The organism is Chrysiogenes arsenatis DSM 11915, assembly GCF_000469585.1.
Taxonomy (GTDB): Bacteria; Chrysiogenota; Chrysiogenetes; order Chrysiogenales; family Chrysiogenaceae; genus Chrysiogenes; species Chrysiogenes arsenatis.
Genome location: NZ_AWNK01000007.1, coordinates 115,344 through 173,014, shown reverse-complemented (window position 1 = coordinate 173,014; position 57,671 = coordinate 115,344). Strand labels below are relative to the sequence as shown.

Genomic DNA, 57,671 nt, shown 5'->3' with positions numbered 1-57,671 from the left:
CTTGGCGATCCGCATCTCCTCTCCGGCTGGCTCAGCATTAACCGCAAGAACTTTAAGATCGAGAACGGCAAAGTAGCATGGCAGCGTAACCCTATTGTTATTCTTGACGAAACCTATGAATACCTCAATATGAGCTACGACCCAACCGCACCCGCCGCCGAAGTGATCTGGTCGCACGACAACGACTTGCTTCAAGCTGCGCTCCGTTTCTATGACACGTTGCGTGACAAATTAAAACTGACCAAACAAGATTACGCGAAGGCCAGCGAAATTTTAGCCAAACCCAAAGCTCCCAAAGGTTTTGATGCGAACACTTGGGAAGCCGTTCGCAGCGCCCACGCTGGCTATGAAGCGGGAATGGAACTCTTGGGCATGCTCTTCCTGATCGCAGAAAACACCGGATTCTGGAACCTGCGCATCACAGACGAGATGGAGATCATCATCCCTGATGAACTGAGCGACCCTGACCTGCAAGCGCGGATGAAAAAGGTACTCGTGCCACCTCCCGTCACCAAAGCCGATGAAATTGCGGCCATATGTGGCGGCATGTACTATGGACAGGAAGCCCCAGGAATGCCTTCCTTTATCCACGAAGGGATGCATTTTGAAAAAGGACAACCGCTCTATATCATCGAAGTTATGAAAATGTTTAATAAAGTGCCTGCACCATTTGCCGGCACGATCGACAAAATCGTTATTGAAGGAACCGAAGGGATTATTGTTTCGAAAGGGCAAACCCTCTTCAAAGTCACCCCAGATGAGAAATTTGTCGATATTGATCCCAAAGAAGTGCAAAAAGAGATCCGCAAGAAAACTGACGAGTATCTCGCCGCTGTTCTCTAACGTTTCCCTTGTTTCATACAAACCCCCTTCGCCGGATTTCCTCCGGCGAAGGGGGTTTTGTTTTTCTGACAGCAAAACCGCACCATCCTGCCATGCAGCAGGAAAAATCCCCAGTAGCGCTATTCGCCCAGAAGGACTACTCTTGACTCTTTGCAGAAGAGAGAGCGCAATCTCTCATAAGGGGGCAACACGTAATGCATATTCTCCTGACCGGTGCCAATGGCTACATTGGCAGACGCCTGAAACAGGCACTTTTGAGCGTACCGGACATTTCACTCCGCCTTATGGTGCGAAACGCGAAAAGCCTTGACCTAACGACCACTCAGCGTTGCGAAATTGCCGAAGCGACTACGTTCGACGCGGTGGCATTACGTCACGCACTGAGCGGTATCGACATTGCGTATTACCTGATTCATTCGCTCGCGGCGGGGGCGGAGTATCGCGAAAAAGATAAAACCAGTGCCCGCTTATTTCTGGAAGCGGCTATCAACGCTGGTGTAAAGCGCATCATATACTTAGGCGGCCTTGGCGATAAAGCACATGCCAGCGAACATTTACTGAGCCGTATTGAAACAGGCGAAGTGCTTTCTTCCCGCCCTGATCAGATTCAAACACTCTGGATTCGCGCGGGTGTGATCATCGGCTCCGGCAGCGCCAGCTTTGAAATCATCCGCAACCTTACGCAAAAGCTTCCTATCATGATCACGCCACGCTGGGTGGAAACTATGGCACAACCAATTGGCGTAGACGATGTCGTCCGCTACTTGGTCAACAGCGCCACATTAGAAGTAAGCGGCAATCAAATGATTGATATTGGTGCCGATGCCATGACGTACCGCGAGTTGATGCTGCGCACGGCCAGCGTTATGGGGCTCAAGCGGAAAATTATCCCCGTACCCGTTATGACGCCAACATTATCATCATACTGGCTGATTTTCTTTACCTCCGTGCCCTACGTTGTCGCACGCGAGTTAATCGAAGGATTATCTTCGCCCGTTATCGTCCAGAATTCACGAGCGAAAGAGCTTTTTTCCTTTCAGCCAATGTCATACGAAGCAAGTGTGCGCCGTGCACTCGATGAAATTGAATCGCGTCAGGTGGTCAGCCGTTGGAGTGATAGTGGTGGGGAAATCTGGGAAAAGCACCGCCAAGGCGATATTGCCAACGCGCTTTTGATTGATCGCCGCCGTGCTCCACTAAACGGTGCCACGGCAGCGGCGGTGTACCGCTCCTTCACCATGCTTGGTGGTGATTCCGGCTGGTTTTCCTATGACTGGCTTTGGGGGATGCGTGGGTTTATCGATAAACTTTTAGGAGGATTCGGACGCAATCGAGGACGACGCGATGCCTGCGATCTGCGTATCGGTGATTGCCTTGACTTTTGGAAAGTTGTGGAGCTGGAACCCGACCGCCGCCTGCTGCTTTTTGCTCAGATGAAACTCCCTGGCAAAGCGTGGCTGGAGTTTATGATTGATGGCGACGAACTGATTCAAACAGCATACTTTTATCCCGATGGAATTGCCGGGCGTCTCTACTGGTATGCGATGCTCCCAGCACATTTCTTTGTCTTTCGCGACTTGATAACCAAAGTGTTGTCACGCGCCCGAACAGAAACCATCCCGCATAAACCAGAAAAATAACTGCCAATAGTCGTATACGGTAGCCACCGCCGCCAGAGTGCGCTATTTTTAGCTTGGTTGCGTATACAGCAAAAGTAGGAAGGTTTTTCATGGAAGGACAACATACTCTCGAATGGAGGGAGCGCTTATATCGGTGGATAGAAAAGCGTTCTGTTCATCAAACGATTATTGCCATTATCATTTTGAATGCGGTCATCTTGGGACTGGAAACCGTACCATCGGTTAACCGCGAGTACGGCGACCTCCTCTATACCATTGATCGGGCCTGTCTGGCCGTCTTTGTCGTTGAAATACTCCTCGCCTTAGTCGCGTTAGGACCCAAACGCTTTTTTCGCGATCCTTGGCGCGTGTTTGATTTTGTCGTCGTTGGAATTGCGCTCATTCCGGCCACAGGTGCCTTTTCTATACTGCGGAGTTTACGGATCCTCAAGGTGCTCAAGCTTGTTTCCTCCTCACCACGGATGCGCTCCGTCGTTTCGGCCTTACTTTCTGCTGTTCCCGGCCTGAGTGCGATTATTTCGTTGCTCCTTCTTCTTTTCTATGTTTCGGCCGTCATGAGCACAAAGCTCTTCGGCCATGATTTCCCCGAATGGTTTGGCTCTATCAGCGCTTCTATGTATACACTTTTCCAAATTATGACACTTGAAAGCTGGTCGATGGGGATTGTCAGACCGGTATTGGAAGTGCACCCTTACGCGTGGATCTTTTTTGTACCATTTATTATGATAGCTACCTTCACCATGCTGAATCTTTTTATCGCCGTCATTGTTGACGCGATGCAGAGCCAGGCTCGTGAAGCGCAAAGCCAACAGATCGAAGAGCTTGAACATATTGCGGACATGAAAGAGCAAAAACTACATGACGATATTGACGACTTGCGCCACGAAGTTCGCGAACTCAAGGCGATTGTGCTCCAAGCGCTGGATCGCCAGAACCCCCCGCAATAAGCGGCAGAAAGTATGCGTTGGATAGCACTATGACCCATAATCCCTTTCACATCGAAAATCCGCATGCCCGTGAGGCGCACGACGTAATCACTTCCCTGCAGAGCAGCCGCACAGGGCTTCAATCAGATGAAGCCGCCGCACGGCTGGCTACTGTCGGACCGAACCGCCTCCCTTCTCCACCGAAAGAAGGGCTCTTTAAACGATTTTTTAAACACTTCCACGATGTATTAATTTATATCCTGCTGCTGGCCACGCTGATTACCGCACTGATGGGACATTGGATTGACACAGGCGTTATTCTGGGAGTAGTTGTTATCAATGCGATTATTGGCTTTATTCAAGAAGGGAAAGCAGAAGAGGCATTGGAAGGGATACGCAACATGCTCTCCCTCAAAGCGCATGTCTTACGTGATGGCGCATGGGATGAAATTGACGCAGCTGAATTAGTCCCAGGCGACATTGTCCGACTCCGTTCCGGCGACCGCGTTCCTGCCGATATGCGACTGCTCGACGCCGTTAATCTTGCGATAGAGGAGTCGGCGCTCACTGGCGAATCCGTACCATCCGACAAAACGACTCATGTCGCCGCACCGGAAAGTGGTATTGGCGACCGTCACGGCATGGCTTTTTCGGGAACTCTCGTTGTCGCAGGGCGCGGACTCGGCGTGGTGAGTGCGACGGGAGCCGCCACCCAAATCGGCCATATCAGCACACTGATCGCCGAAGTTGAAACGCTGGAAACTCCGCTGACAAAGCAAATGAAGCAATTCGGCAAAGTGCTGTCGGTCGCAATCGTTGGCATGGCATTCCTGATGGGTTTTGCGGGTTGGTTCTTTCATAGCTATCCCCTCGGAGACATTCTCTTAGCCGCTATTGGATTTACCGTGGCTGCTATCCCAGAAGGTTTACCCGCCATTTTGACCATTACCCTCGCGCTTGGTGTTCAACGCATGGCACGCCGCAACGCGATTACGCGGAAACTGAATGCCGTTGAAACGCTCGGTTCCGTCACCGTTATTTGTTCCGATAAAACCGGCACACTCACCTGCAATGAAATGACCGTGCGCCATGTCACGACAGCGGATCATACCTATACCATTTCGGGGACAGGATATAACCCTGACGGCGACATTACTCGTAACGGCCACACCGTTGCGCTCGATCATGCATACGATCTGCATGCGCTGATCGAAGTGATGGATATCTGCAACGATACAACCTTGCACGAAGAGAATGGGCGCTGGGAGTTGGTTGGGGAACCAACCGAAGGTTCGCTGCGCACGCTCGGTATGAAAGCGGCGTTTAACTCAGCAGGTGTGACACGCATTGATATTATCCCATTTGAATCGGAAAACAAATTTATGGCGACACTCAATGAGTTTTCTCATGGCCATAAAAAGATTTTACTCAAAGGAGCGCCAGATAGATTGCTGGGTCGCTGTTCACTCCAGCAGTGCGCCGACCACTCGACTGCCCCGATTGACCGCCCCTATTGGGAAGAACAGATCAATATCCTCAGTAATCAAGGGTTGCGCGTGCTAGCAGCAGCACATCGCACGGTGGCAAGCGAAACGCAGACACTTACACGACACGACATTGAAAACGATATGATTTTTCTGGGCATTGTGGGGATTATCGACCCGCCACGTCCTGAAGCGATTGAATCCATTGCCGCATGTCATCGTGCGGGAATTCGCGTCATCATGATCACAGGTGACCACGCCGGAACGGCCAAGGCAATTGGTCGCGAAATGGGGATTGGCGATGGGAAATATGCCATCACTGGCAGCGAGCTGGAAATGGCATCCGAGAGTGAACTGCAAGCACTGGTGCGGCAAAATGTTATCTTTGCCCGAACCAGCCCCGAACATAAGCTCCGACTGGTCATGGCGCTGCAAGCCAACGGGGACGTTGTCGCGATGACCGGCGATGGGGTGAACGATGCGCCTGCCCTCAAGCGTGCCGATGTTGGCATTGCAATGGGGATTAAGGGAACAGAAGCGACGAAAGAATCCGCTAAAATCGTTTTAGCAGACGATAATTTTGCTTCTATCGAGCGAGCAGTAGAAGAAGGTCGCACCACATATGACAACCTACGCAAAGCAATCCTCTTTATTTTGCCAACGAATGGCGCCGAAGGACTGGTCATTCTCGCAGCAGTAGCGTTTGGCTTCCTTTTACCCCTCACTCCAGTGCAAATACTGTGGGTAAATATGGTTACAGCAGTCACGCTCGCCCTCGCACTGGCATTTGAGCCGTCCGAACCCGATGTAATGCAGCGTCCACCGCGCAAGCCTGGCGCTTCAATTTTAGATGGAGTATTTCTGTGGCGCATAGCATTTGTCTCATCCCTGATTGCAGGAGCAACCTTCAGTGTCTTTGTTTTCGAAAAACACAGTGGCATGCCGATAGAACTCGCCAGGACGTTGGCCGTCAACACACTGGTTTTCGGGCAAATATTCTATCTTTTCAATAGCCGCTTCCTGCGGGAATCGAGCATGACGCTCCAACGCCTTTTTGCGAATCGTGCAGCGTGGATCAGCGTGGTTATCTTACTCGGACTCCAACTCGTTTTCGTGTATGCCCCCTTTATGCACACGCTCTTCAACTCAGCGCCCCTAAAGTTGCAGCACTGGTTGATACCGTTCGCTATCGGCCTCGGCGTGTTCCTGCTGGTGGAATTTGAAAAATGGGTTTTCAGAAAGGTGGCAAAGAGGTAAATCAACGGCAATGTTAGCCTGTGACCTCATTTAATAGGCAATGCCTTACCACTCAACGAGCGGTGAACGCCAACGGATTAATACGTCAATACTTCCCTAAAGCAACAGCATCATTATCGGGTGTAACCAACCAGCAAGTCTTCAACGCCGTACATAAACTCAACAGTAGACCAGCGAGAAAATGTCTGGATTATAAAACGCCCTACGAAGTGTTCCATAAGCTCTCAGGCGTAGACATTGAAAAGACACTGGGCGATGCCCTGATTGCTTGAATTTAGGAACCACTATATCCCAAGTTTTTGGAAGAATATCTGATTGCGCATCTTCGCATCCCTGAGCACCTTGTCCCAGCTCATGACCTCGACATAGAGGTTGATGTTGCCCATCCAATGGAACCAGCCCAGCCGGTCCGGCATGGGCGTGAAGTTCTTCTCGCGCTCCAGCCAAGTTTCGACCTTGGGCGTCAGGTCACACACGACATAGCCGTAGAACGGCGTGTTCTCCGCGACCAACATCTTGCGGCCTTCGGGGGTCTTGTATTTACCGTCGCGGATGTCGTTCACGTAACACACGATTTGCTGCACCGGATCCTCGTGCGAAGAAGGGTTCACGAAGTCATCCCGTTGCGGCTTCTTGAACTCGAAGATGGTGATCGGGTTGCTCGCCTCGTTGTCTCCGCGGAAGAGCACGCGCTTGTTGTAGACAAGAAGGTCAGGTCGGTCGGCATTCTTGCCGCCGAGCGGAACATCGGAGGATACCCAGGTCGTGAAATTTAGGCGCTCGTCCACGATCCAGAGATTGTGATCGTGGAACGACGTGGAGTCCGAGTCACCCTTGCGCGGGAAGATGATGTCGTGAACCACGCCTTCCTCTATTTTGAAGTCAGAATAGAGCGTATCGAAGGACTTGCGGTGCGCATCGGTAAAGCCAATGCCGTTATCCTCGATATCGAAACCGATGACCTCCGGCAGGCTAGCATCGAGTTCGGCCTGGGTACTACGTTGCACACGCGCCAGCACTTTGCCATCCTTTCGGCCCGTTTCATCAACAGCCTGAATTCCATTTACAATCATTTCGACAACAGGAGTGTAAACGGTCGTGTTCGTCCGAATGTTCTCAACGGCTCGCTTGATATTGACGTTACTCATTCAATTACTCCATTGATATTCATTCCAGTTGTGCCGCAATTGGCTGTATAGCCAGGATTTTTTGCTCAAAACGGGTAACAAATTTGTGGTTGGCGGTGAAGGTCGCTGCTGCGTGCCAATGAGTGGGAAGCCTTTAAAATAAAAGAAAAGGAAATCCACAACACCCTTTGAGTTTTTTGCGGAATTAGCGCCGAGTGCACCAAAGTCGGAGGAGTTGATTGTGACGCTCGGCTCAAGACAAATATTGGCAAGCAAGCAACCTTCTTGAAAAAAACGCCAGCCAGCGGCTTCGAGCAGTCTGTTGATCTTGATGCGAGCGGTTGCCTCTTTTTCAGACATACATGCTCCTTGAGTGGCGATGGAGTGATGACTATAAAATGTAACACTATCAGTGTATATAGCAAAAAACTCAGCAGCTGTTCCGCATGGCCGCAATATACTATCTATCAATGATCTACGATGTCATTCAGAAAAAAGCAGCACCCATTGTAACCGGTTATTGCTCATACGCATTTTTACGAAGCCCCACCCTAAGCACCAGTAGTATCATTACATTATTTTGCACCCGAAAAAGAACGCGAATTTTACGGGCAACAATAAAGCGGTACTGCCCCGCAAAGCGAGTTCCTTTAAGTTCGGTAACTTTTTTGCTTTGCGCTAACGCGGTAAAGTTATCGCGCAGATAATGGATTTTATTGACAATCAGTTGCCTGTCGGTTTGGTTGAATGATTTGAGATCGCTTAAGGCTTGCTCGGAATATTTAATCTTCATCAATGCCAAGCTCCGCATACACCTCGGCACTGTCGATAGTACGCATTTTGCCATCGCAAATATCCTGCGTGATTTTGTCCGCAATAATGGCATCGGTATGGTCGAAATAGAAATCAAGAGCGGTTTCGACCACTTCCCGCTGCGTTTTATGCAATGCGGCAGCAACCATTTCCAATTCTTTTGCCACAGATTCATCGAGCGTTATGAGTTTTTTGACGACTGGCATGGCGTTCCCCTTTGGCTTTTGCATATCTGATAGGATATACAATCACATACCCCTGTCAAGAAAATGCTACTTACTTTGGACGCAATTCATTTCAACTTTCCAAGAGTTTCTAGTGTCCAGCGACATCGCTTACTCACCATGTTAACCAGTTTTTCATACATCGCCGTGTCACCATGTTGAGCGGCGAATTCGGCTCGGCATTGCGTAGCGATATACGGCAGCTGTTCGGCTATGTGTGCAACCCTTTCTAGTAATGGCTTTGGTGGCATAGCAAGATGTTTTGCCATGAGTTGCCATTGGGGTTTTGTGATGCGCTCCGGTATTTTTTCGTCGCCGATATAGAGCGCCATTTCCCGTGCATATTGTGCTGGGGTGAGTTGATTTAAAAATTCAATGGCCACAAGGTCGTAAAAGGGAGCTAACGTCGGAGCCGCTGATCCCGGGGTATACAGTAATGCGAGGTTTTTGCCGTGGCCATCCCAGTTGCCAATCAGGAAGTTAAAAATCTGCCAGTCACGCAGTTGTGCCAAGGCTTTGGCTGGCAGTGCGAGGTAATGACGGAGCATTTCACCGATCCCCCGAAGCGATACACCGCCATCGCTTTGATATTTGGCATGCGTCGGCATCCCAAGCGCTTGGAGTATATCTTCTTGGTGCAAGCGTACCAGTCGGCCATCGGCGCTTTGCATCCGGTCATAGCGATCAATCAAGAGCCAGGCAAAACCATTTTTTCCAAGTGATTTTGTCTGGTATTGTGTTGGAACGACGTTAAGTCCAAGTTTGCAGGCCATCTGATTGGCGATGTATTCGGCAAAGCACACCCGCTTGATGGTCTCGAATTTCAAGATGTGACTGGAAGGATTATGTGCATCAGGAAGAAAGAATCGCCCCTGATCGGAAATGACGGGCAGTTTATCCTGCACTCCCGCTAAAGAGAAACGTGGCGGGCTCGTTGATAAGCTGCTCCCTCCGAGTATTCCACGGTGGGCGACAAGGCGCTCAAATGTTGTCTCATCTATAAGTTGCGGTTCTATCGGTAACTCGGAAGAGATAACACCAATTGGTAAAACACTCAGGGCACCAGCGCAATCCCCACCGATGGCGAGCAGTAAACCCATATCATCGTTTTCAGCAATGCGATATTGTCGACTTACCCGCTGCCGCATAGCCCCTTCAGGGAGGAGACCTGCAAAAAAACTGTGTGCCGCTTGCCACGTATCACGAGCCTCAATTGGCAAGCTGATCGATATCGGGAAAGGCTTCCCTGTCAGCCACGCTTCAGCATAACGAAACTCCATCAGGGTGTGTTCGTTTTCGTTGAGATGCCCCACCAGTTCAGTTTGCCACCAAACGGTTCCTTGACGATGGCTCATAACAATCGCTCATTAGTTCGCGATAATGACCCACTACTGCGTGGTGCAATGAATATTTCCAGCCCAAGCGAATGGAGTGCGAGCATGACTCTCCCGAGTGAAGCGTTCGCCTTACCGCGTTCAAACTCGGAAAGAAAGCGGATCGACAGACCCGTAAGGGCATAGACCTCTTCGAGTGTTAACCCCTGTCGCTTGCGCTCCTCACGAAATAACTGCCCCAAGGCAAGCGGCGTTGCCATCCTCTGTAGTGCACTATTTTCCCGATTTGTAAAATTTCCCATATGATCACCCGCAAAATACGTTTTTATCCCTAAGCGGAAATTTACAGAAAATTCAGCGAATGGCAAGAATTCTTTCCCAATACGGAAATCAACTTGCATCTTCCGCGGTTTCCATAGCGAAAAATAGCCGCTGGGCATTGCTAATCCACCCTGATATGATCATTAGAAAAAATGGATTACACGATAAGGACAGCACCACGATGGAGAAAAACCGTATCCATACCTTTCATACTCGCCTCCAGCGACTTCGCGACAGCGACAACCGGCGCGCTATCGTCGTCGCCCTGAGCGGCGGTGTCGATTCGATGTGCCTTACCGAACTCCTGCGGCACTATGCTACCGATTTCCGGCTGGTAATTGCCCATTTTGAACATGGGTTGCGCGGTGCAGAGTCATTGGCTGACGCTCAGGTGGTGCAAGAATATGCCAAAAGCCACGGCATTGCGTGCTACGTGCAGCGCGGCCATCTCTCGTCTGCCAATCCGGGAAATTTCCATGCATTTGCACGCGCAAGCCGTTACCATTTTTTCCGTCAGGTTGGTGCGGATTTTTTTAGCGGCCATCCTTTTTGGATTGCCACCGCCCACACAGCGGACGATCAACTGGAGCGTTTTATAATCCGTTGGCTCCAGGGGCGTTCGCCAGCACTGCTGGGGTCAAATCCGCAGCCAGATGTCATCCATTTGCTTGAAGAAATCCCTAAATCTCAGTTGTACCAATTTGCCCGAAATCACGCGCTGGTATGGCGTGAAGATAGTTCCAATAATACAACGTATGCTCTGCGCAATCGCATCCGCAACCATTTGATTCCGCTGTTGGAAAAGGAATATTCGTGGGATACAACGCGTGGCCGCCATGTTGCGGCAGAGTTTGGCGCGCTGGTGGATTCGTATCGCAACGCGGTCGAACGGGAATTCCGTGCTCTCTTAACTCCCGATGGAGCGATTGATACGACCCAGCTTCATGCGCTTGATCCCTATTTGCAACGGCAGATTCTTGTTCACTTTCTCTATCCTTATTCCGCTTCTATCGCCGAAGGGATGATTGACCAAGTATTGCACTGTACGCACGTCGGCGGCACATCGACCGTCACCATAAGCGCCACCCACACGCTGTACCATTGCTATGGAGAGTTGAGTGTTTGTCAGAATCAGGCATCCGCAAGCGATCCATTTTTGCCGGTGACGATTCGAGGTTGCGGAACGTTTCAGTTCGGTGATACAAGCCTGTCACTCGCGCTGGCAACACACGCAGGGCGCACGGAAAAAACATCGATCATACGCCTTTCCGATGAAGATTTCCCCCTGACGTTGCGCACACGGTGCGCTGGTGATTATCTGCACCGCACGGCTGGTCGTGTATCGCTGAAAAAGTTTTTTATCGACCAGAAAATTCCACGAGATGCCCGCCCCCACGTATTTTTACTCGTGGACGCGAAGGGAGCCGTGCGCTGGATTGCCGGCGTGGGAAGTATTCCCTCGCAGCTAACACCGACACAAAAGGAGTATTGCATTGACGTCACACCATATCACCCCGCTGATTGATGAACCAACGATTGCCCGCACGGTGCAAAAGATGGCCGCGCAGATTGCCACAGATTTTACAGGTGAGTCGCTCACATTGGTGTGCATTTTGAATGGCTCGCTGATGTTTACCGCTGACCTCGCACGCGCGCTGGCGCGGGAAGGGATGTCGGTCGAAATGGATTGCATGCGGGTTTCGTCGTATGCCGATTGCGAATCAACGGGATCAGTGAAGGTCGAATGTGATTTAAGCCGTTCGATTACCGATAAAAATGTGCTGATCGTTGAAGATATTATTGATACCGGACAAACGCTTGGGCACTTGATGCGGATGCTGAGTGCCCGCAATCCGAAACGACTTGAGCTGTGTTGCTTTCTCGACAAACCTTCACGGCGCGTGAATCAGTTGCGCGCGTTGTATACAGGAATTGCCATTGAAGACCATTTTGTTGTAGGCTATGGGCTTGATTTTAATCATACATTTCGTGAACTCCCGTATGTCGGAGTTTTGAGAATTCAGGAGTAAGCTTTGAATAACAATTTTTACAAGAATGTTTCGCTTTGGGTGGTCGTCGGATTGGTAATTATATTGATGTTTAACACGTTCAATGTTCAGACCACGAATACCGGAAACGTCCCCTATTCGCAATTTATCGGCATGGTTGAACGTGGTTCTATCGCAGAAGTGCAAATTCAGGGTGATACTATTATCGGACGTGACGTTGAAGGACGACGGATACAAACCGTGGCACCGAACGATCCCGACATGATTTCGACCTTTAAAGAGCGCGGCATACAAATTGATGTGCGCCAGCCGGAAGGGACGCCGTGGTATTTACAAGTCCTTATTTCCTGGTTCCCGATGCTGCTTCTGATTGGCGTATGGATTTTCTTTATGCGTCAGATGCAGATGGGCGGCAACAAAGCCATGAGTTTTGGTAAATCAAAAGCGAAAATGCTTTCAGAGTCCGACACAAAAGTAACGTTTAATGATGTTGCTGGTGTGGAAGAGGCCAAAGAAGAGCTGGTAGAAATCGTTGATTTCTTAAAAGATCCGAAAAAATTCACCAAGCTCGGGGGCAAAATCCCGAAAGGGGTTTTACTGATGGGCTCTCCCGGAACGGGAAAAACGCTGCTCGCGCGCGCCATTGCTGGCGAAGCCGGTGTGCCATTCTTTAGTATTTCCGGTTCGGACTTCGTAGAAATGTTTGTTGGGGTCGGCGCCAGCCGTGTGCGTGACCTGTTTGAACAAGGAAAAAAGAATGCGCCGTGTATTATTTTTATTGATGAAATCGACGCCGTTGGTCGCCACCGTGGTGCCGGGCTTGGTGGCGGTCACGACGAACGGGAACAAACCCTAAACCAGCTTCTGGTAGAAATGGATGGGTTTGAGTCGAACGAAGGGGTTATCCTGATTGCGGCCACCAACCGTCCTGATGTACTCGACCCTGCGCTGCAACGTCCTGGGCGCTTTGACCGTCAGGTTATCGTCCCCAAACCGGACATGAAAGGGCGCTTGGGTATTCTGAAAGTCCACACCTCGAAAATCCCACTGGCCCCCAATGTCGTACTCGACACGATCGCCCGTGGTACGCCGGGGTTTAGCGGCGCTGACTTGAGCAACTTGTGCAACGAAGCTGCACTGATTGCCGCTCGCCGTAACCGTATTCGCGTGGAAATGGTTGATTTTGAAGAGGCAAAAGATAAAGTCAGCATGGGGCCAGAACGCCGTTCGATGGTGCTTTCCGAAGAAGAACGCCGCAACACGGCCTATCACGAAGCGGGTCACGCAATTGTCGGCAAGTTTCTGAAAGGGACTGACCCGGTGCATAAAGTAACGATTATTCCCCGTGGCCGCGCGCTAGGCGTGACGATGTACTTGCCTCAGGATGATAAATTCACCCACGATGCCCAGTATCTGGAAAACCAGATTGCCATGCTGATGGGTGGCCGTATTGCAGAAGAGCTAGTGATGAAGCACAAAACAACCGGTGCTGGCAACGACATCGAACGCGCAACTGAAATTGCCCGCCGTATGGTGTGCGAGTGGGGGATGAGCGACGAGATGGGGCCGCTCGTCTATGGCCAAAAGCAAGAGGAGATTTTCCTTGGTCGTGAAATCACCCAGCACAAAAACTATAGCGAAACCACCGCTCGCTCCGTTGACAGCGAAATTCAAAAATTCGTGATGCGCAACTACGAAAACGCCAAAGCCATTCTGACCACCAATATTGAGATACTGCACGAAGTGGCCAAAAAACTTCTGGAAGAAGAAACCATAGACGGTAAGGCGATTGACGATATCATTCGTAACCATTACCCCGACTATGTGCCGCATACCACATCAAAACCGATTGATGTCGTGGAAGCCAGCGAGGTAAAAGTGACTGCCGATACCAACACAGTGCAACCGCCTGAGCAACCGAACACTAACAACGAGCCGCAGGACGGAACATCCCCTGAATCTGATCCCGCGTCATCTAACACCCCGACAAGGGAGTGACGTGCAGGCGTATTCATGTCACTGTTGAGTGTACAAAATGTGCGGATGGCGTATGGCGGGCCAACGCTTTTAGAAAACGTCAATCTTCAGATAGAGCCCGGCGAGCGCGTATGTCTCATCGGGCGCAATGGCACGGGCAAATCAACCTTACTGCAAATTATTGCGGGTGCCATCCCTCCCGATAGCGGCGAAGTGGTCAAACAGCAAGGGATACGCGTCGCCTTTATGAGTCAAGAAGTTGCTCCCGCCCTGACCGGAACCGTCTACCGCGTTATCGCGGACGGATTAGGCGAAGCGGGGCAATTGTTGGCGCGCTACCAGCAGGTATCGCTTGATATCGCACACACGCCCTCTGAATCAAATCTGAACATTCTTGAACGCCTTCAGCAGCAGATTGATGCCGCTGACGGCTGGGTCGTGCAGCAACAGGTGGAACAGGTTACGTCCCGTCTGGGCATTGACCCGCACACGCCATTCGACTCGCTTTCCGGCGGAATGAAGCGCCGCGTGCTCTTGGCGCGCAGCTTGGTCAGTCGCCCGAATCTGCTTGTGCTGGACGAACCAACCAATCACCTTGATATCGACTCAATCAACTGGCTAGAACAGTTCCTTTGCCAGCAAGCGCCGACGCTGTTGTTTGTAACGCACGACCGGATGTTTTTGCGCCGTGTTGCCACGCGCATTGTCGAGCTAGATCGTGGCGAAATCACCAATTGGGAATGCGACTATCCCACATATTTGGCGCGCAAAAAGGCTGCTCTGGACGTCGAGGCGGAGCATAACGCCCAGTTTGACAAAAAACTGAATCAGGAAGAAGCGTGGATTCGGCAAGGGATTAAAGCAAGGCGCACCCGTAACGAAGGGCGTGTACGGCAGTTAGAACAGCTCCGGCTCCAGCGCAAGGCACGCCGCGAACAAGAAGGGCGTGTCAGGCTGAACATTCAAACGGCAGAGCGCTCTGGCAATATTGTTGTGACGGGAACGGCAATTACACATCGCTTTGGCGATAATTTGATTATCGATAACTTTTCGCCGCTCATTATGCGTGGCGACCGCATCGGTTTAATCGGCCCCAATGGCGTCGGGAAAACCACATTACTTCAAATTCTCCTTGGGCAACTGCTACCAGACAGTGGTTCCATCGAGCACGGAACCAAACTCGCCATTGCGTACTTCGACCAAATGCGTGATCAGCTCGATCCGACAAAAACCGTGCAAGAAAATGTGAGTGATGGGACTGATACGCTCCTCATCAACGGGCAGCCGAAACATATCATTAGCTATTTGCAGGATTTTCTCTTTACCCCGGCGCGCGCTCGCACTCCGGTCAGTGCCCTTTCGGGTGGCGAGCGGAACCGTTTATTGCTGGCGAAAATGTTCAGCAAGCCTTCGAACGTGTTGGTACTGGATGAACCGACCAACGACCTTGATAGCGAAACGCTCGAATTGCTGGAAGAGCAGTTGTACGAATATCAGGGGACGCTGCTTGTTGTCAGCCATGATCGTGAATTTTTAAATAATATCGTCACCTCAACGCTGGTGTTTGAAGGAAATGGGCGTATTGCCGAGTTTGTCGGTGGGTATGACGATTGGTTGCGCCAGAAGGCTACCTTGCAGTCTATACCGTCTCAAGCTCAAGCACCTGCTGTCGTAGCCGCCACGAAAGTCAAAGAGGTGGCCGCTACAACGCACGCCACAACACGTTTAACCTACGGCGAAAAAATTGAGCTGGAAAAACTTCCCGCCCTCATCGAAACCATGGAAACAGAAAAAGAGGCGCTCTTTGCTACCTTGGGCGATCCACTCTTTTACCAACGTGCGCCAAATGACGTCCAGCTAACCAACGAGCGCTATGCCACATTGGAACAACAAATCAGCGCCGCATACGCCCGCTGGGATGAGCTGGAAAGCAAGTCGCTGTAGTGGCACACTGGTATCAACACACATCACACGTATTAAATTTCATTATAAGGACATTTTCGCATGCTCAACGTCAGTAATCTTACTCTTTCCTTTGGCAAACGCATTCTGTTTAAAGATGTTAACCTGAAATTCACCCCTGGCAACTGCTATGGGCTTATTGGCGCCAATGGTGCTGGCAAATCAACATTTCTGAAAATTTTGAGCGGTGAAATTGAGCCCGATAAAGGTGATATTTCACTTGGTTCTGGTCAACGGATAGCCGTACTACGTCAGGATCAATTCGCTTTTGACGAACATACCGTCCTTGACACCGTCATCATGGGTCACAAAAAATTGTACGATATTCTACATGAGCGTAATGCCATTTATGCCAAAGGCGACTTTACCGAAGCCGACGGCATCCGTGCGGCTGATCTTGAATCGCTGGTAGCGGAAATGAATGGATATGAAGCCGAAGCCGAAGCCGCTACCCTTTTGAGCGGTTTGGGTATCGAAGAGGCTCTGCAAAGTCGCCTGATGAAAGAACTTGAAGGCGGAGAAAAAGTCCGTGTACTCCTCGCCCAAGCGTTGTTTGGCAATCCCGATGTGCTCCTCCTTGACGAGCCAACCAACAACCTTGATATCCGTTCTATCCGCTGGCTGGAAGAATTCCTGATCCGTTTTGAAAACACACTGATTGTTGTTTCGCACGACCGTCACTTTCTGAACACGGTTTGCACACACATTGCCGATATCGATTACAACCGCATTCAGCTCTATGTGGGGAACTACGAGTTCTGGTACCAGGCCAGTCAGTTATCGGCGCGCCAACGCAAAGATGATAACCGCAAGCAGCAAGAAAAAGTCAATGAACTCAAAGAGTTTATCCAACGATTTAGCTCTAACGCTTCAAAGGCGAAACAAGCGACATCGCGCAAGAAACTGCTCGAAAAAATCACCTTTGAAGATATGCCTGCCAGCTCACGACGCTTTCCCTATGTCCACTTCAAGCCAACACGCGAGTGCGGCAATATTATTGTCAACGCCAGCGATATTAACGTGACGCTCGAAGATGGAACTCACATCCTGAAAAACGTGAATATAGTTGTCGATAAAGGGGATAAAATTGCCCTTGTCGGCGCGAATGACCTTGCGAAATCAGTGCTTTTCGACGTGCTAACCGGTTACAAAAAACCCGATACTGGCGAAGTGGAGTGGGGCACGACCATTACGTGGGATTACTTCCCCAAAGATAACTCGCCGTACTTTCAGGGCGATATGAACATCGTCGAATGGCTTTTGCAGTATGTGCCGGGTGAAGGAGAAACGTTCGCACGCAGCTTTCTGGGGCGGATGCTCTTTTCGGGAGATGAAGCGCTTAAAAACGTGAAAGTCCTTTCCGGTGGCGAAAAAGTCCGCTGCATGCTTTCTAAACTCATGCTGAGCGGCGCGAACACGTTACTCCTGGATGACCCGACCAACCACTTAGACCTTGAAAGCATTACCGCGTTAAACAATAGCCTGACCGCATTCCCGGAAGTACTTATCTTTGCTTCGCATGACCAAGAATTTGTGGAAACAATTGCCAATCGCATTGTAGAAATTACCCCGAATGGGCTCATTGACCGTCGCATGACGCTTGATGAATACCTTGACAGTGAATCGGTTGCCAAGGTTCGTACCGAAATGTACGGCGGCACGGTGCCGATGAAGATTTAACGCAAAAAGGGCAGACTGCAAAGTCTGCCCTTTTTTAATCGCCGAGCAAAGCCGAACCCGCCGGAAAAAATCTGGCGAGCTCGGCTTTTTAAGTTTGATCAGTTGACACCCATGCTCAGCTCAACCTCCAGCATATAGCTCCCTGAAACAGAGGAACTATAGCCACGCACCTTAATATAGTACGTGCCAGCCGCAACGGTCTGCATAATGCTAAAGTTCGGGCCATTAAAATCATCATTGTACGCAACCATATTCCCACCCTGATCGTACAGCACACCATAGGTATCGATGTCGCCGGTTGTATACAAGAGCAAGTCACCACCACCTGCCGGCACTTCAATGCGATAAATAGTATAGCTGCCATCACTGATAGTGCCATTGGTACTTGAAGGAATCGCTACCAATCCCGCACTACTCATCGTGGACGAGTCAAGAGTGCCGTCGTTATAGTATCCACCCTCGCCAGGATAAGGGTATTCTCCTCCTTCCATGCACTCAAGGTCTTCAGGGTGGCAGTAAGTTGCCGAAACATTACTTACCGGATGCCCTTTCACAACTGCAGTATTGCCAAGGATAGTAAGCGCTGAAACATGATTCAGCATAAATTGCGTACCATACAACTCATAGAATATCATTGGCACCTTGGCGGCAAAGTAACCATACTCGGTGAACATCATCCCCAAATAACTTTCGATAGAGAACTGATACGGTGTCCCATCATAATCGGCGCCAAAGAAGCTATGGATACGGTCGACAGAATCGCCACCGAGATCTAAGCCCATTACTACCAGCGCCGGCGTATCATCCTCAATTGTTGTCATTATTAAATTTGGTTGCCCAATTTGCAACGACAGCGCTGTGCTCACGTCAGCCCAGTTTGGCAGTGTCGTTGTATAGATTTGAGGTACGCTACTGCCGACGGGATACGCAGCAAACGAGATGGCTTGTGAGGTGTAATCCGCCGTATCCACAATATGCTCCATATATCCATTGTTTGGATATGGCACCCAGTCGCCATCGCCAATCTGCACAACAACAGTATTAGCCACTATCGCAGGATCCCAGAATAGCTGCGCCCAAGCCCCATATTCGTTGACGGCAACACCGATACTAAGGTCACGGAATGGAATAATGGGGACATCGCCAACCGTCATCCAAATCTGATCGGCCATCGCACCAACGAGATTATCCATTGCCGGCAAGCCTAATTCGATATCCATTTCAGCGAATGCTAATACCAAATCTGTACTATCAACGTTTGTGTAGTAAAGCACCATCGGCATGTAGCTCCCTGAGCTTGGCAAGGTAGACATATCAAACGTGTCTACTCCGGCACCAAGACTTGGCAACCACAACGAACCTGCGGGCAAACCCGTAAAGGTCAAGGAGTCAACATACCCAGGCACCACAAGCCCCGCCATCTGCTCACGCTTAACAAAGCGGAAAGGCGAGTTATTATCAACAAACAAGAACACAGAGTAGGTGACATAGGTGGAATCATACGACCCTTGGGAATCTATGATCCCCATCCATTCGATAGAGTCAGACGGCAATACGAGCGTGTCGCTGGCAGAAGCTAATGTGAGTGTCAACCCGCTCGAATCGATACCACCTGCGGCGAGCATCGGCGGAACAATATCGTTCGATGGCGGTGTAACGCCTCCTCCGCCACCGTTGGCATCAACAAAGTTCTGTGCTTGCCAATCCCAGTAGAAGATCGTCGTTGAGCCTGAGTTCATCCCTGCCGTCCAGAAGATATCGACAAATGCCCCTTCTTCTGCTGTCTGAATCTGCATCACATTATTAATACCATCAAGGGTAAACTCCAACCGTCCATCGACATAGGCAACGGGGATGTTCGTAAACGTCATTCCATTAGAATCTTCCCACGTGTCGATCATAGAGCCATCGACATTAAAGGTGACGACATGATACCCAGTGGCGTCAAAGTTCACGATGTAAAACGTTTGCCCGGCAACGGCATCGGCATTAAAAGTTGGTGGTTCATAAGAACCACCGCTTGTCCAGATCTCAAAGGATTCGGCGTGCTCCATAAGCCACGTCATTGGGTCTTCGTCGGTGTCTATGCGCGTCCAAACCTGAGCTAGGATCGGCAGAGATTCAGACACCGCACCACTTGGGAATGGAATGACGAGGGTGTGTGGACTGGAATAAATAAATCCTTCGACGCCGTTCGCTAGCTCAACACTGTCTTGGCTCAGGATGTAGCGCATCGCTATGTGCTCGGAGCCTTCGAGTGGTCGACTAAGCCCGAAGGTCAGTTGCAGCTCAACCGAGTCAACACTGACGTTCAGTGGGTAAGTAAATGGCGCCGGTGTGCTGAAATACAGTGCGTCACCAGAAGGCGGCGGTGTCGTAGCACTCAACTCAACCCATCTGAGGTAATCCCAGTTAGAGATAAGCGCCTTGCCTTGCGGCATAACAAATACGCGATCTTCCCAGTTCACGTAGCTTGCGCCCAGTGGCATACCGCTTTGTGTGTCATAGAAGCCAACAAAATTGGCTTCATTCGAGCGATAGGTGAGTACGCCCTGCGAAACTGAGATGGCATCGCTGTACGATGGCCATGCGGCAAGTTCTACGGTTACACCATAGCTGTCTGTCGCAACATTGTAGAATCGGAGTCCATTATCATCACGATAGATAAGGACATTGCCATCACGGGCGACTTTGTAGATGGAACCATTCACATTGAGTGTCCGCATCTGCGTTTGGTCGTTCAGGTTCACAATACGGTTATAACCGTTATAGAACCAACGTGTTGTACCAATAGGGAATTGGCGAGCATATGTCATATTGGCACTACTGTACACGTCGATTGGCAACGTGCCGCTCCACAGGGCGCTAATAGCTGGCGCTTCCTTGGAGTCTATGCTGTACAGCTCCATTGTCAGTGCAGACCCACTAAGTTCCATGGTCAGGTAATTCTTACTGTCGCTGGTGCCAACGTACACTTTACTTCTGTCAGCGGTCGCAGCGATTTCGTGCGCTTCAACGGTATGGGTGAGGTAGTTTGGCAACCACATCCATGTTTTGCCAGCTGTTTGGTCGTAATGGACGAGAGCGCGGCTTTTTACTTCAAATTGGTGTCCCATCTCTGGTTCAATGTTCATTTGAAGGTAGGTGCCACCTCCTGCGATGGCAAGCGGGTCGGATGATTTCGTATCATTCCGTGTTCCGGTGTTGAACCACTGGTAGCGCTCAATGCCGCCATCCATGTAGAGATCGCCTTTGGTTCCGGCACGCAAGAGGGCGTCGTACGCGGTGACTCGCACGGCGTCAATGCCGTAGAGGCCGGGCTGATAGATAGAGGTGTTCAGGGTGTGGCGCTTGAGGATGCTGCCGCCGTTGTAGTCAAAGACGGTTACATAGCTCGTCCGCTCTCCGCCCACATATCCATCCCCGTCGTCAAAGGCGACGAGATACATTTGATCGGGATAACTGTCATCGTAGTACGTCACCTGGCCGGGCGTTTCGTCCTCTTTAAAGTGGAATATCTCGGTACGGCTAGCCACGGTGGTTGCGCCGTAGTTAAAGCCGTCGGCTGTGATAATACCAGAGGGAAGCGTACCACTCAGGGTAGCGTCACCAACGCCAACGCTGGCTTCAAGAATCTGCCGCAGCGAGTTGTCACGCAGCAGTCCGGCAAAATCGGTGCCTGCAGCGAACTCTACGGTGTCGAATTGGATTTCGACGGTTTCATACGTTATGTTTTCCATTGAATCATAGTAGTAGGGGTTCCAAGCAATGACATCAAAGCGGACGATTTGCTCCGCAGCGGCAGTTGGTATCCCTTGACTAAAGCTGCTGGTCGACCCGAAGAGGGTTTGCCAATTTTGTGCAAAGAGGCCAAGCAGCATCGCTTCGGCGCTATCAGGGATAGAAATGGCGGGTTCTACGTCCTCTGGGAGCGTCCAAGTTCCTTCTGTGCGGGTTGCGATCAATTCGGGTAAAAATTCACCGAGTGCGCCATACCCTAAGCTCATAGCGCTGATGGCCGCTTCAACATCGCCACTGCGAGAGACAATCGGCAACTTGCTGGCGTCAAAGGTATCGTACGCTAGGGCGCGGGCGTAACCAATCGCTTCGCCGACGTTGACCCAATTATGCGCGGCGAGGTAGCGGGCTTCACCGATCAAGGCGTCAATGGCACTAGCGATCAGTACTTTGTCAAGGGTGTCGACAAGGGCGTACTGCATGGTTGGTTCGGTTTCATAAGAGTCTTCCATGGTGCTGTAGAAATGGCCGTCATAGCTATGGCCAAGTTCAAAGGAGCTAGCAAAGGTTTGTGTATTGGTTAATACGCCGCGCAGTTGCTGAAGTGCCTGCACGAGTCCAGCAAAATCAGCAGTATCGGTGGTGTCAATGGTATACGCCACGGTTGAGTCATAGTCTCCTTCGGGCATATGCGGCCACACGAGGTTGCCAACGGGGTTAACCAGTAAGCCCCAGCCGGTATTTTCAAACTCGATCCACTCGCCTATTTCAGCTTCAGGGCGCTGAAAGAGGGTGAAGCCGAGCATTCGTTTGTGGAGACCATGCAACACCTTCCACTCGGGCCGATGAACAACGTTCAGAGCGTTGGCGGCAAGCAGCATGTATGAAAGGGATGGATCTGACGAATCCATAAAGAGATATGGATATTCGCGAACGGTGCTGCCGAATTCAAAAAGATTTCCGTAACGCAACGCTTCTTCGGCATTCAGGAGAATCATTTCCGCTTCGGTTGAGTCAAGGGGAGAAGAGATTGTAAGCGGAAGCACCATAGCTTCTGTTTGAGTTTCTTCACCTCGGCTGATCGTGACTTGATAGCCAATTGAGTAGTCTCCGGTATCATACCCTGCCGGATCAACAGTGAAAGGTCCTGCTGATGACGTGAGCGTCGCAGGAGAGCCTTCAACACTTTGAATTGTGGCCAGATAGCTTACGCTGTATTCCGAAGAATTCCGCCCGCCCCAACTAATTTCTACCTGCGGCGTATACGTTGCCGGTGAAGAACTCTGAGAAAGGAACGATGGCCCAATAAGCCCTACCATAAATGGCGGAAGCGACGTGTCGCCCAAATCGATTGGGGCAAAGTTGGCCACCAGTGAACGGTTTGCCGTGATGTTGGTAAGAGTGAAAGTGGCTTGCGTCGATACCGCCGTTGCTCCGTCAGTCCAGTTGACGAAGGCATAGCCCGTATTCGGCGCAGCCGTGAATGTGGCACTACCATTGTGATTCACGGAACTCTGGTTAACGGTAGCTGTTCCCTGTGTGGCATTGGCACTGGTAGCAGCAACTGTATAGGTGAGTGGAGTAAAGTTAGCCGTTAGCGTACGGTTCGAGGTAATATTAGCCAGTGTGAATACAGGCTGCGTCGACACCGCCGTTGCTCCGTCAGTCCAGTTCACGAAAGAATAGCCGGTATTCGGTGTAGCCGTGAATGTGGCGCTACCATTGTGACTCACGGAACTCTGGTTAACGGTAGCTGTTCCCTGTGTGGTATTGGCACTCACAACACCAAGTGTGTAGGTTGGAACAGGCGCTACTGAGCCGCCAGTTACGTAGAGTTTGACTTCTTTGGAATCATAGATTTCACTACCACTTTGCAAGGTGCCTACGATAGACAATCCAGAGGCAGGAATAGTGATTCCAGATGGGATTGTATAGGAGACATTGCCAGACTGCGGAAAATTCTGCAGCACAGCGCGATCCACACCCCAGAGAACATTGCCTGCGGTAAGTGCGGAATCCCCAAAAATCATTGGGGTGAGAGAAAGTGTATCCCCTGGCCGCAAATACATTTCACTTGGGATGTGCAGCACTGAGCCAGCTACAATTCTGATTGTTTGCGTGCTGGTAGTCGTTTGCCCACTATTTTCAGCGCTTGCACTAACAGTATAGGTTCCTGTGGAAAGTGAATCAAATTGTGTACTCTTCGTCGTGCTATTAAGCTGTTTAGTGACCGATCCAATAGCAACAGTCGTTGCCAGAGGAATATACGCCCCAGTTGCTTCGTCAATGTAGTAACTGTTCACTCCTATAGAAACATTGGTAGAAATCACCCCACTTGCCAACTGGATGGTTCCGGGCGCAGTGAGCTGCACAACTGGCTTACTCGGTTCAAAAACGATGATTTGGCGAGTTGTTGTAGCGGTGCTATTTTCTCCTGTTTTCCCATTATTCACAGTCAGGCGCAGGGTGTAGGTTCCGGCAGTGAGTGAGCTTGGGAGTGTAATGCTTGTGCCTGTGTTGTTCGTTAATGATACCGAATTTCCAGCACTATCTATCAAATTCCACGCGTAAGTGAGCGGCTCCAAGTTTGGGTCGTAACTGCGCGCTCCGCTCAGGGTCAACGCTGTTCCTCTGATAACCCGCATTTCAAATGGCGCATCGATATTCGCTACGGGGCGAGAGCGGTCAGTATACCGTTCTTGCACTCTGACAGTAGCCTGTACCGTCGTGCTCTTACCTGTTGCTAGAGCTTGCGCAGTGACGGCAATCGTCGCCGCACCCTCGCGAATTGGTATAATTGTTACCTGCGAACCACTTGGGCTAGCGGTAATGACATTGTTCAGCTGACTTAAATCCCAACTCAGGACAATATCGCCGCTATCATTGGCAGTTCCATGTATCGCAGTGGCTTGGAGTACAAAGCCAAGGTCAGGTCTACCGTCGGTGATGTAAAGCGTGGGATTCGCCGCACTCAGGGTAACGCGAGGCGCACCCGATTCAAGAACGCTAAGGCGGAAGGTGTCACGAGCAACAATGTCAGCTCGCCCCTGAACAGCAACTTCTAATTGGTATTCATATGTTCCCGGTGCAAGCGAACCAACGTTGACTTGCCAGCCACTCACGGTGCGAGATACCCCTTGCCCTTTCCACGTAATAACAGCTGTACCATTGTCGACACGGGCGGTTTGCGCTCGTAATTGGTACGTTTGGTTAGAGTCTGCGGTTTTCAGGACTGCGGCATCTGGCAGTGCTTTGGCGTACGCGCGCGGCACTGGCATGGTAATCCGGAATACTTCCGAGGTGTCGCGCAATCCATTTGCTTTTATAGCTACCGCACGGAAAAGGTATTCCGGCTCAACGGTGTCAACCGTATGAGAAATTTTTCCCGCAGAAAAATTCACTCGAGAGCTATTTAATATTGGTTTGATGAACTGTAGCTCCACAGAATCCGTAGGGTCAATCGATAATCCGGTAAAATTCACCTCAAATGTATCACCTTTTTTTGTCGGTGCTCCGGCAAGAGTCGCTATCAACCGTGGCTGTTGCGGGGCATAGACGGTGATAGGGATTTCTATAGTATCTATCGTGCCAGTAGTCGTTGCAAACATCAAAGTGTAGCTATCTGGTGTATCAAATCGGAACGATGTCAATTTCGCCGTGGTATTAAAATTTGCAATAATTCCAGAGTTATTTTTAACACTCCATTGTACCGCGTCAATCCCGAGTGCATCCTGACGGGTAAACGCCATACCTAATACCCGTATGGTTTCACCAGTATTTGGAGTTGTCCCACCTTGGAGGATTTGTGTCCGCAGAATGGGTTTAGTGTTCGGTTGAATATATGTGATTTGTGCCCGACGGATGCCATCACGGATAAAACTCACCGTGTAGAGTTGCTCTGATGTAAGGTGGTCGGTGTCAAGTGTCAGCGTATTATTAGAGGAAATAGTATATCTTACGGGTGGTGAGATCTCGACAGTGTCACCATCGTTGCCCAAGGCAACTACATTCTCTACACCTGTTGTTCGGTTAATACTTGTTACGCGGAAGGTAACTTCATCACCAAGGTCACGGTTTATCCGAAAGCGGTCGCTCGTATCAAAACTGGCGGCCGCCCGTTCAACTTCTACCGACTGTGCAAAGGCTCCAAGGTTAACGCCAAGGGTTGTAGGATCGGGGGAATTACGCAGCATATTCTGCAATGTTGCAGTCTGGTCACTAATAAGATTAGCAAACGCGGATGATGTGCTGAGAAAACACAATAGCATTACGAAAATGAGTAACCGCAATGGCCGCGACTGTTGGAAAATAGTGGGCATTCGCATAAAGGCTCCTTTCCGTTAACGTACGCTATAAGCGCTTTTTAAGAGAGTGTGAACAGCATCAAAGATAGCAATGAATGCTACACTCCCTTCGGCCAAGTCGCTTTGTTCTATGTTTTGAAAATTAAATGTGCGGTATAATTCATCCCGCTGGGCTTTTTCTACGTCGCTAAGCTCCTCCAACGTGTTGACCTGAAAAAGGGCCTTTACATCTGTTGTCAGTTTATCAAAATTTGGGCTATTCAGTTCAAGCATAAGTCCGTTATCTGAGTTATACTTACGCAAGATCCACGTTACTATTTGGCTCATTTCATCAACATGTTGTCCTCGCAAATCGCTTGTATCGGCATACGCCCCTTTAGCAACAACTAATCGCTTGACAGAAACCCTCCCAACAGGCTCACCACTGTCATTAACCGGAATATGCTTTTCAACCAAAACAAGGTCTTTGGCTGTGCTCGTAGTGTGTCCATAGGCAAAAAGGTACTTGTCATTTGAATCATAGGCGACGCCATAATTTACGCATTCGCCTGTATCGAGCACTCCATCTTTAAATGGAGTGTAGTAGTTCGGAGCGCACGCGCCGTTGACCCCAAATTCGCCAGAGTCAAGAGCAGGGTTTGAGTTCGTAATCTGAACGGTATTACCGGTAATGTCGAAAACATAAATATATTTCTGCGCGTAGGAGCCAGCGGCGTGTGCCAGTCCGAATCCGCCAAAAATCAGCAAAGTGAAGACAAAAATAGTGCGTAACATGCGTGACTCCTTGTGTAACGTGTTAATTACCAATGTTAACCGTTTTTTGCTGCTCATTCACAGCACCACCGGTTGGCGATGAGCCACTTCCAGCACCACCAGTACCAGTTCCACCACCACCAGAAGAACCACAGCCAGCAAGAATCATTATGCTTATCAAAAGGAAGATACTTATTTTACAAAACACTTTCATGGTTTACTCCTATGCAAAGATTAGTCTTGAGGATTTGGAGTTGTTAGCATTCCACCAAACACGCCACTGGCCGTGCCAGCACTACTGGTTGCTTGGTAAATACCGCCTATCACGCTGCCATCGCCGTAAATGCCACCTTTTAAGGCGCCACCAGTGATGGCTGATGCTGATTCACCACTTACACCTAATAAACCGGCTACGGATGATCCGGCAAGGACGGCACCGGTCAGGGTTGACTGATAGGTCGCCTCAAGGTGGCCGTATCCTTCACCTGTACTCGCACTATTTAGCGTAGTCGTGGCATTTTTACTGGCAAAGTCAATAGATGTTGTCATGATGTTTTCAAGCGCATACATATTTTCGCCAATAACTGCTGTACCATAGGCTGTGCCGCTATATGCCGCCGTAGTTTTGCCAGCAAGTACCTCTTGGGTAGCCAAGGTGCCTGCTATCCACGGTGCGCGAAAGTCAGTAACATTACCTTCCTCTGCAGGTGCACTGCCCAACCATGCGCCCCAAGTGAGATATTCTGAAAGCACCTCAGGAGCTGCTTTACTGTAAGCGTTAAGCATCGCAGTATTTTCCAAAGCAAATAGTCCCGCCGTAAAGACTCCGGGGGAAATATGCAGGATAGTATCGTTACCATTATGTAGCGCTGTCTCCCACAACCCAGCACCATAGAGTTGGAAAGTGGACGCGTAGTAGCCGCCACCTATACCTTGGAGATCCGCACCATACAGGGTATAAGTGCCGAGTGAGCCATCATGGACAAGGGTAATCACACGGCGTTCCGCATCGTCTATCTCTGCGTCACTGATTTGACTGTCGCGCATCTCGCCAAGACCTAGAAAGCTTTTTGAAAAGCCGTTATTGGCCTTAGCAATGGCAATGGATTTCCCTGTATGGGGATCAAGCAAAACAATAACACTCTCATATTCATTTTCGTCGGTTCCTATGGTTATTGCATCGAGATGGTAGACACGAATAGTATCGGCCATAGCGTAAGTCTTGCTAGGATCTTCGCCTGCCCAAGCAAGAAATTTGAGTTCGTCTTGGTTCTGGCGTAACCAGAAAAACTGCCCTAAACCATCGGTATAGGCAGTTGCGTCGGTCAAAGAAATGGTCTCATCGCCACGGAAGAAGGTTTCAGGCAATACCAGCGGCGTGCGGGAGAAGTTGCCACTGCCAGCAACATAGGTATTCGAATTAAAGATTAAGTTATCGGCAAATCCGGCAACATCAAAGGCAAGGAAATAGTTCCCCCAGTTATTCGAGCTTCCCATAATGGTGCCTTGAGCTTTTTCAGGGGTGCTTTCTGCACGATACAGAAAAAGTCCCCCTTCTAAAAGGGCTTCGCGTTTAAAAGCTTCTTTAAAGCCATCGCTGTTTGTTACGGCATCGCGATTGGCCAGTTGTTGCGCTCCTTCGGTCTGCTGTGTTGGGTTATCGGCATTTTCGCCATCAGCAGCATCGCCGCCTTCGGCACCACCTTCTGGTGTTCCGCCTTCCTGTCCTTCCAAAGCGGTGGCACTCAATACGGCATTCAGTTGTTCGGCCGACCACTGTGTAGGAATTTGCGGTGCGGCTCCGGGGGTTACCGAGGTACCAAACCCAGGTGTAGTTATTTCAACCGCCCCCTGAGATGAGGCCACCGCGATAGCCCCGCCAAGGAGGGCAACTTGCAATTCTCCGCCATCTATCTGATTGCCCGCTACGAGCGTTCCACGAATACCTATGGTGGCCGTCGGAGTATTCACTCGCATTTTTTCAAAGTCATTGCGGGCAATTTTTCCTGTTACAAAACGGAACGCCCCTTTGGTAACTTGAATGGCGCTCTCTCCCGCCCCTTGATTGGGATCGAAAACGAAGGTGTCAACGACCAGTTCGCTGTTCGGCCCAATGGTGAAAACGGAATTATCTGTGAACATCAATTGCACTTTACCATTCTGTTGCGTGAGAACAGTATCGTTCTGAAAAATATCGCCTTTGATGGCAAGTGCACGACGCACTCCGTCTGCGGCTACTGCTTCAGCACTCCCTTCGAGAGCAGCAACACGGCCAATTGGCGCCGCCCAGACTTTACAGGCGAGAAAGAAAACGAGAAAGCACAGGAGAATGGCGCGTACATTTCGCATGACTAAAACTCCTTACTGAGCATGAACATGAACTGTTCACGGTCATAGTCATAGATATCAAGGTTAGAGCGATTATCAACCCACGTGTAGGTAAAACTGGCTGACATGCCGTAGTCGAAACGACGGGTTAGACCTAGATTGTAGCGCCATTCCTCATCGCGGCGCGCTTCGTCAAAGAGAGGTGCTCCAGTAGCGGCTACTGCCATTTTATCTTTATAGCGATTCCAAGTGTAGCTGGTGAAAGCTGATCCGGTTAACTGCCACGGGAGCGCTGCAAAACCGCCAAAACCAATTTGGCGCATTCGGTAGCTGTTTTCTGCCGCTTCTGCATGGTTATTACCAAGTCGCCCACGCATTTGCAGCATCAGTTTGCCATCAAGCAGGGTATAGCGTGGCGCAACTTCCAAAGCGGTGTACGTGCTGTCCATTAAGTCATTGTCGGTCACATCGCGTTTTTGAAATAAAACACTGGCTGAAAGCGCCAAGCGATCGTTAAGCGGGGTCAACAAAGATGGGGCAAAGCCGTAGTAACGGGCGTAATGGTCGTGCCCAATTCTGATTTCGTCCAGCAGAAAGCCAAAACGAAAAAGCTTCCCGCCGGAAGCATACAGGGGTGTAATGCCAAATGAGTATATCTCCGCATTATACTCGCTGGCATTGCTATGATAACCAACGCGCGTCACGCCTGCACTGTATTCCATGGCAGCACCACCGCGCTGGCCAAAGTCATGCTGAAGCGTTGCATCAAGCGCCTGCACATCGGCCCATTTACGCTGGGGGGGCATGCCGGTATTTTGAAGCTCTAGCCCGCCGGCTAACCGTAACTCACTGTTATATGTCGCTACGTTAGCGTTCGTATCGTACATACCACCGACGGATAAACGGCCTCGCAATGCATAGCGCTTATCTGCTTGCTCCATCTGCGCAATCAGCGTTTCCACATTTCGCTTCACGGTGTCAGGCGGACGCTGCTCCAATACCCGCTCAAACTCTAACCGCGCTAGGGTATAGTTTTCGAGCATCATATAGGCTCTACCAAGTTCTAAGCGCACACGTGGCAAATTGGGATTTGCCATCAAGATCCGTTCAAAAGCATCGGCAGCGGTTTCATATCGCCCGATAGACATTGCGACCATACCGAGTTCAAAATTGGCATCTGCATGAAGAGGATCGTTAAAAACAGCCTCCAGATACTTGTCGAATGCTGCCGCATTCTCCCCCTGCGATCGAAGCACTCGTGCTTCTTCCAGCGATGACAACGCAGGTAAAGCCATTACGCCAACAAGCACAACAGCACCAAGCCACTTACGCCACTCCATACTCTCCTCCTTAAAAATACTTCAACCATGCAACTGTAACAACTGGGCTAAAATAGTGTTCTATCAACGGCAAACTTATCAAAAACGCAGGAATAAGAGCAATAACTTATTCTGCATTTTTGCCTTATTGTATCTGCAAATCCCTAAGTGCATATGCGGCAAGGTCGCGGAAAATTGGCCCTGCCATTCGCGAACCTGAACCACCATTCAAGACAAACACAGTTATTGCTATGCGCGGGTCATTCGCCGGGGCATATCCGGAAAACCACGCATGATCCCAGTATTTTTTTGGAATTTTATCCGCATCATACTTTTCATCCGGAGGAATACTGATAACTTGCGATGTACCACTTTTCCCTGCAAGCGGAATATCTTTAAGCGCCATCCGCCTCCCTGTTCCATGCTCACCAGTTATAACCAACTCTAAACCTTTACGGATAATCGCGAGATTTTTATCCTGAACTGCCGCCCGCTCAAACATCACAGAATAACTTTGGGTATTGTCCAGATGGGTCGCTACACGTGGAACTAACACTTTTCCGCCATTAGCAATGGCCGCCATCATGACATTTATTTGCAATGGGGTTAGTGTCACATATCCTTGCCCTATCGATACAGGAATCGTATCGCCAGGATACCATGGCTCGCCTCGTGCCTCCCGCTTCCACTGCCGTGTAGGGAGAATGCCGACTCGCTCACCTGGCAGATCAATGCCAGTCAGTTTTCCAAGACCCATCATTAATCCGTATTTGGCAATATTGTCAACTCCAATTTCTAAGCCAAAGTGATAGTAGTAAGTGTCGACACTTTCTTCAAGGGATTTATAAATATTCGTGTGGCCATGACCGCCTTTTTTCCAGTCGCGATAACTCCGATTCCCTAATTGGTATACTCCAGAGGAAAAAACCGAGGAACGCTCGGTCAACACACCTGTTTCAAGGCCTGCCAAAGCGGTAATAGCTTTAAAAACACTTCCCGGCGGATACGTGCCGCGAATTGATTTGTCACGCAACGGGTGCTGCGGGTTATTGTTCAAGGCACGCCAATCTTGCGTGCTGATTCCAGCAGCAAACAAATTCGGGTCATACGCCGGATATGAGCCTATCGCCAACATTTCGCCGGTAGCGACGTCCATTACCATAGCAACGCCAGATTCCTCCAGAAAAAACTCATCCATTTTACGCTGCAATCTGGCATCAATAGCCAGCGTGATAGGCTTTCCTGAAATTGGCTCAACACGATCCACCACCCGAATAGGTCGATTCCGCGCGTTTACTTCATAGGTCACACTTCCTGCGACTCCCCGCAAATGCGACTCGTACGATGCCTCTATTCCGTTCTGCCCGACCAAATCTCCCATAGCATAGCCCTGATACGCCTCGCTCTTCATTTGACTTTCGCTGATTTCGCCAATATAGCCAAACACGTGCGCAGCCAAAGATTTATATACATAATGGCGTTTAGAAACCGCTTCAACACGCAAACCAGGATATTCATAGCGGTGCGCTTCGACAAAGCTGACCTGCTCGAAAGTAATGTCTCGCTTGACGGCTAATTGCTGAAAGCGTTGTGCTCGACGATAGGTTACCTGAAACTCTTGGGTATCAATTTCAAAGTAGTCGTGCAAAAAGCCAAAAAGTGCGTCCTCATCCCGCACATCTTCTTTGGTGACGACAAGGTTGTAACTGGGGGTGTTCGTAACAAGCAATTCGCCGTTACGGTCGTAAATATTCCCGCGCGGTGCCTTAATTTCGTAGGTGCGGATACGGTTGCGTTCGGCTTTCTGCAAAAAAGACTCATGGTGCAATACCTGCATGTACCACAGCCGAAAGCCAAGCACGAATAATCCGGCGAGGATAACCGCAAGGTAAAAAACAAGCCGTTGCTGGGAGGTGGTAAGCGTATCGCGCTGGCCGTACATCAGCGCCCTCTCTTCGTTGCTCGATCATTTGAACCCAAAATCGCCTCGATCCCGTTATGGAATCGGATAACACTATTGCAGAACATCAGAAACACAATCGCACTCAGCAATGCCTGAATGAGGATTTTAAAAATAGTCTCTGGCGCAAAGATAGTGTGCCATTCGCTCATATACCCAAATGTCCCCTGTGCCGTGCTTGCCAATTGAAGAAAGGCAAGGACAAGCGAGGTAAAGACCAGAACAATAGCGAATTCGAATTTTTGGGTCAGAAGTTTGCGATAGCGCAATGAGGTGACAATATAAGCAACTGTGCCATACGTTATAGTGTGCAAACCAATCAGGCTGGCCGTCATGGTGTCAACGATAATGCCAATGATAAAACCAAGTGCTATCGCCTCGTTTGCTTCAAGCAGACTTACCAACAGGATAAAGTAGACGAGCGTTAGATCAACATTGATATATTCATGCGGATATGCGAGCGATTGCAAAGCAAAAAGCACAAAAAAAACGACAAAGTGTATGGCGGCTTTCACCGGTCAACTCCCGTATATTCAGGTGAGAGATACTGCATAATCAGTACACTTTCGATATGCTGCACGTCAATGAATGGCGCGATAGTCGCCTGCGAAAACAGGTCGCTTCCATCTTCTAATGCTGTAATGCGGCCAATCGGTATGCCTGGCGGAAAAACCGTATCGGTGCCACTGGTATGAACCATTTCCCCTATTTGTCCATTATGCCGGACGCGCAGATATTTGCTCGACAGCACCCCATCGATACCACCAACGACAATCAGCGGATCTCGGCTTTCAGCGAACACACCACTGACAGCAAAGTTAGGATCCTGCACCGTAAGAATTTGCGAATAGCCAAGCGACGTGTGAATGACACGCCCCACCACCCCGTGCTCGTTAATCACCGGCATACCCGCGACAATGCCTGACTCGCTTCCAATATTCACAATAAGCGTATAAAACCAAGGAGAAGGGTTGCGCCCGACAACTCGTGCATAACGCAATGGGAACTCAGAGGTTTCTGCATATTGGAAATGTTCGCGGAGCGCCATCAATTCGCGCTGAACTTCATGAAATGTCAATAATGCCAACCTTGCTTGATTGAGTTCGGCACGCAATTTTTCATTTTCTCGCTCAGCTTCTTTAAGAAAAACATAACGACTCAAGATGTTTCCAAAAAAATCCGAGGTGTGCATAATTCCACTTTGAATCGGGCCGACCAACGGAACCAGTATCTTAGAAAGCGGACTGGCAGGCGATATTTTTCCTGCCAGTTGCAAAGAGATCAACATCAACAAAAGCATGATAGTAAGGGAAAAAAATACTCGCTTTTTCTTGCCAAAGAGAAAATGCAACATGGATACGCTCCAAAGGCACACACGAGGTGTGCTGATCAGTTCATTTCAAGGGCGTAGATAATAACCGAAAGAGCATACCATTGCTAGTAATAGAAATTTGCCTACCAAACTCTGAGGTAAATTTTTTACCTTCACTTAGCGTTTTGCTCCACTCGGATGCGCCACACTTCCCGTATAAAAAACGACACATTCCCCCTGCGCCACGGGAATCATGTCGCGCAAGCCGGTAAAAATTGAACCAACGAGATTCGCCGCTACGCCAATCAATGATCGTCCCGCCTCCACTTTTGGTTTATCAAATGGCCCATTTACCTCTTGAACAAACGTTGCGCATCCTTTGTTGTTCAACACCGCAATCGAAACAGCGTCAAACCGTTGCTGCCGGAAATCGAGCCCACCCTTCAGAGCGACACGATTTTTCGGAGTGGAAAAGGCCACATCACGCAACGTTCCGTACCCTTTTCCTATAGGAATATCGGCATGCAACGTATCAATCACCGTGCTTCCTGTAATCAACGCGTTCCCCGCCAGTGAACCAAAATCAAAACCTTTCGTAACTGCCGCCCCAAGTGGCCCGGCCAGAACAAAAGCACCAACATCAAATAAATCGATTTTATTCGAGTTTTCATAACTCTGAATCACTTTATCCACATCGATACTGACCAATTGTACCCCTTGCATCTGAATCACGGCCGAGCCATCAAGCGCCGCTCGAATTTCGTTCGCATCCTTGCCAACCAGTGCAAGATCTACCGTCGTGTGCAAAACACCACCGCGCACAATATCGTGATAGCGGAACATATGGGCAACTTTCGCCGCTTCTACAGCTCTACCAGTCACTTGCACCCGTTCGTCTTTCAATGCAAGCAAAAGGGTGCCACCGAAACTTTCTGTTTTTGCCTCCAATGCAAGTTTCCCTTTTTCATGCGCCAGCGTTCCCGCAAAAGAAACCGCTCCTTGCAGTTGCGGCGAAGCCAGCAGCCCTGCCGCAGCCAGGTGAGTGACCTCTACCACAAACGGAGTTGCTATACGTGACACGTGCGTATTGATCTCTATCGTAGGTGCAGCAATACGCCAGTGCGGATTCTTTACCTCAACCTGCGCGGTTCCCGTGCCATTCTCAAGCGTCAGGTTCGCGTCAAGCGTACACGTTTGATTTTTTTCTAGTGTCAAGCCAAACCGTTCGTTCATAGCTTTTTGATTCAGCGTAAATGCTGCGGAACGTGCCTCTATATCGCTACGAATACTCCCATGAGAAAAACCACTGAGAGTTCCCGACACGTCGAGCCTTCCAGTGGCAACCTGCGGATAGCCTGCCAATGCCAGCACCGGCGCAATGTCGAGCTGCTTTACATCAAACTTCACGGCATCAAGAACGCGCGGCTGGCCAGATGGCAGCGACATTTCAATCCGGCTCGTGCCGCCAAAGAGATCAGAAACCAGCACCCCGTTTTGAGTTGCCCCTTGAGTCGTAAGGCTCACATCGACACGCGTTTTTGCGGGTAACTTCCACTGGTCATACTGAATATTTTGCAACACCATCGCCAGCTCCCCTTGTGCGAGGCCGCTCGTTATGTCGATACGAACACCGGGCGACTGCAAGGTGAAAAACGATGAGCGAATAGCAGGAATAACCGCGAGTTGTGTCCCTTCCGTCGTCCCTTGCACCGTAAAATGCACCGGCGAATTGGACAGGAGCTTCACCTGAAAGTGCTCTTGTAGTAAAGCACTGCTCAGAATTACATTTTTACTTTCAAGCGTAAACTGTCCCAACGGCCGCTCAGCATGGGAAAGATCAAGATCGACATCGGCTAACAGCACCCCTGTCGCATAGATTGGCTGCCCAAGAAAGGCGAGGAGTTTCTCAATGACAATAGAGTCCGATTTGAGAAAAAGTTTTTGCGGCTGCGACTGCGCATCAAGCGAGGCTACAAGGTCAATATGGCTTGCAAATGCCTGAATAGCTGCATTGACATTGATCCCCTGCATGGTTCTTTTTGCTGTTCCCTGCACCGCAAGCGATCCGTACAGTGGTGTTTTCAGCAACGCTTCGTACGGTTGCAGCTCGGCAATCGCAATCTGATACTCCGCATCTACCGTACCCGCAAAGGTAAACGTGCCATCCAACACTACACGCGAACCTCGTTCATCACGCAAAATCAGAGAAAATGTTTTTAGCGTGTAGGTAAATCGTTCAAAATAAAGTTGTAACTCCACCTCTTCGTGAAGCTTCCCTAACGTATAGGCCGCCACTTTTTGCTGCCCAAACGGGCTCAGCACCAGCGCCAATGTAGCTCCAATCAACAACACAAGAACCGCAATTGCTGAAGCGAATATTTTCATCGCGCGCATGGAAGCACCCTCCAAAATTTTTCTCACGCCATTATCGCTCATGAGTAAAAAAGCTTGCTACTGATGTTTTCTAGCACTCTCCCAAGAACGTATCAATGATGAATATCTATTGACAATGCCACCACCGACATAGTATTTAACCAATTCGTTAAATATAATCCGAGGTAAGCTCACATGAAACTTAGCCGCCGCACATTTCTTGCTGGCGTCGTTGCCGCTTCAAGCGCCACGCTGCTGGCGCCTCAGAAGTCCATTGCCGCCGTTAGCGATCAATCGTATGCCACACTTATTGACTTGACCAAATGTGATGGCTGCCTAGGTCAAGATGTTGCCGATTGCGTTCGCGCCTGTCGCACCGCCAATCAGCATCGCTTTCCAGAACCAAATCCAGCCATGCTCAAGCCATATTGGCCGCAAAAGAGTTTTGAAGATTGGAGCCAAAAACGCGACGTGACGAATCGTTTGACTCCATATAACTGGACGTTCGTGCAGCATGTTACGGTTGAACATGCGGGGGTAGAGCACGAAATAGCCATCCCGCGGCGTTGCATGCACTGCGACAACCCTCCCTGCGCCAAACTCTGCCCCTTTGGTATTATGAAAAAACACCCTGAAGGGATGGTCGATATCGACCCTGACCTCTGTTTTGGCGGCGCAAAATGCCGCACCGTATGTCCGTGGGATGTTCCGCAACGTCAAGCGGGCGTCGGCATCTACCAGATGCTCGACCCATTACCCGCTGGTGGTGGTGTTATGTTTAAGTGCGACCTGTGTAAAGATACGCTGGCCGCTGGCGAACAGCCCGCGTGCATTCCCGCCTGTACCAAACAGGCGTTAACTATCGGCACGCGCCACGAGATCATGGCGCAAGCGGAAGCGCTCGCGAACGAATACCAAGGGTATCTCTACGGCAAAGAGGAAAACGGGGGTACCTCGACCGTCTACGTCTCTAAGGTTCCCTTTGAAAAAATCGACGCAGCACTTCTTGCGCATTCAAAACAGCCTGAAAGCGTTATGCGTTTGCACCAACCGGACAATATGCTCATCACCCACGAAGGGAAAGCCAAAGCAGTATTGTTAGCCCCAATTATTGGTGCCGTTGGCGCTTTTATGGCAACAGCCAATAAAGAGAAAAAAGCGGAGGAAAAGTAAATGCAACAAGATACTGTTATCCGCCACAGTCGTACCGTACGCATTATTCACTGGATGGTGGCACTCAGCGGCATTGTGCTGATATTCAGCGGATTTGGAGAAATGCCAATGTATAAACGATACATGGTCGACCAACTCCCTGGCCTTTCGTGGGCATCAAACTACGAAATTAACCTGCAAATCCACTATATTGCAGCGATTTTCTTTCTTCTGGGCTCCGTCTTTCACGCCGTATACCACTGGCGTAGACGTGAATTTGCCGCGCTTCCGCAAAAGGGAGATGTCAAAGAAAGCATCCATATTATACAAGCAATGGCGACGGGCAAAGAGGAACCACCACACGGAAAATTCCTTGCCGAACAGCGACTGGCCTATGCCGCCATTGCCATCGTCAGCTTTGTCTTGATCATCACAGGACTGATAAAAACCTATAAAAACATCGGTAATGTCATTGTACCGCCCGACTTCCTCATGTATGTCACGTACACACATACCTTTGCGACGATAGCCTTTTTGCTGCTCTTTTTGGCGCATCTGGGTGCGTTTCTGGTAAAGGCCAACTGGCCGCTGTTTCCATCGATGTTTACGGGGCGCGTAAGCCGTGCATATGCCAAGCGTCGTCATGAAAAATGGAAAACCTAACGTTTTCGTAGCGTTTACTATTTTCTCTCGCTTTTCACCAAAGACTTGCGTATAAAAATCTGGCATCAGTCACCACACACCGCTGTGGTAACAGTTAAAGAATCAGGAGGCATCTATGGCTCAAATTCTTCTTAAAGGGAACCCGATCAACACATGTGGCACACTCCCGGCCGTTGGCTCTCAAGCTCCCGCTTTTACCGTAACTGGCATTGACCTTGCGGATATGAAGCTTACTGACTTCAGCGGGAAGCGCGTTGTGCTCAACATTTTCCCCAGCATCGACACCCCCGTGTGCGCGTCATCTGTCCGTCGCTTTAACGTCGAAGCGGCCAAACTCGCTAATACCGTAGTACTCTGCGTTTCAATGGATCTTCCGTTTGCCCACAAGCGTTTTTGTGGTGCAGAAGGGATCGAAAATGTCAAATCCGTTTCCGGAATTCGTTCCAATGGTTTTGGCAAAGCGTATGGGATTGAGATCATTGATGGTCCACTGGCGGCACTGTATGGCCGAGCAATTGTTATCATCGACGCCTCTGGTATCGTCACGTACACCGAGCTGGTTCCTGAAGTAACACAAGAACCTGACTACGACGCGGCCATCGCTGCCATGCAATAGGATTTGCTTTTGCAAAGCGCTGCTCCCTCTACTGGGGCAGCGCTTTTTTATTGCGCAAATTTTGCACGCTGTGAGTATTTTAGCCACTCAGCCACTGACCATTTTCCGCAGTGACGCTATTCCCTTCAGCTTTTTTTGGTGAAGGCACGTTACATGCAGGGAAAGGGTTTCGCTCAAAATCATTCGAGGAGAGAGTATCCATGAAATTCAAGTCAGGTTTTTTCTACACGGCACTCGCCACCGCTGTACTTGCGAACACAACTACCTACGCGCAAACTTCACCCTGCGATCAAGCCAAAGCACCAAAATCACCGATTACACAAACCTTCACGGCTAACCTCAAAGGGTTCTTTCCCGCCAACAGTTGCTTTGAAATAGTTCAAGAAAACCCCGCCATCGAAGGGTTTCAATACCTTGTCGTCGATGCCAAGTGGACCGAAAATGGCCAAGTCAACGAACAGCGCATCGATGAAATCACGGACGGCAACATTATGATTTCACAAGCCCTTGATTTGCGCACCAGAGAAGACGTTGTCGGCACCGTAAAAGCCAAATATGCTCCACCCCTCAAAATTACCACTTCCAGTGATGACTACGTTGCCGGTGAACTTGGTGCACCCAATACCGTTATCGTGTACAGCGATTTTGCCTGCCGCTATTGCCGCAGCGCCTTCGAGCATCTCCTTGCTAAGGCGGGCAAAGACGTTGTCTTCTATAAAAAACACTATTCCATCGCGCCTAACTCAGCCGTGCTCGCCAAGGTTGTTCTGGCCGCAAAAAAGAGCGGCATGAAAGATACCGTTGCACTGCAAAAATCGTTGTATGACCTGAAGGTCGTCAACGAATCACCTGCCAAGGCGCAACAGGCGGCTCTTGAAGCGATTAAAAATTTTGGAGAGCGGAAAAAAGTTGCGGAATATCTCGCCGCGAACGATGCCCAACTGCAAATGTACGTCGATCAAACCATTGCCTTTGCCAAACACCAAGGGTGGCAAGGAACCCCAGTCGTCGTGATCAACGGCAAAGTTATTCCTGGCGGATTTAATCGACAAGCGATTGACAGCGCCCTGCCATCTCGTTAATAGTAAGCGTGCCGTGCTGCTCGCTTCTCGGTAAGCGAGCAGCCGCATTCTGTAATAGAGGGGTGAGCAGGCATGGATATTCCATACAATGAGCCATTTATCATGGCGTTCACCCTCGTCTTTCCTGCCGAAATGTACGACAAATCGCAAATCATGATTCTTTTCCTGCTCACGCTCTACAGCGCATCGGCCGTGTTTTCCGGCGCCACTATTGGCATTTTACTCGCCAACGTCCCCATGATAGTGCTCGCACAATTTGCCGGACAAATGGTTCCCAGTGCTGTCGCCACCCTGTTTTGCTTTGTGGTTTTTTGTACTTTAGGGTATATGGCGCTGAATTCCCGACCGCCCGGCAATGTCATCTCCAAAAAACTTCGCTACGAATTCCATAACCCCGTCTACACCTGTGCACTGGCTTGTTTTATCACCGAATTTGGCGATAAAACACAATCCGTCGTTGCCTCGCTGGCGCTCTACTACCAACAAAGCCTCTCGGTCATCTTAGGTTTCACCTTCGCCGTCATCATTACAAATTATATTTTAATTTCCTTCAAAGATTTGGTTACCATGAATATCTTCGCCTTGTACCGATTAAGCGGTTACGTTTTTCTGGGATTCGGGGTACTTATGGGGATCGGAATTTTGCAGTACATTTTTTAAAGAGGAAGCATCGTGAGTCAGTCTTGGTACGTTATTCGCACAAAACCACTGAGCGAGCATATTGCTCAGGCCAACCTCAGTTCGCAAGGATTCGAGTGTTTTTTTCCGCAATTTTATGACCGGCGTAAAAAAAGAGTACGTCCCCTTTTTACATGCTATTTGTTTGTGAAATTTGATTACTGGAATGATTTCCGTGCCGTTAGCTACACACGGAGTGTCGCTAATATCGTCCGTTTTCGCGATATGCCTGCTTCCATTGACGAAAAACTTATCGAAGAGTTACGGCGCCGTACCGACAAAGAAACCAGCCTGATTATTACGTTCAAAAAAGGCGAAGCGGTCAGCATTGTTGATGGGCCATTTGCCGGCCACGAAGCGGTATTCCACGAAGACACCAAAGACCTTGAACGCGTCGTCATCTTCCTCACTATCTGCGAGCGGCTTGTGCAAACCGTCATCGCCCGTAGCGATCTGGATAAGTCGTAGCACCTATGCGTAGCCGACTTGCCCCCAGCCCGACGGGCTATCTGCATCTTGGTAATGCGTGGGCGTTTCTGCTGTGCTACCTCGCCACCAAAGCGCAGCAGGGAACGCTGGTGCTGCGAATCGAAGATCTTGACCCCGAACGCTCGCGCCCTGAATACACCAACGCCATCTACCGTGATCTGGAATGGCTTGGCATAGAGTGGGATGAAGGGGGAGCCGGAAGCGATCCCGCCATCTACCAACAGAGTCGGCGCGCCGAACAGTACCAAGCGGCGCTCCAGCGGTTGATCGCGAGCGGCCACGCCTACCCCTGCTATTGCAGCCGCAAAGAGTTGCGCCAAGCTGCGGGAGCACCACATAGAGGCGAATACACCGACTATCCCGGCACCTGCCGCCCGCCACGAGACTCGCACGCCACAGAAAACCGTCGCCACGCTTGGCGCGTCAAAACTGATGAAACAATGTGGACGTTTTGCGATGCGATTCATGGCGAGTGCCACTACACCCTTGCCCAGTGCGGCGGGGATTTCCCGCTCCAGCGCTCCGATGGTGTCACCGCGTATCAGCTCGCAGTTGTTGTGGACGACGAAACCATGCAGATCGACACGATTGTTCGTGGCGACGACCTGCTGCACAGCACACCACGGCAACTCTTCCTGCAAAAGCTCCTTGGCTATCGCCACCCACAGTACGCGCACGTTCCCTTGCTGATCGACCAGACCGGCGAACGGCTGGCCAAGCGCCATGCCTCACTGGAAATTCAGGCGCTACGCCACCAAGGGCTTGCCGCCAGCACGCTGATGGGATATCTCGGGTGGAAAGCCGGTTTGCGAGATCGAAGAGAACCATGCCGCGCCCAAGAGCTGATTGCTGGATTTTCGTGGGAAAAGATCCCCAAAACAGCACTCACCATTACAGACATGAACGAGCTACTCTAGCCCTTCATCACCATACGTGAAGGATTTTACGAAACAACCACACCCCACCACCAAGACAAATCGCTAACGTGAGAAACGGAGCCAACCACGGCGATAACGCTCCCGCACTCCCAAGCGCCGCCGTTAGGTGGCTTAACAGGTAGTAGATCACGGCGATCCCAAGCCCACGAGCCACCGCAAACGCTTTCCCCCCTGAGCGCTCCAACGTAATTCCAAAAGGGATCGCAATAAGAAACAAGAGTAAAACGGCCAGCGATGCCAACAAGCGCGCCCCCATCTCCCCGACAAATCGCCCCCATTCCTGACCACTCGCCACAACCAACGGAAAGTCTTCCAGTAATTCGCTAAAACTATACTCCTGCAACTCACGCCCGACCGCGCGCGCCGCGCCGTCAACACCAAGAAACGGGAGTGTCAGCGAAGGAACATGTTGTCGTCCGAGACCAGTAAAGCTTTCAATGTGGGCATCGTGCAATTCCATGCCGTCAGCAAACAACCTCGCTGACGCAGCATCGATACGCTGCACAATCACGCCATCGCGCAGCGTGAAGACTTCCACCCCCTGGAACATATGAAGCGAAAGATTAAAGCGGTGAATAACGGCGAACTCATTGCCGTCAATGCTGCGCACCCACAGATTGCCACCCACCACTTCCGAAAGTGGCTGCACCTGTTTGGCCTCATATTTGAGCGTGGACTTCATCGCTGGCATGGCCATGCGATAATTCACCTCGCCCAGCGCAAAGTGACCCAACATCAAAAAAAAGGCGCACACCGCGGCCGGCGCCACCAAACGCCTCAGCGAAAGCCCACTAGCCAGCAATACTTTAATTTCATTCGTGATGCTTAAATGCGTCCCGAAAAGAATCGTCGCAATCAGCACCGCCGCCGGTAGCAACTGATAGAGGGCGAAAATTGTCGCGGAAGCATAGTAACGCACCACCGAAAACCACGATGTCAGGAGCCATAACTCATCAAAGTGCTCAACGGAATCGATCACCAGAAAAAGTGACAATAACGCCACCAACGTCAGTGCGAGCGTCACCAAATATTGTTTCAGCAAATAGCGCTGTAGAATCACGTTACCTCCGCGCCGCAAGAATGCCCGTGCCAACCGTGACACCAGCCAAAACGATGAGTGGCACCCATTCGCCACACCAGAGCGGCAGCGTTCCACCTTTTGCCAGCGAAGTCGAGAGCGAACGGAGTAAGTGAAAAATCACCACAACACCAATGCCCACGAGCACGCCACTACTCTTCGCACTGCGCATGCGCGGCGTTCCGATCAGGAACCCCAGCACACCAAAGAACAAGGTCGCGAGCGCAAACGTCGTCCGCTTATGAAACTGCAGCACCGCACCACTATCTTCACGTTGGCGTAGTTCAACACTGGTGATGGTATGGTGCGAACGATTCAAACCAATACCTTCAATACGTAAAGGGAACTCATGACGAGAAAAGCGGATATAGTCAGTTCCTTGGCGACTATCGAGCACGCTCCCATCGAACAGTAACAATGATGTCCCCTGTGGCGTGCGCACTAATTGACCAAGACGGGCACTGATTGTGACCGACGGCGTCGCCACTAAAATATCGTGCAGCCCTTCACGATCCACACGACTACAATAGAGAACCGCATCCCCGACAGAACGAAAAACCCCCGGCGTCAGCGATTCATACGACAGATTCGCGACAGCGGCGTTAACCGTTCGCCCCATTCGCTCAGCGCCTTGCGGAATCAAATAATGATTATTCACGATGCCAAAAATTGCCAACCCACCAGCCACTGCACCAACCACCGCCATCAACTGCATACGCGAAATGCCACTCGCCATTAGTACGGTCAGCTCATTATTGCGTCCCAGTACGCCAGCCATCGCGGCTGCGCCGATAAGTGCCGCAATCGGCAACGCAATGAAAATTGTTTGCGGAAACGTGTAGAGAAGGATCGCAAGGATATCGAAAAGCGATATCCCTTTTCCCAACAACTCACTGGAGAGTTTGAGCACGCTATTCAGCGTCAAAATGATGGCAAGTGATACAAACGCGGCCAGAAAAAAGAGGGCAAATTCGCGCAACACATAGCGCTGATAAATCTTCATGTTGCTCCAATATCGATTTCGTCGTTGCCACCAGTCATAAAGCCTGTGTAAAATAGCGAAACTTGCGACGAAAGAGAAGGGTAAAGAGGAGTAGCCATGCGTTATTTGACTGCCGGCGAATCACACGGCAAAGGATTATTTGCCATGATCGAAGGTTTTCCCGCCGGACTCACGGTAGAAGCAGCAACGATCAATGAACAACTCAAACGTCGCCAAATGGGCTATGGCCGTGGCGGACGGATGAAAATAGAATCCGATACGGTCGATTTCCTTTCCGGCATTCGCTGGGGGAAAACCCTTGGTTCGCCCATTACCTTAGCCGTATGGAATAACGACCATAAAAACTGGACGGAAATGATGCATGCCAGCGCGGAGCACAAACAACCGGATCGCGCTGTGACGCGCCCACGCCCCGGCCATGCGGATCTTGGCGGATGCCTGAAACGTAACTTGCGCGACGTGCGCGACGTTTTGGAACGTTCCAGCGCGCGCGAAACGGCAGCGCGCGTGGCCTTTGGCGCGCTGTGCAAAACGTTTCTGGCAACCTTTGGCATCACCGTGCAAAGCTATCTCATCCGTTTAGGCGAACTGGAATGCCCGAAAAACGGCGCCGACGTGGCGGCAGAGGAGATCAACGCGATTGCCGACCAGAGTATTGTCCGTTTTCTTGATAGTAGTTATGACGAAGCAGCGCGCGAATACGTCGATAAAACTCGTGCTGCCGGCGATACCCTCGGCGGAATTTTTGAAGTCATTATTCATGGCGTCCCAGCGGGGATTGGTGATTACGCCTTCTACGACCGCAAACTTGATGCCAAACTCGCACAAAACTTAATGAGTTTACAAGCGGTCAAAGGGGTAGAAGTTGGCATGGGATTTGGCGTTGCCGCCGTCCCCGGCTCCCAAGTACACGACGCCATTACCTATGAAGATGGGCAGTTTACCCGCACCACGAATCGTGCGGGCGGCATTGAAGGCGGGATGAGCAACGGTATGCCGATTGTCGTCCGCGTCGCCAAAAAGCCGATCCCAACGCTCTACAACCCACTGCCCAGCGTCGATATCGAAACCAAAATGCCTTTTAAAGCGACGATTGAACGCTCCGACGTCACCGCCGTTCCCGCCGCTTCCATTATTGGCGAAGCGATTTGTGCTATTGTCATCACCGAACTGATGCTCGAAAAATTCGGCGGCGACAGCATGAGTGAAATTCAAAGAAATTATGCCGGATACTGTGAACAAATACGCACATTCTAAGAGGAGCGGCACATGAGCAAAGATCACATTATCTTGACAGGATTTATGGGGAGCGGAAAAACCAGTGTCGGACAGCTCCTTGCCCACAAGCTCAACCTGCCATTTGTCGACCTCGACCACCTGATAGAACAGGACGAAGGGCGCAGTATTCGCGAAATATTCCAAACACAGGGCGAAGAAACCTTTCGTAAGCTCGAAAGCAAGGCGATTCATAAAGCGCTTGCCGAGCCCCGTTCGGTCATCGCCACGGGCGGCGGCGCACTGATGATTGAAGAAAACACTCGCTTGCTGAAGCAACGAGGGCAAATGGTCTATCTACAAGCAGAACCAGAAACGCTTTGGGAGCGGGTGCAGTGGAACGACGACCGCCCATTACTCGAAAAGCATTCGACGCTGGAAGCATTTTCCTCGCTTTTGCAAAGTCGCATCCCCAACTACAAACAAAGTCACTTCATCATTGATGTCGACCACCTGACACTCGAAGAAGTGGCGCTGTGCATTATGGAGTTGGTCGCCGAATGAAACTGCATATCCCCCTTACCACGACCGAGGATCGCAGTTACGCCATCGACATTGCCAATCAATTTGCCATCCCTGAAACCATGCTGCAAGGTCGCCGTCTTTTCATCGTGAGCAACGCCAAAGTATGGCAACTCTGGGGTGATGCGCTCTGTGCAAACGTACACCAGCAACCATATCACCTTTATCTTATGGAAGATGGCGAACAGTTCAAAAGTGCAACCACGTGGATTGCCATCCAAGAATGGTTACTTGCAGAAGGTGCCAATCGCAAATCGCTCCTCCTAGCGCTGGGCGGTGGCGTCGTTGGTGATCTGACCGGATTCGTCGCCTCCACCTTCATGCGTGGCATTGACTTTATTCAAATCCCCACCACCTTGCTCAGTCAGGTCGACTCGAGTGTTGGCGGCAAAACCGCCATCAATCTTCCTGGTGGTAAAAACATGGTGGGAACCTTTTATCAGCCACGCCTCGTCGCCATCAACACCACGACACTCAGCACACTCGACCCACGCGACTATGCGGCGGGGCTTGCGGAAGTGGTCAAATATGGTTTTGCGATGGATAGTGCGCTTTTTGAATATCTTGAAAATCGAGTCACCGCCATTATGGAACGCGATCAAGTGACCCTCGCACATATCATCGCGTGGTGCTGCCGCATTAAATCGGAGATTGTTGCACAGGATGAAAAAGAAGGCGGTCTGCGCGCTATCCTCAATTTCGGACATACTTTTGGGCATGTCATCGAAAAAGAAGGTCATTACTGCGACCACAATCACGGCGAAGCGGTTGCGATCGGCATGGTGCTTGCCGCACGATTAGCGGAAAAAGTTCTCTCCCTTCCAGCGTCAGCAACGGAGCGATTGATACGACTCCTTGAGCAATTCACCCTGCCGACAACAACAACACTGACTCAAGAGACACTTGATGCGGGAGTAGCCTCGGACAAAAAAAGCGCCGATACGACTATTACCTTCGTCCTTACCCCATCGATTGGCCAAGCCGTCCTCACCCCATTTTCGCTCCCTTTTCGCCTGAAGGAGATCTCTGCGTGAAAGTAACCGATCCTCGCTACCTCCCGCTCCAGGAAAAAATCCGGCACCTTACCAAGATGCTGGGAGATGAGCCGCGCTCCAAGCTTTTTGTCCCATTGGCAATTGCCCAGCTCGACCTTGATGATCCTGCCGCTGCCGAACAGACCTGCTTGCGCGGACTTGATCGCAACCCGGAGTATTATCAAGCGTATACGGTGCTTGGCTTAGCGCTTTCCAAACAACATAAAAACGACGAAGCGCGCGAAGCCCTGCTAAAAGCGGTTGAACATACCACGGGCAATATTCAGGCATCGCGCTTATTGAGCGTGCTGTACGAAGAAAAAGGCGATCTCAAACAAGCTATCCGTCAACTTCAGGAAATCATCCCGTACTGCTCGCCCGAAGAACAACAAAAAGTACAGGAGCAGGTCGCTCGCCTTGCCGAACAGGTGAAGGCCGCCGAGTTAGCGAGTGGCGTCAACGATGTTGACGATGCGCTCGACTTTCTGGACACCATTAGCGGCAGCGATGAACTTGACGACACCCTTGCTGAACTCAAAGGGAAACTGCACGAAACGTCTGATGAAGAACGCGATGGCGATGCCCCTTCAGCTACCGGCGATGAGGAACTTGATGCCCCACGGCAAGAGCACATCGATGATCTCGATTTTTCGGACTTAAACTTTGACGATAACGATACTCCGAGCGAAGCGACAACGGCCACACCGTTGAACGACGCCCCACCAGCTGATATGGCACGTGCCGAAGATGACCTTTTCAGTGAGTTCCCAGATAGCGTTCCCGCCCCTGAGTCCGATGATGAGGAAGAACTTCCAGTAGAATCGGCTACGAGTAGTGATGAAGACGATATATTTGCGAGCCTTTCTGATACGGCCGAACCAGATGAGAATATACAGGATGAGCTACCAGACGAAGACACCAGCGAAGCGCCAATACCCCCTGACGAAGGAGACAATAGTGCTTTTGAGTTTGATTTTGCGGCGGCGGAAGAGGGAATTGAGGACGAAAAACCTACGGTAGCCGTCGAAGAGGATGCGGCTTTCGCAATGACTGAAGACGCAGAACCTGTACCAGAAGCACCGATGGTAAAACATCCGGAAGCCGTAGAAACTCCAGCCGCAAAAACATCACTTGAAGATGAAATTATCAACCGCTTTTCGCAAATCCCGGACTCCGATTGGGAAATGGGGCTGGACGAAGCCGCTGATGAAATCGGAAACCTTCTCCCGATTCACGGCACGCTGGTGAACGTGCTCGAACTTCCCGCCGATGAAGAGCAGTATATTGCGCATTCGCAGGAAATGACACCTGTTGAGCAAGTGGCCAATGCCACGGACACAGAATCGCAAAGCGAACCACAGGTTGTCGAGATTGACGGAATCGAATACATGCCAACCGAAACCCTCGGGCGCCTTTTCTGCGACCAGGGCTATCCCGAAAAAGGGCTTTTAGTCTATCAGGCGCTTGGCATGGAAAAGTACGGTTCGGTTATTTCGGCCTTGCAAGAGACAATTGAAAAAAATCAGCGCGACATTGAACGGTTTGATATCGAAAAAACGATCAGCGTGCTCGAACACTTTGCCGCACAAATCGACTGCTACGAGGAGGATCCGACATGCTCCATATCACACTGATAAATGGCCCGAACCTCAACATGCTCGGAGTGCGTGAACCCGAAAAATACGGCACACAGACGTTAAACGAAATCGAGACCATTGTTCGCCATGATACTGAGCAACGTGGAGGCACACTGCACGCGCTACAAAGTAACCATGAAGGTGTTTTAATCGACGCTATCCATGCCGCGCGTACCGTATCGGCTGGTATCATTATCAATCCGGGCGGGTTCACACATACTTCGGTTGCACTCCGCGATGCCCTCCTGAGTGTCAGTATCCCTTTTGTCGAAGTACATCTCTCCAATGTGTACGCCCGCGAGCCGTTCCGCCACCACTCATATCTGAGCGATATTGCAATGGCGGTCATGAGTGGCGCAGGCGCACGCGGGTACCTGTACGCAGTGGATTTACTTTTTCACAAACTCACTTCTTCCACTCCATAATCAGCACGGTTTTGCCGTGCCGCTCATGGCATACAGCAGATTGATTTCTTCTGCCCACCGCTCCGGCTGTGGTGTTTCGAGAATCAACGGAATGCCATCGAAACGCACATCGTTCATCAGCCAACGGAATGGCTCCAACCCAAGCTTTCCTTCGCCAAGCGGTGCATGACGATCCACTCGGCTCCCCAGCCCTTTCATGGAATCGTTCAGGTGCATCGCTTTCAGGTAACGGAAGCCCACAACTCGCTCAAACTCAGCAAAAGTTGTGTTGAACGTTTCGCGTGTGGTCAGGTCGTAGCCAGCCGCAAGCGTGTGACACGTGTCCAAGCACACGCCGACACGGCTTTTATCCTCTGTCAACTCGATAATACGCGCCAGATGCTCAAAGCTGTAGCCCATATTGCTCCCCTGCCCTGCGGTATTTTCAATGACGGCACAGACCGTGTTCGTTTGGGCCAGCGCAAGATTGATAGATTCGGCAATGACGCGCAGGCAGGTCTCTTCATCGTGCTTTTTGAGGTGGGAGCCGGGGTGAAAATTCAGTAACGACAAACCAAGCTGTTCACAACGCTGTAATTCGTCCAAAAATGCCGCGCGGGATTTACTCAGCCCTTCACTTTCAGCGTGCCCAAGATTGATCAGATAACTATCGTGAGGCAGGATCATCGCAAGATCGAAACCACCCGCTTCGCAATTGCGCCGAAAAGCCAAAATCTCACTTGATTCAAGCGGCTTTGCACTCCATTGTTTTTGATTTTTCGTAAATAATGCAAATGCTCGCGCCCCAATAGCCGCTGCATTTAACGGGGCATTCGCGACGCCACCACTCGCACTCACATGCGCTCCAATGTATTTCATCACAAACCTCTGACATGATTATTTCGCAAAGCGATAGCAAGTAATTACCATAAAGCAAGTCACAGAACAAACGGTTGCTGTCACTCGTGTTATCGCTTGATTCGCATTACACGCAGTGGTAACGTGGCAGGGATTGGCAAAAGTGCTACAGGAGGTGCCGATGCGCAAACTCGATGTTTTACTGAATATCAGCAATATTATCCTTGATGCTTCGTCACACCAAAACGCGCTTATGGAAATTGTCGCTTATTTAAAAAAAGTTTTGGAATGCGATGTTTGCTCTATTTACCTCCTGAACCGCATGAATGATGAGCAGCTGTGTTTAGTCGCTACCGATGGCCTGCATCGTGATGCGATTGGAAAAGTCACCATGCGCTGCGACGAAGGGTTAACTGGCCGGTGTTACTCGACAAATTCATATACTTTTATTCGCAATGCCTCAAAGCACGAAGGCTTTAAATACTTCCCTGGCATTGGCGAAGAACCTTTCAAAACTTTCATCGGTATTCCACTCAAAAATAAAGCCCACACCTTTGGTGTCTTGGTCTTGCAATTTCACCAAAATAAAAATGTTTCACCAATTCGGGAAAAATTCTTGCTCGCTGTGGCCGCTCAGCTTTCCGGGATGGTACTCCAGCATTATCTGATGGAGGATGCCAGCGCGCCAGAACTGGAATATATGGGCAGAGAAATCGTCCTAAAAGGGATTCCTTTGTCGGCCGGCATTACCATGGGATCGCCCGTGCGCGTGATTTTTCGCTATATTGAAAGCGACCTTGCGGCTATCGACGTTCGCGAAGAGTGCCAGAAACTCACCGCCGCATTTCGCAAAACCGCCACTGATCTCAAAGCGCTTTCACGCAAACTGGAAAAATCAGGCAGCGCCTTCGAATCCGAAATATTCCATACCCACCTTATGATCCTTGAAGACCCGCGTTTACAAAGCGATATTGAGCGGCACATTCTTGATTTCACCAAAAGCGCCGCCTTTTCCGTGCGCCACGTTATCGACAAATATATCGACAAATTTCGCGCTATCGCCGATCCATATCTGCGCGAACGGGCAGCGGATATGGAAGATATCAGTCAACGCCTGATGTGCCACCTTGGCGTTGTGTCACGCCAAACGGAAATCAAAGAAGATAGTATTATTCTGGCCGATCGCCTTACCCCAGGCGAAACTGCTGCGCTTGACCTAGAAAAAGTCAATGCCTTCGTCACGCATGTGGATGGAGTTACGTCGCATACCGCTATTTTAGCCAAAAATCGCGGCATTCCCGCAGTAACAGGAATTGAGAAAATTTTTGATATTACGGAATTCGCCGAGTGGATGATTGTTGATGGCTTTGATGGCACGGTGATTATCAATCCAACCGAAGAAACCATCCTCCGCTACCAAGCGCGAATTACGGAAAAGCAAGCGACCCGGCAGAAAAAAATTAAGATTATTGAAGAGCCAATACGCATAGGTTCAGAAACGATTTCTTTTGACGCCAACGTCTCCAGTGTGCTGGACGCCGAAAAGGCGGCACAGTTTAAAGCAAGTGGGATTGGCTTAGTCCGCACTGAAATTTTCTACCTTCAAAATGATGGCAACTTTCCTTACCAAGAACAATTAGAAACATATCAACGCATCATCCATACGTTTCCTGATTTATCGATTGTGTTTCGTCTTTTTGATATTGGGTCAGATAAAAAAAGTTCACGCGAGGCACGCGAAGACAACCCGGCACTCGGCTTTCGTGGAGCGCGACTTTTAATTGACGATCAAAGCTTTTTCCTCGATCAGGTGCGTGCTTTGCTGGAAGTGTGCGATCCCGCACGTCACAAACTGCTCATTCCATTCATTGCCGATGCCCATGAATTTAACTCCTTGCGCCTAACAATTCTGCAAGAAGCGGCGCGAAAAGGGAAAGCGGCTCCTGCAATTGGAGTGATGGTAGAAATCCCTTCTGCCGTTTTTCAAATCGCCGAGCTCGCACAAAAAGCCGATTTCATTAGTGTTGGCACGAACGACTTGTTCCAGTATTTCTTTGCCCTTGATCGCGCTAATCCACGGGTCAGTAACCTTTACTCTCCAAATAGCCCTGCTTTTCTGGAGTTACTCCAGCAGGTTCTGCTGGCGTGTCGTGCGGCTCATACACCGGTGGAAATTTGCGGGGAAATTGCGTCCGATCACACCATTCTCTTGAAACTTATTGAAATGGGCTATCGCCATTTTAGCGTGAACCCCTATGTTATCAACGAGCTGCGTGCTTTTTTACTCCAAGAACTCCAAAAATCTGAGTGGATTTTGTAACCGACACAACGGGAGATCGCATGGCCATCAACAAAATCAATGTCACCCGTGGTGTACAATGGGTGGAATTCCCTGAACTCGATTTGCGCATTCTCTGCGGTTGCCCGGCCGATGCGGTAAAGCATCTGATCAAGCGTGGCCTTATCCTTTCTCACGAAGTGCAAGGGGTACGATGCGAAACGGGCCCCAATGCCATACTGGTTTCTGATCTTCCGATCCAGAATGGCGAGTTTGCAAACCTCGCGGAATTTCCCGTCCTGCAAATGCTCTACAAACAGGGGATGATCATTCCGGGGCACCCAAACAATACTGGACGAAAGCCACTCTTGATCGGTGCGGCCGATCAAGTGCAATCCCAACTTGGCTATATTTACCGTGGCAATTATGGACTGGTTTCGCGCGAAGAGATGATGGTGGCGGGTCTATCACAAGCACAGGCAGAAGAGTTGTATCGCATTAAACTCAAGTTTGCCTTCGGTCGCATTCAACCAACAACGGAGTTACTCAACACCCATATTGTCGGTGAAGAATCAATCCAACTCGCGCCCGGCCTTTCCCTGAAACGCCTGCGCCCGAATGTCTTTGAGTTCACCTACATCACTTACCGCACTGAATCCATTACCGTCGACTTGAACCTACCCGCCGATCAAAGTTATGAGTGCGCCTATCCGCTCGGACATCGCCGTTTTGAACCAGAATACTTTTCGGTTATTCACTCGGGCGAGGGCGATGGCTGGGACGCGAACCGCCCATGCATGTCGAGCATCCTGACGTATCAAGGGAGTATTTACCTGATTGATGCGGGGCCACACTTGATCAATACCATCACGGCACTCGGGATTGGCATTGAACAAATTGACGGAATTTTCCATACACACGCGCACGATGATCACTTTGCTGGCCTCACGGCACTCATGCGCTCTGGGCGGCGCACGCGTTATTTTGCAACACCACTCGTGCGAGCCTCCGTTACGAAAAAATTGATGGCATTACTCGGACTCGAAGAACACCACTTTAGCGACTATTTCGATATTTGCGATCTCCAATTTGACCAATGGAATAACATTGATGGCCTAGAGGTCATGCCGGTCTATTCGCCACATCCGGTGGAAACCAATATTTATCTTTTCCGCACACTGTGGGGTGATGGCTACAAAACCTACGCGCACTATGCCGATATTGCCTCGTTCAAGGTGCTGCGCGCAATGATTACGGATGATGCGACCAAGCCAGGCATGACACAGGCTTGTTTTGATAAAATTTATCAGGCCTACATGACGCTCGTAGATGTCAAAAAAATTGACATCGGCGGGGGGATGATTCATGGCGAAGCGATTGATTTCGCTTCCGATACCTCCAAACGAATACTTCTTGCCCATCGTGCGGGCGAGCTGACCCTAGAAGAAAAAGGGATTGGTTCGTGTGCCACGTTTGGCACGGTTGATGTGCTCATCGAAGGCGTTTCCGATGGACTACGGCGCCATGCCTTTAACGCCCTCCAAGGCCATCTACCAGGAGCGGCGTTTCATGACTTGCGCATGCTGGTCAACCACCCCCTCAGCGAAATCAATCCAGGCTCGATATTCCTCAAAGAGGGCGATATTCGGCATGAGGTGTTGCTGATTGTCAGTGGTCGTGCTGAAAAAATCTGTTCGCGCAATAATTTCTGCGTCAACGTTCCAACAGGAGCCCTGATCGGCGATAGCATTGTCCTTGGCAACCACCCGTCCTATCACACCTATCGCGCCTGCTCTTTCTTGCGCGTCATGCGCATTCCTGCGGCACTGTACTGCGAGGTTATCCAGCGTAATGGCCTTTTAGAACGCGTCCGTCGTGTCGCCGACTTGCGTACTTTCCTTAGTGCGACGACGCTGTTCAGCGAAGGACTGGCCGCAACGACCCTTGGGAAAATCATTGACTTTGCGCGTGAACATACCATCGCCGCGGGTGAAGAAATCCCGCTCCATAAGATGCTTTTGCTCAACATTGTTCGTACCGGAAAAATAGAGCGCATGATCGGCGATCGGCCTTTTGATACCCTTGAGCCAGGCGACTTCTTCGGCGAAGAGGGTGTCGTGTTCAAGATCCCCACACTTTTCCGTTTACGCGCAACAGAACCGACCACACTTATTCAAATTCCGGGCAGTGTAATCGACAAAATTCCAATTTTACGCTGGAAAATTTTTGAGCACTATCAACAGCAAACCGCACGTATTCTGCATGGCAACGTTTACCAAGAAACCTTTACGTGGGACGAAAACTTAAGTGTTGGCATTGCGCATGTTGATATCCAACATAAGCAACTCATCCGTATTGGAAATACGATTGATCATCAGCTCAGCACCACGCACAGCGCTCAAGAATCGCTGTTGCTTGCCTTCGACTTATTGGTAGATTACCTACAGTACCATTTCGACGCAGAAGAAAAATTAATGGAGATTTACCAGTATCAAGAACGGGAACAGCATTTGGCAGACCATCGCATGTCGATGCAAAAAATACTCGATCTGCAAGAGAGAGTTCGCCAAGCGCTCCTTCCAACACCGTTGACTTTCAGAAATTTTTTTGAAGAGCATATCCTCCTGCACATCCAAGAAGATGATTGCAAATATGGCGCACTCCTCAACACCAAGGGTGTTTATTAGCGAACGATTCTTGCCCACCCATTCGTTGCCAATAAAACGCCAAAACTATTTGCTAGAAAATTTTCAATTGCCTCCCCTCAAAAATTGTTATAAAAATGACAAGTCACAAATGTGACATTTCAAAGCAGGACACCATCCACAGGTTGCCCTGACCAGATGCAAGGATCGCATAAGTCGATACGCTGGCAGAGTCCGGTTTTCCAAGCGCGGTTTTATGGTTTGTGTGGGTGTTTAGGTTCACCGTTTTGCCCCAGTTTACCCCGACAATCTCGTCGGGGTAAAGCTATGGGGGCTATCCCACTGTTACCAAATATAACTCACCGGAGGATCATTCCATGGTAAATGTCAGCGAAAAGATTGAGTCGATATACCGCGATGTCATCAGCCGCAATCCAGGCGAAAATGAGTTCCACCAAGCCGTTCAAGAAGTCCTCGAATCCCTTTCTCAGGTACTTGTTAAATACCCAGAATATGCCGACCAGAAAATTATTGAGCGCATCTGCGAGCCAGAGCGCCAAATCATCTTCCGCGTTCCTTGGACGGACGACAAGGGCGAAATCCACATCAACCGTGGCTTCCGCGTCGAGTTCAACAGCGCCCTTGGGCCATACAAAGGCGGGCTCCGCTTCCACCCTTCCGTCTACCTTGGCATCATTAAATTCCTCGGCTTTGAGCAGATTTTCAAGAATGCTTTGACCGGTCTACCTATCGGTGGCGGAAAAGGCGGTTCGGACTTCGACCCGAAAGGGAGATCTGACGCTGAAATCATGCGTTTTTGCCAAAGCTTTATGACGGAACTCTACCGCCATATCGGCGAATATACCGATGTTCCAGCTGGTGATATCGGCGTTGGCGGTCGCGAAATCGGCTATCTCTTCGGCCAATACAAGCGGATCACCAACCGCTATGAGTCTGGCATGCTGACAGGAAAAGGCCTAGCATACGGCGGCTCACAGGTTCGCACCGAAGCAACGGGTTACGGGACGGTCTTCTTTGTAGACGAAATGCTAAAAGCGCATAAGGACTCATTCGAAGGCAAAAATGTTCTCGTTTCAGGCTCCGGTAACGTTGCCATTTATGCTATCGAAAAAGTCCATGAACTCGGCGGAAAGGTTATTGCTTGCTCCGACTCTAACGGTGTCATTGTTGACGAAAAAGGCATCAACCTACAACTCGTGCAGCAGCTCAAAGAAATCGAACGCCGCCGCATTAAAGACTACACGCAATACGAAAAATCAGCCCGTTTCATCGAAAAAGGGAATATCTGGGACGTTCCGTGCCACATCGCCCTTCCTTCAGCAACACAAAATGAAATCAGTGGGAAAGATGCCGCCACACTGGTGAAAAACGGTTGTATCGCAGTTGGCGAAGGGGCAAATATGCCAACAACGCCGAAAGGAATCAAAGTATTCCAAGATGCTAAAATCCTGTACGGCCCAGGTAAAGCGGCAAATGCCGGTGGTGTTGCCACTTCCGCGCTCGAAATGCAACAAAACGCCAGCCGCGATTCTTGGACATTCGAGTATACTGAAGAACGCCTGCGTCAGATCATGATCAATATCCACCGCGACTGCTATGAAACCGCTGAAGAATTCGGCGAACCAGGCAACTACGTGATGGGAGCCAACGTTGCGGGATTCAAGCGTGTTGCCAATGCCATGCTGTCGATGGGATTGATTTAAGCCGCAAGCTATTATGTCATCTACCGACTAAGACAACCCTACCGAAACCGCCTACCTCATTAAGAAAGTGGGCGGTTTTTTATTGTGACTTCCTATCCGTATTTTGGTAAAAGTATCACTGATATGCTCAAAATAACTGACATGGTGCTCTCCTTGGATAACCGCTCCGCTTTCGAAAATCCCCACCAAACATCACACCTGAAAATTCTCCATACCGAATGGTCAGACGGATGGGGTGGTCAGGAAATACGTATTATGACCGAGATGGAGGAGATGCGGAGGCGAGGAATCGCTATAGCCCTTGCGTGTCGCAGTAACTCGCAAATCTCCCGAGCTGCCCAAACAAAAGGCTTTCCGGTCTATCATTTTCCTTTCCGCTCAAACTTCGACATAAAAACTATTGCCGCTTTATATGCGCTTATTCGGCGCGAAGGCTTTACTATCGTCAATACTCATAGCGGAAAAGACACATGGGTGGGGGGAATTGCCGCACGCCTAGCGGGTGTAAAATTTATCCGCACAAGGCATCTTTCTAATCGAATAAATTCATCCCGTCTGAATTTCATTAATCAGCTCGCACATCACGTGGTAACCACTGGCGAAAGTGTTCGGCAAGATATGATTCGCTTTAACCGCATCGACCCGTCACGGTGCACGTCCATCCCCACTGGAGTTGATGCCGATCGTTTTGACCCAAATAAATATGACAAAGTAGAATCTCGACGATTGCTCGGATTACCAGAAGACGCAATTATAATCGGAAATCTTGGCGTACTGCGGTCGTTCAAACGGCAGGACCTGTTCATCCAACTTGCGGTTGAACTAGCACCAAAACTTCAAAAGCGTGTCGTTTTTGCCATCGCAGGCGAAGGACCGAAACGCAATGAGCTTGAATCCCAGATACACCATTCCCAAGCACAGAATTATGCCGTTTTGCTCGGTCACGTGAGCCAACCTGAAGTCTTTTTGGCGGCTATTGATATTTTCTGTCTAACATCCGATGGCTTCGAAGGAGTGCCCCAATCGCTCATTCAAGCACTTATGATGGGGAAGCCATCCATTGCTGCCGATATTGGTAGCATTCGTGATCTGTGGAATGATGGGAATTTCGTATTGCTCGAAGAGCATGGGAAAGATAAATACCTCTCGGCTATTAAAGAAATGCTAGATAGCCTTATTGATTGCCATCAGAATACGGCTGCTGTCCGCAACACTATAGCGAATAAATTGAACAACAATGTAATGACAGAAAAAATGTTACGGGTGTACTCTTGAGTCCAACCATTATCAATGCAAGCTTACGCAAAATCCTCCTTGTTCGTAACGATAATATCGGCGATCTTATCTGTACCACCCCCGCAATAGAAGCCTTACGTAAAGTGCATCCTAATGCGCAGATTGACATAGTGGTTAATTCTTATAATGTATGCGCAATACTCCAAAACCCTTTTGTCAATAATATTTTTTCATACACAAAAACCAAGCATGCGCATGGGATCTGGAATAAAGCGAAAGCTGCCTGTGGACTCCTTATACTACTTTGGCGCATTAGGCAAACGCAATACGATGCTGTTGTAGTTATTCGCTCCCAATACTCAAAACACCCCGCTATTTTTGCGCGTGCAGCTAAAGCACCACACATGATTGGCGCCACCTCTCCTCATGGCGATGACCCTTATACTTATCACGTGGGCGGAAAACATGACCATGAAGTCCTTTTTTGCTACGCGGCCTTGGAACCGTTAGGGGTCACTAATAATAGCGAAAAAGCTCACTATCATGTCGACCCTCAGTTTTTCTCTAAATTTCACCAAGCCAAAAATGCCCTGATTTTTCATATTTCGAGCAGATCGCCTGAAAATCAGTATCCTATCGAAAAGTTTCGCGCAATTATCAATGAGCTTTCCATGT

44 protein-coding genes and 1 pseudogene (2 of these 45 cut by a window edge) are annotated in these 57,671 nt (G+C 50.0%); 27 read left to right on the top strand and 18 right to left on the bottom strand.

What is annotated here, in order from left to right; all coding sequences use genetic code 11:
* From P304_RS0106310 to P304_RS17335, 5 genes and pseudogenes are all read left to right on the top strand, one after another.
* Nucleotides 1-843, top strand: the 3' portion of a protein-coding gene (locus P304_RS0106310) for an ATP-binding protein (RefSeq protein ID WP_027389853.1). 2,055 nt of this gene lie to the left of the window's left edge; only the last 843 of its 2,898 coding nucleotides appear in the window; the start codon falls outside the window, past its left edge; its stop codon occupies nt 841-843.
* Between the two features lie 194 nt (nt 844-1,037).
* On the top strand, nt 1,038-2,483 hold the full coding sequence (locus P304_RS0106305) for an SDR family oxidoreductase (RefSeq protein ID WP_027389852.1): 1,446 nt from the start codon (nt 1,038-1,040) through the stop codon (nt 2,481-2,483).
* 89 nt (nt 2,484-2,572) lie between these two features.
* Nucleotides 2,573-3,430, top strand: coding sequence for an ion transporter (locus tag P304_RS0106300; protein WP_027389851.1), 858 nt, complete (start codon nt 2,573-2,575; stop codon nt 3,428-3,430).
* 29 nt (nt 3,431-3,459) lie between these two features.
* Nucleotides 3,460-6,150, top strand: coding sequence for a cation-transporting P-type ATPase (locus P304_RS0106295; RefSeq protein WP_027389850.1), 2,691 nt, complete (start codon nt 3,460-3,462; stop codon nt 6,148-6,150).
* Nucleotides 6,151-6,215: 65 nt separating this feature from the next.
* Nucleotides 6,216-6,422: pseudogene (locus tag P304_RS17335) on the top strand (IS30 family transposase); the annotation flags it as partial.
* A gap of 12 nt (nt 6,423-6,434) precedes the next feature.
* Here the strand turns inward: P304_RS17335 and P304_RS14360 are convergent.
* The 6 genes from P304_RS14360 to P304_RS16600 form a co-directional block, all read right to left on the bottom strand.
* Complete coding sequence (locus P304_RS14360; RefSeq protein ID WP_027389849.1) at nt 6,435-7,298, bottom strand: hypothetical protein; 864 nt, start codon at nt 7,296-7,298, stop codon at nt 6,435-6,437.
* The gene (locus tag P304_RS0106285; protein ID WP_027389848.1) at nt 7,299-7,637 is read right to left on the bottom strand and encodes a hypothetical protein; all 339 of its coding nucleotides are present in this window, start codon (nt 7,635-7,637) and stop codon (nt 7,299-7,301) included.
* 157 nt (nt 7,638-7,794) lie between these two features.
* Entirely contained in the window at nt 7,795-8,070 is a 276-nt protein-coding gene (locus P304_RS0106280; RefSeq protein ID WP_051321469.1) for a type II toxin-antitoxin system RelE family toxin, read from the bottom strand.
* On the bottom strand, nt 8,060-8,296 hold the full coding sequence (locus P304_RS0106275) for a hypothetical protein (protein WP_027389846.1): 237 nt from the start codon (nt 8,294-8,296) through the stop codon (nt 8,060-8,062). Before P304_RS0106275 ends, P304_RS0106280 begins: the two co-directional genes overlap by 11 nt.
* A gap of 86 nt (nt 8,297-8,382) precedes the next feature.
* The gene (locus P304_RS0106270; protein WP_027389845.1) at nt 8,383-9,669 is read right to left on the bottom strand and encodes a type II toxin-antitoxin system HipA family toxin; all 1,287 of its coding nucleotides are present in this window, start codon (nt 9,667-9,669) and stop codon (nt 8,383-8,385) included.
* The gene (locus tag P304_RS16600; RefSeq protein WP_027389844.1) at nt 9,666-9,908 is read right to left on the bottom strand and encodes a helix-turn-helix domain-containing protein; all 243 of its coding nucleotides are present in this window, start codon (nt 9,906-9,908) and stop codon (nt 9,666-9,668) included. The genes P304_RS0106270 and P304_RS16600 overlap by 4 nt, the downstream gene beginning before the upstream one ends.
* Before the next feature lie 197 nt (nt 9,909-10,105).
* Here P304_RS16600 and tilS point away from each other — a divergent pair, with 197 nt between their 5' ends.
* From tilS to P304_RS0106240, 5 genes are all read left to right on the top strand, one after another.
* Nucleotides 10,106-11,494: a tRNA lysidine(34) synthetase TilS gene (gene tilS / locus P304_RS0106260; protein WP_160165022.1), complete on the top strand. Its 1,389-nt coding sequence runs from the start codon at nt 10,106-10,108 to the stop codon at nt 11,492-11,494.
* Entirely contained in the window at nt 11,463-11,999 is a 537-nt protein-coding gene (hpt, locus tag P304_RS0106255; RefSeq protein ID WP_027389842.1) for a hypoxanthine phosphoribosyltransferase, read from the top strand. Before tilS ends, hpt begins: the two co-directional genes overlap by 32 nt.
* Before the next feature lie 66 nt (nt 12,000-12,065).
* Complete coding sequence (gene ftsH / locus P304_RS14355) at nt 12,066-13,976, top strand: ATP-dependent zinc metalloprotease FtsH (RefSeq protein WP_425479992.1); 1,911 nt, start codon at nt 12,066-12,068, stop codon at nt 13,974-13,976.
* Nucleotides 13,977-13,991: 15 nt separating this feature from the next.
* Nucleotides 13,992-15,899, top strand: coding sequence for an ATP-binding cassette domain-containing protein (locus P304_RS0106245; RefSeq protein WP_027389841.1), 1,908 nt, complete (start codon nt 13,992-13,994; stop codon nt 15,897-15,899).
* Nucleotides 15,900-15,959: 60 nt separating this feature from the next.
* Nucleotides 15,960-17,597 (top strand): ABC-F family ATP-binding cassette domain-containing protein, encoded by a 1,638-nt coding sequence (locus P304_RS0106240; RefSeq protein WP_027389840.1) that lies wholly within the window; start codon nt 15,960-15,962, stop codon nt 17,595-17,597.
* A 98-nt stretch (nt 17,598-17,695) separates the two neighbouring features.
* On the opposite strand, the gene P304_RS0106235 is transcribed toward P304_RS0106240, so the two are convergent.
* The 9 genes from P304_RS0106235 to P304_RS0106195 form a co-directional block, all read right to left on the bottom strand.
* Nucleotides 17,696-25,528 carry an InlB B-repeat-containing protein gene (locus P304_RS0106235; protein WP_160165021.1) on the bottom strand — a complete coding sequence of 2,611 codons (7,833 nt, stop codon included), beginning with the start codon at nt 25,526-25,528 and terminating at the stop codon, nt 17,696-17,698.
* Between the two features lie 147 nt (nt 25,529-25,675).
* Complete coding sequence (locus tag P304_RS0106230) at nt 25,676-26,413, bottom strand: hypothetical protein (protein ID WP_027389838.1); 738 nt, start codon at nt 26,411-26,413, stop codon at nt 25,676-25,678.
* A 22-nt stretch (nt 26,414-26,435) separates the two neighbouring features.
* A complete protein-coding gene (locus P304_RS17030) occupies nt 26,436-26,606 on the bottom strand; it encodes a hypothetical protein (protein WP_160165020.1) in 171 nt (56 codons plus the stop codon).
* 20 nt (nt 26,607-26,626) lie between these two features.
* Nucleotides 26,627-28,741: a FecR family protein gene (locus P304_RS16095; RefSeq protein ID WP_051321467.1), complete on the bottom strand. Its 2,115-nt coding sequence runs from the start codon at nt 28,739-28,741 to the stop codon at nt 26,627-26,629.
* Between the two features lie 2 nt (nt 28,742-28,743).
* Entirely contained in the window at nt 28,744-30,060 is a 1,317-nt protein-coding gene (locus P304_RS0106215) for a surface lipoprotein assembly modifier (RefSeq protein WP_027389837.1), read from the bottom strand.
* A gap of 124 nt (nt 30,061-30,184) precedes the next feature.
* The gene (mrdA, locus tag P304_RS14340; protein WP_051321466.1) at nt 30,185-31,981 is read right to left on the bottom strand and encodes a penicillin-binding protein 2; all 1,797 of its coding nucleotides are present in this window, start codon (nt 31,979-31,981) and stop codon (nt 30,185-30,187) included.
* Nucleotides 31,981-32,514 (bottom strand): rod shape-determining protein MreD, encoded by a 534-nt coding sequence (gene mreD / locus P304_RS0106205; protein WP_027389836.1) that lies wholly within the window; start codon nt 32,512-32,514, stop codon nt 31,981-31,983. Before mreD ends, mrdA begins: the two co-directional genes overlap by 1 nt.
* Nucleotides 32,511-33,353 carry a rod shape-determining protein MreC gene (gene mreC / locus P304_RS0106200; RefSeq protein WP_027389835.1) on the bottom strand — a complete coding sequence of 281 codons (843 nt, stop codon included), beginning with the start codon at nt 33,351-33,353 and terminating at the stop codon, nt 32,511-32,513. Before mreC ends, mreD begins: the two co-directional genes overlap by 4 nt.
* A gap of 135 nt (nt 33,354-33,488) precedes the next feature.
* Entirely contained in the window at nt 33,489-35,705 is a 2,217-nt protein-coding gene (locus tag P304_RS0106195; protein ID WP_027389834.1) for an AsmA-like C-terminal region-containing protein, read from the bottom strand.
* A 174-nt stretch (nt 35,706-35,879) separates the two neighbouring features.
* On the opposite strand from P304_RS0106195, the gene P304_RS0106190 reads away from it, so the two are divergent.
* The 7 genes from P304_RS0106190 to gluQRS all read left to right on the top strand — a co-directional run bounded on the left by P304_RS0106190 (nt 35,880) and on the right by gluQRS (nt 41,281).
* Entirely contained in the window at nt 35,880-36,857 is a 978-nt protein-coding gene (locus P304_RS0106190) for a 4Fe-4S dicluster domain-containing protein (RefSeq protein WP_027389833.1), read from the top strand.
* The gene (locus P304_RS0106185) at nt 36,858-37,499 is read left to right on the top strand and encodes a formate dehydrogenase subunit gamma (protein ID WP_027389832.1); all 642 of its coding nucleotides are present in this window, start codon (nt 36,858-36,860) and stop codon (nt 37,497-37,499) included.
* Between the two features lie 115 nt (nt 37,500-37,614).
* Nucleotides 37,615-38,115 (top strand): thiol peroxidase, encoded by a 501-nt coding sequence (tpx, locus tag P304_RS0106180; protein WP_027389831.1) that lies wholly within the window; start codon nt 37,615-37,617, stop codon nt 38,113-38,115.
* 200 nt (nt 38,116-38,315) lie between these two features.
* Nucleotides 38,316-39,197, top strand: coding sequence for a DsbA family protein (locus tag P304_RS0106175; protein ID WP_027389830.1), 882 nt, complete (start codon nt 38,316-38,318; stop codon nt 39,195-39,197).
* 72 nt (nt 39,198-39,269) lie between these two features.
* The gene (locus tag P304_RS16090; RefSeq protein WP_027389829.1) at nt 39,270-39,857 is read left to right on the top strand and encodes a TMEM165/GDT1 family protein; all 588 of its coding nucleotides are present in this window, start codon (nt 39,270-39,272) and stop codon (nt 39,855-39,857) included.
* A 12-nt stretch (nt 39,858-39,869) separates the two neighbouring features.
* Nucleotides 39,870-40,343, top strand: coding sequence for a transcription termination/antitermination protein NusG (gene nusG, locus P304_RS0106165; protein ID WP_027389828.1), 474 nt, complete (start codon nt 39,870-39,872; stop codon nt 40,341-40,343).
* Nucleotides 40,344-40,348: 5 nt separating this feature from the next.
* Nucleotides 40,349-41,281 (top strand): tRNA glutamyl-Q(34) synthetase GluQRS, encoded by a 933-nt coding sequence (gluQRS, locus tag P304_RS0106160; RefSeq protein WP_027389827.1) that lies wholly within the window; start codon nt 40,349-40,351, stop codon nt 41,279-41,281.
* A gap of 7 nt (nt 41,282-41,288) precedes the next feature.
* Here the strand turns inward: gluQRS and P304_RS0106155 are convergent, their stop codons facing one another.
* Nucleotides 41,289-42,362: an LptF/LptG family permease gene (locus P304_RS0106155; protein WP_027389826.1), complete on the bottom strand. Its 1,074-nt coding sequence runs from the start codon at nt 42,360-42,362 to the stop codon at nt 41,289-41,291.
* Between the two features lies 1 nt (nt 42,363).
* Nucleotides 42,364-43,383: an LptF/LptG family permease gene (locus tag P304_RS0106150; RefSeq protein ID WP_027389825.1), complete on the bottom strand. Its 1,020-nt coding sequence runs from the start codon at nt 43,381-43,383 to the stop codon at nt 42,364-42,366.
* Nucleotides 43,384-43,479: 96 nt separating this feature from the next.
* Here P304_RS0106150 and aroC point away from each other — a divergent pair, with 96 nt between their 5' ends.
* The 5 genes from aroC to aroQ are packed head-to-tail and all read left to right on the top strand — an operon-like array spanning nt 43,480 to nt 48,276.
* A complete protein-coding gene (aroC, locus tag P304_RS0106145) occupies nt 43,480-44,640 on the top strand; it encodes a chorismate synthase (protein ID WP_027389824.1) in 1,161 nt (386 codons plus the stop codon).
* 12 nt (nt 44,641-44,652) lie between these two features.
* Nucleotides 44,653-45,162 (top strand): shikimate kinase, encoded by a 510-nt coding sequence (locus P304_RS0106140; RefSeq protein ID WP_027389823.1) that lies wholly within the window; start codon nt 44,653-44,655, stop codon nt 45,160-45,162.
* Entirely contained in the window at nt 45,159-46,214 is a 1,056-nt protein-coding gene (aroB, locus tag P304_RS14330) for a 3-dehydroquinate synthase (RefSeq protein ID WP_051321465.1), read from the top strand. Before P304_RS0106140 ends, aroB begins: the two co-directional genes overlap by 4 nt.
* Nucleotides 46,211-47,848, top strand: a complete 1,638-nt coding sequence (locus tag P304_RS0106130) for a tetratricopeptide repeat protein (protein ID WP_027389822.1) — start codon at nt 46,211-46,213, stop codon at nt 47,846-47,848. Before aroB ends, P304_RS0106130 begins: the two co-directional genes overlap by 4 nt.
* Nucleotides 47,830-48,276: a type II 3-dehydroquinate dehydratase gene (gene aroQ / locus P304_RS0106125; RefSeq protein WP_027389821.1), complete on the top strand. Its 447-nt coding sequence runs from the start codon at nt 47,830-47,832 to the stop codon at nt 48,274-48,276. The genes P304_RS0106130 and aroQ overlap by 19 nt, the downstream gene beginning before the upstream one ends.
* On the opposite strand, the gene nfo is transcribed toward aroQ, so the two are convergent.
* The gene (gene nfo, locus P304_RS0106120; protein ID WP_027389820.1) at nt 48,277-49,134 is read right to left on the bottom strand and encodes a deoxyribonuclease IV; all 858 of its coding nucleotides are present in this window, start codon (nt 49,132-49,134) and stop codon (nt 48,277-48,279) included.
* Nucleotides 49,135-49,294: 160 nt separating this feature from the next.
* On the opposite strand from nfo, the gene ptsP reads away from it, so the two are divergent.
* The 5 genes from ptsP to P304_RS0106095 all read left to right on the top strand — a co-directional run.
* A complete protein-coding gene (gene ptsP, locus P304_RS0106115) occupies nt 49,295-51,433 on the top strand; it encodes a phosphoenolpyruvate--protein phosphotransferase (protein ID WP_027389819.1) in 2,139 nt (712 codons plus the stop codon).
* Nucleotides 51,434-51,453: 20 nt separating this feature from the next.
* Nucleotides 51,454-54,078, top strand: a complete 2,625-nt coding sequence (locus tag P304_RS0106110; protein ID WP_027389818.1) for a bacteriohemerythrin — start codon at nt 51,454-51,456, stop codon at nt 54,076-54,078.
* A 335-nt stretch (nt 54,079-54,413) separates the two neighbouring features.
* Nucleotides 54,414-55,760, top strand: coding sequence for an NADP-specific glutamate dehydrogenase (gene gdhA, locus P304_RS0106105; protein ID WP_027389817.1), 1,347 nt, complete (start codon nt 54,414-54,416; stop codon nt 55,758-55,760).
* A 123-nt stretch (nt 55,761-55,883) separates the two neighbouring features.
* On the top strand, nt 55,884-57,035 hold the full coding sequence (locus P304_RS0106100) for a glycosyltransferase (protein WP_152514496.1): 1,152 nt from the start codon (nt 55,884-55,886) through the stop codon (nt 57,033-57,035).
* A protein-coding gene (locus tag P304_RS0106095) for a glycosyltransferase family 9 protein (protein ID WP_051321464.1) crosses the window boundary here: on the top strand, nt 57,032-57,671 show its 5' portion. Its footprint extends 335 nt past the window's final position; the window shows 640 of its 975 coding nt (coding positions 1-640); the start codon lies at nt 57,032-57,034; its stop codon lies off the right edge, out of view. Before P304_RS0106100 ends, P304_RS0106095 begins: the two co-directional genes overlap by 4 nt.

Bases quoted from the DNA above. Each gene is read 5' to 3' on its own strand.
- P304_RS0106305 (WP_027389852.1), top strand. From the start codon at position 1,038: ATGCATATTCTCCTGACCGGTGCCAATGGCTACATTGGCAGACGCCTG.
- P304_RS0106300 (WP_027389851.1), top strand. From the start codon at position 2,573: ATGGAAGGACAACATACTCTCGAATGGAGGGAGCGCTTATATCGGTGG.
- P304_RS0106295 (WP_027389850.1), top strand. From the start codon at position 3,460: ATGACCCATAATCCCTTTCACATCGAAAATCCGCATGCCCGTGAGGCG.
- P304_RS14360 (WP_027389849.1), bottom strand. From the start codon at position 7,298: ATGAGTAACGTCAATATCAAGCGAGCCGTTGAGAACATTCGGACGAAC.
- P304_RS0106285 (WP_027389848.1), bottom strand. From the start codon at position 7,637: ATGTCTGAAAAAGAGGCAACCGCTCGCATCAAGATCAACAGACTGCTC.
- P304_RS0106280 (WP_051321469.1), bottom strand. From the start codon at position 8,070: ATGAAGATTAAATATTCCGAGCAAGCCTTAAGCGATCTCAAATCATTC.
- P304_RS0106275 (WP_027389846.1), bottom strand. From the start codon at position 8,296: ATGCCAGTCGTCAAAAAACTCATAACGCTCGATGAATCTGTGGCAAAA.
- P304_RS0106270 (WP_027389845.1), bottom strand. From the start codon at position 9,669: ATGAGCCATCGTCAAGGAACCGTTTGGTGGCAAACTGAACTGGTGGGG.
- P304_RS16600 (WP_027389844.1), bottom strand. From the start codon at position 9,908: ATGGCAACGCCGCTTGCCTTGGGGCAGTTATTTCGTGAGGAGCGCAAG.
- tilS (WP_160165022.1), top strand. From the start codon at position 10,106: ATGATCATTAGAAAAAATGGATTACACGATAAGGACAGCACCACGATG.
- ftsH (WP_425479992.1), top strand. From the start codon at position 12,066: ATGTTTAACACGTTCAATGTTCAGACCACGAATACCGGAAACGTCCCC.
- P304_RS0106245 (WP_027389841.1), top strand. From the start codon at position 13,992: ATGTCACTGTTGAGTGTACAAAATGTGCGGATGGCGTATGGCGGGCCA.
- P304_RS0106240 (WP_027389840.1), top strand. From the start codon at position 15,960: ATGCTCAACGTCAGTAATCTTACTCTTTCCTTTGGCAAACGCATTCTG.
- P304_RS0106235 (WP_160165021.1), bottom strand. From the start codon at position 25,528: ATGCTGCGTAATTCCCCCGATCCTACAACCCTTGGCGTTAACCTTGGA.
- P304_RS0106230 (WP_027389838.1), bottom strand. From the start codon at position 26,413: ATGTTACGCACTATTTTTGTCTTCACTTTGCTGATTTTTGGCGGATTC.
- P304_RS17030 (WP_160165020.1), bottom strand. From the start codon at position 26,606: ATGAAAGTGTTTTGTAAAATAAGTATCTTCCTTTTGATAAGCATAATG.
- P304_RS16095 (WP_051321467.1), bottom strand. From the start codon at position 28,741: ATGCGAAATGTACGCGCCATTCTCCTGTGCTTTCTCGTTTTCTTTCTC.
- P304_RS0106215 (WP_027389837.1), bottom strand. From the start codon at position 30,060: ATGGAGTGGCGTAAGTGGCTTGGTGCTGTTGTGCTTGTTGGCGTAATG.
- mrdA (WP_051321466.1), bottom strand. From the start codon at position 31,981: ATGTACGGCCAGCGCGATACGCTTACCACCTCCCAGCAACGGCTTGTT.
- mreC (WP_027389835.1), bottom strand. From the start codon at position 33,353: ATGTTGCATTTTCTCTTTGGCAAGAAAAAGCGAGTATTTTTTTCCCTT.
- P304_RS0106195 (WP_027389834.1), bottom strand. From the start codon at position 35,705: ATGCGCGCGATGAAAATATTCGCTTCAGCAATTGCGGTTCTTGTGTTG.
- P304_RS0106190 (WP_027389833.1), top strand. From the start codon at position 35,880: ATGAAACTTAGCCGCCGCACATTTCTTGCTGGCGTCGTTGCCGCTTCA.
- P304_RS0106185 (WP_027389832.1), top strand. From the start codon at position 36,858: ATGCAACAAGATACTGTTATCCGCCACAGTCGTACCGTACGCATTATT.
- tpx (WP_027389831.1), top strand. From the start codon at position 37,615: ATGGCTCAAATTCTTCTTAAAGGGAACCCGATCAACACATGTGGCACA.
- P304_RS0106175 (WP_027389830.1), top strand. From the start codon at position 38,316: ATGAAATTCAAGTCAGGTTTTTTCTACACGGCACTCGCCACCGCTGTA.
- P304_RS16090 (WP_027389829.1), top strand. From the start codon at position 39,270: ATGGATATTCCATACAATGAGCCATTTATCATGGCGTTCACCCTCGTC.
- gluQRS (WP_027389827.1), top strand. From the start codon at position 40,349: ATGCGTAGCCGACTTGCCCCCAGCCCGACGGGCTATCTGCATCTTGGT.
- P304_RS0106150 (WP_027389825.1), bottom strand. From the start codon at position 43,383: ATGAAGATTTATCAGCGCTATGTGTTGCGCGAATTTGCCCTCTTTTTT.
- aroC (WP_027389824.1), top strand. From the start codon at position 43,480: ATGCGTTATTTGACTGCCGGCGAATCACACGGCAAAGGATTATTTGCC.
- P304_RS0106140 (WP_027389823.1), top strand. From the start codon at position 44,653: ATGAGCAAAGATCACATTATCTTGACAGGATTTATGGGGAGCGGAAAA.
- aroB (WP_051321465.1), top strand. From the start codon at position 45,159: ATGAAACTGCATATCCCCCTTACCACGACCGAGGATCGCAGTTACGCC.
- aroQ (WP_027389821.1), top strand. From the start codon at position 47,830: ATGCTCCATATCACACTGATAAATGGCCCGAACCTCAACATGCTCGGA.
- nfo (WP_027389820.1), bottom strand. From the start codon at position 49,134: ATGAAATACATTGGAGCGCATGTGAGTGCGAGTGGTGGCGTCGCGAAT.
- ptsP (WP_027389819.1), top strand. From the start codon at position 49,295: ATGCGCAAACTCGATGTTTTACTGAATATCAGCAATATTATCCTTGAT.
- P304_RS0106110 (WP_027389818.1), top strand. From the start codon at position 51,454: ATGGCCATCAACAAAATCAATGTCACCCGTGGTGTACAATGGGTGGAA.
- gdhA (WP_027389817.1), top strand. From the start codon at position 54,414: ATGGTAAATGTCAGCGAAAAGATTGAGTCGATATACCGCGATGTCATC.
- P304_RS0106100 (WP_152514496.1), top strand. From the start codon at position 55,884: ATGCTCAAAATAACTGACATGGTGCTCTCCTTGGATAACCGCTCCGCT.